The sequence below is a fragment of the Streptomyces sp. MA5143a genome (genome assembly GCF_900290235.1).
Classification (GTDB): Bacteria; Actinomycetota; Actinomycetes; order Streptomycetales; family Streptomycetaceae; genus Streptomyces.
Window position 1 is genome coordinate 55891 of sequence record NZ_OLMK01000007.1, and the last position, 57671, is coordinate 113561.

General features: G+C 71.8%; 45 protein-coding genes and 1 pseudogene (2 of these 46 only partly in view). 21 read left to right on the plus strand and 25 right to left on the minus strand.

Annotated features, from left to right (window positions below):
* On the plus strand, positions 1 to 1436 hold the 3' portion of the coding sequence (locus tag SMA5143A_RS01980) for a cryptochrome/photolyase family protein (RefSeq protein ID WP_107461076.1). 64 nt of this gene lie to the left of the window's left edge; the window shows 1436 of its 1500 coding nt (coding positions 65–1500); the start codon falls outside the window, past its left edge; the stop codon is at positions 1434 to 1436.
* Positions 1437 to 1510: 74 nt separating this feature from the next.
* On the opposite strand, the gene SMA5143A_RS01985 is transcribed toward SMA5143A_RS01980, so the two are convergent.
* The 3 genes and pseudogenes from SMA5143A_RS01985 to mmuM form a co-directional block, all read right to left on the minus strand.
* Positions 1511 to 2518 (minus strand): helix-turn-helix domain-containing protein, encoded by a 1008-nt coding sequence (locus SMA5143A_RS01985; RefSeq protein WP_107461077.1) that lies wholly within the window; start codon positions 2516 to 2518, stop codon positions 1511 to 1513.
* A gap of 60 nt (positions 2519 to 2578) precedes the next feature.
* Positions 2579 to 3143: pseudogene (locus tag SMA5143A_RS01990) on the minus strand (class I SAM-dependent methyltransferase).
* An 80-nt stretch (positions 3144 to 3223) separates the two neighbouring features.
* Positions 3224 to 4174 carry a homocysteine S-methyltransferase gene (mmuM, locus tag SMA5143A_RS01995; protein ID WP_107461078.1) on the minus strand — a complete coding sequence of 317 codons (951 nt, stop codon included), beginning with the start codon at positions 4172 to 4174 and terminating at the stop codon, positions 3224 to 3226.
* Positions 4175 to 4313: 139 nt separating this feature from the next.
* Between mmuM and SMA5143A_RS02000 the strand changes: the two genes are divergently transcribed.
* On the plus strand, positions 4314 to 5768 hold the full coding sequence (locus SMA5143A_RS02000; RefSeq protein ID WP_107461079.1) for an amino acid permease: 1455 nt from the start codon (positions 4314 to 4316) through the stop codon (positions 5766 to 5768).
* Here SMA5143A_RS02000 and SMA5143A_RS02005 read toward each other — a convergent pair.
* On the minus strand, positions 5765 to 6316 hold the full coding sequence (locus SMA5143A_RS02005; RefSeq protein ID WP_107461080.1) for a GNAT family N-acetyltransferase: 552 nt from the start codon (positions 6314 to 6316) through the stop codon (positions 5765 to 5767). The two genes, SMA5143A_RS02000 and SMA5143A_RS02005, sit on opposite strands and share 4 nt — an antisense overlap.
* Positions 6317 to 6458: 142 nt before the next feature.
* Here SMA5143A_RS02005 and SMA5143A_RS02010 point away from each other — a divergent pair, with 142 nt between their 5' ends.
* Positions 6459 to 6863, plus strand: a complete 405-nt coding sequence (locus SMA5143A_RS02010) for a Rid family hydrolase (RefSeq protein WP_107461081.1) — start codon at positions 6459 to 6461, stop codon at positions 6861 to 6863.
* A 7-nt stretch (positions 6864 to 6870) separates the two neighbouring features.
* On the opposite strand, the gene SMA5143A_RS02015 is transcribed toward SMA5143A_RS02010, so the two are convergent.
* The 3 genes from SMA5143A_RS02015 to SMA5143A_RS02025 form a co-directional block, all read right to left on the minus strand.
* Entirely contained in the window at positions 6871 to 8985 is a 2115-nt protein-coding gene (locus SMA5143A_RS02015; protein WP_107461082.1) for an autotransporter, read from the minus strand.
* 112 nt (positions 8986 to 9097) lie between these two features.
* Positions 9098 to 9838: a PIG-L deacetylase family protein gene (locus SMA5143A_RS02020; protein WP_107461083.1), complete on the minus strand. Its 741-nt coding sequence runs from the start codon at positions 9836 to 9838 to the stop codon at positions 9098 to 9100.
* Positions 9839 to 9898: 60 nt separating this feature from the next.
* Positions 9899 to 11206 carry a glycosyltransferase gene (locus SMA5143A_RS02025; protein ID WP_181361680.1) on the minus strand — a complete coding sequence of 436 codons (1308 nt, stop codon included), beginning with the start codon at positions 11204 to 11206 and terminating at the stop codon, positions 9899 to 9901.
* Between the two features lie 614 nt (positions 11207 to 11820).
* Here SMA5143A_RS02025 and SMA5143A_RS02030 point away from each other — a divergent pair.
* The gene (locus tag SMA5143A_RS02030; RefSeq protein ID WP_107461085.1) at positions 11821 to 12939 is read left to right on the plus strand and encodes a glycoside hydrolase family 43 protein; all 1119 of its coding nucleotides are present in this window, start codon (positions 11821 to 11823) and stop codon (positions 12937 to 12939) included.
* Position 12940: 1 nt separating this feature from the next.
* On the plus strand, positions 12941 to 14353 hold the full coding sequence (locus SMA5143A_RS02035) for an RICIN domain-containing protein (RefSeq protein WP_107461086.1): 1413 nt from the start codon (positions 12941 to 12943) through the stop codon (positions 14351 to 14353).
* Positions 14354 to 14360: 7 nt separating this feature from the next.
* Here SMA5143A_RS02035 and SMA5143A_RS43660 read toward each other — a convergent pair whose 3' ends face one another.
* From SMA5143A_RS43660 to SMA5143A_RS02045, 3 genes are all read right to left on the minus strand, one after another.
* Positions 14361 to 14492, minus strand: a complete 132-nt coding sequence (locus SMA5143A_RS43660) for a hypothetical protein (protein WP_258193223.1) — start codon at positions 14490 to 14492, stop codon at positions 14361 to 14363.
* Between the two features lie 257 nt (positions 14493 to 14749).
* Positions 14750 to 15214, minus strand: coding sequence for a hypothetical protein (locus tag SMA5143A_RS02040; protein ID WP_107461087.1), 465 nt, complete (start codon positions 15212 to 15214; stop codon positions 14750 to 14752).
* A complete protein-coding gene (locus SMA5143A_RS02045) occupies positions 15211 to 15660 on the minus strand; it encodes an ATP-binding protein (protein ID WP_107461088.1) in 450 nt (149 codons plus the stop codon). Before SMA5143A_RS02045 ends, SMA5143A_RS02040 begins: the two co-directional genes overlap by 4 nt.
* Positions 15661 to 15904: 244 nt before the next feature.
* Between SMA5143A_RS02045 and SMA5143A_RS02050 the strand changes: the two genes are divergently transcribed.
* Both SMA5143A_RS02050 and SMA5143A_RS02055 read left to right on the plus strand, forming a co-directional pair.
* On the plus strand, positions 15905 to 16768 hold the full coding sequence (locus tag SMA5143A_RS02050) for a DUF5753 domain-containing protein (protein ID WP_107461138.1): 864 nt from the start codon (positions 15905 to 15907) through the stop codon (positions 16766 to 16768).
* Positions 16765 to 17010, plus strand: a complete 246-nt coding sequence (locus tag SMA5143A_RS02055) for a DUF397 domain-containing protein (protein ID WP_107461089.1) — start codon at positions 16765 to 16767, stop codon at positions 17008 to 17010. Before SMA5143A_RS02050 ends, SMA5143A_RS02055 begins: the two co-directional genes overlap by 4 nt.
* Positions 17011 to 17392: 382 nt before the next feature.
* Here SMA5143A_RS02055 and SMA5143A_RS02060 read toward each other — a convergent pair whose 3' ends face one another.
* From SMA5143A_RS02060 to SMA5143A_RS02070, 3 genes are all read right to left on the minus strand, one after another.
* Positions 17393 to 18127: a dienelactone hydrolase family protein gene (locus SMA5143A_RS02060; protein WP_107461090.1), complete on the minus strand. Its 735-nt coding sequence runs from the start codon at positions 18125 to 18127 to the stop codon at positions 17393 to 17395.
* A 223-nt stretch (positions 18128 to 18350) separates the two neighbouring features.
* Entirely contained in the window at positions 18351 to 18971 is a 621-nt protein-coding gene (locus tag SMA5143A_RS02065) for a class I SAM-dependent methyltransferase (protein ID WP_107461091.1), read from the minus strand.
* Positions 18972 to 19328: 357 nt separating this feature from the next.
* Positions 19329 to 21008 carry a rhamnogalacturonan lyase B N-terminal domain-containing protein gene (locus tag SMA5143A_RS02070; protein ID WP_107461092.1) on the minus strand — a complete coding sequence of 560 codons (1680 nt, stop codon included), beginning with the start codon at positions 21006 to 21008 and terminating at the stop codon, positions 19329 to 19331.
* 190 nt (positions 21009 to 21198) lie between these two features.
* On the opposite strand from SMA5143A_RS02070, the gene SMA5143A_RS02075 reads away from it, so the two are divergent.
* Together SMA5143A_RS02075 and SMA5143A_RS02080 are read left to right on the plus strand one after the other, a co-directional pair.
* Positions 21199 to 22281, plus strand: a complete 1083-nt coding sequence (locus tag SMA5143A_RS02075; protein WP_107461093.1) for a rhamnogalacturonan acetylesterase — start codon at positions 21199 to 21201, stop codon at positions 22279 to 22281.
* A 76-nt stretch (positions 22282 to 22357) separates the two neighbouring features.
* The gene (locus SMA5143A_RS02080) at positions 22358 to 24118 is read left to right on the plus strand and encodes a DUF2264 domain-containing protein (protein WP_107461094.1); all 1761 of its coding nucleotides are present in this window, start codon (positions 22358 to 22360) and stop codon (positions 24116 to 24118) included.
* A gap of 161 nt (positions 24119 to 24279) precedes the next feature.
* Here the strand turns inward: SMA5143A_RS02080 and SMA5143A_RS02085 are convergent, their stop codons facing one another.
* Positions 24280 to 24879 carry a TetR-like C-terminal domain-containing protein gene (locus tag SMA5143A_RS02085; protein WP_107461095.1) on the minus strand — a complete coding sequence of 200 codons (600 nt, stop codon included), beginning with the start codon at positions 24877 to 24879 and terminating at the stop codon, positions 24280 to 24282.
* A 99-nt stretch (positions 24880 to 24978) separates the two neighbouring features.
* On the minus strand, positions 24979 to 26298 hold the full coding sequence (locus tag SMA5143A_RS02090; protein WP_107461096.1) for a jacalin-like lectin: 1320 nt from the start codon (positions 26296 to 26298) through the stop codon (positions 24979 to 24981).
* Positions 26299 to 26535: 237 nt separating this feature from the next.
* On the opposite strand from SMA5143A_RS02090, the gene SMA5143A_RS02095 reads away from it, so the two are divergent.
* Both SMA5143A_RS02095 and SMA5143A_RS02100 read left to right on the plus strand, forming a co-directional pair.
* Positions 26536 to 28272, plus strand: a complete 1737-nt coding sequence (locus SMA5143A_RS02095; RefSeq protein WP_107461097.1) for a PHP domain-containing protein — start codon at positions 26536 to 26538, stop codon at positions 28270 to 28272.
* A complete protein-coding gene (locus SMA5143A_RS02100) occupies positions 28269 to 28781 on the plus strand; it encodes a hypothetical protein (protein WP_107461098.1) in 513 nt (170 codons plus the stop codon). Before SMA5143A_RS02095 ends, SMA5143A_RS02100 begins: the two co-directional genes overlap by 4 nt.
* Positions 28782 to 28819: 38 nt before the next feature.
* Here SMA5143A_RS02100 and SMA5143A_RS02105 read toward each other — a convergent pair whose 3' ends face one another.
* From SMA5143A_RS02105 to SMA5143A_RS02130, 6 genes are all read right to left on the minus strand, one after another.
* Positions 28820 to 31699, minus strand: coding sequence for a glycoside hydrolase family 2 TIM barrel-domain containing protein (locus tag SMA5143A_RS02105; protein ID WP_107461099.1), 2880 nt, complete (start codon positions 31697 to 31699; stop codon positions 28820 to 28822).
* Positions 31700 to 31717: 18 nt separating this feature from the next.
* Complete coding sequence (locus tag SMA5143A_RS02110; protein ID WP_107461100.1) at positions 31718 to 32611, minus strand: carbohydrate ABC transporter permease; 894 nt, start codon at positions 32609 to 32611, stop codon at positions 31718 to 31720.
* Complete coding sequence (locus SMA5143A_RS02115; RefSeq protein WP_099967843.1) at positions 32608 to 33573, minus strand: carbohydrate ABC transporter permease; 966 nt, start codon at positions 33571 to 33573, stop codon at positions 32608 to 32610. Before SMA5143A_RS02115 ends, SMA5143A_RS02110 begins: the two co-directional genes overlap by 4 nt.
* A gap of 23 nt (positions 33574 to 33596) precedes the next feature.
* Positions 33597 to 34853 (minus strand): ABC transporter substrate-binding protein, encoded by a 1257-nt coding sequence (locus SMA5143A_RS02120; RefSeq protein ID WP_099967842.1) that lies wholly within the window; start codon positions 34851 to 34853, stop codon positions 33597 to 33599.
* A 318-nt stretch (positions 34854 to 35171) separates the two neighbouring features.
* Positions 35172 to 36425 carry an ROK family transcriptional regulator gene (locus tag SMA5143A_RS02125; RefSeq protein ID WP_181361682.1) on the minus strand — a complete coding sequence of 418 codons (1254 nt, stop codon included), beginning with the start codon at positions 36423 to 36425 and terminating at the stop codon, positions 35172 to 35174.
* A gap of 191 nt (positions 36426 to 36616) precedes the next feature.
* On the minus strand, positions 36617 to 37864 hold the full coding sequence (locus SMA5143A_RS02130; protein ID WP_107461101.1) for an FAD-binding protein: 1248 nt from the start codon (positions 37862 to 37864) through the stop codon (positions 36617 to 36619).
* A 154-nt stretch (positions 37865 to 38018) separates the two neighbouring features.
* Here SMA5143A_RS02130 and SMA5143A_RS02135 point away from each other — a divergent pair, with 154 nt between their 5' ends.
* Positions 38019 to 39035 (plus strand): hydroxyacid dehydrogenase, encoded by a 1017-nt coding sequence (locus tag SMA5143A_RS02135; RefSeq protein ID WP_107461102.1) that lies wholly within the window; start codon positions 38019 to 38021, stop codon positions 39033 to 39035.
* A 103-nt stretch (positions 39036 to 39138) separates the two neighbouring features.
* On the opposite strand, the gene SMA5143A_RS02140 is transcribed toward SMA5143A_RS02135, so the two are convergent.
* Positions 39139 to 39594: a hypothetical protein gene (locus SMA5143A_RS02140; protein ID WP_143675201.1), complete on the minus strand. Its 456-nt coding sequence runs from the start codon at positions 39592 to 39594 to the stop codon at positions 39139 to 39141.
* A gap of 176 nt (positions 39595 to 39770) precedes the next feature.
* On the opposite strand from SMA5143A_RS02140, the gene SMA5143A_RS02145 reads away from it, so the two are divergent.
* The 6 genes from SMA5143A_RS02145 (at position 39771) to SMA5143A_RS02170 (ending at position 49551) form a co-directional block, all read left to right on the plus strand.
* Entirely contained in the window at positions 39771 to 42116 is a 2346-nt protein-coding gene (locus SMA5143A_RS02145; RefSeq protein WP_107461103.1) for an ATP-binding protein, read from the plus strand.
* 95 nt (positions 42117 to 42211) lie between these two features.
* The gene (locus tag SMA5143A_RS02150) at positions 42212 to 43546 is read left to right on the plus strand and encodes a radical SAM protein (RefSeq protein WP_107461104.1); all 1335 of its coding nucleotides are present in this window, start codon (positions 42212 to 42214) and stop codon (positions 43544 to 43546) included.
* A 213-nt stretch (positions 43547 to 43759) separates the two neighbouring features.
* Positions 43760 to 45286, plus strand: a complete 1527-nt coding sequence (locus tag SMA5143A_RS02155) for a cellulose-binding domain-containing protein (protein ID WP_107461105.1) — start codon at positions 43760 to 43762, stop codon at positions 45284 to 45286.
* 837 nt (positions 45287 to 46123) lie between these two features.
* The gene (rsgA, locus tag SMA5143A_RS02160) at positions 46124 to 47236 is read left to right on the plus strand and encodes a ribosome small subunit-dependent GTPase A (RefSeq protein ID WP_107461106.1); all 1113 of its coding nucleotides are present in this window, start codon (positions 46124 to 46126) and stop codon (positions 47234 to 47236) included.
* Positions 47237 to 47440: 204 nt separating this feature from the next.
* The gene (locus SMA5143A_RS02165; RefSeq protein ID WP_107461107.1) at positions 47441 to 48955 is read left to right on the plus strand and encodes a DNA-3-methyladenine glycosylase 2 family protein; all 1515 of its coding nucleotides are present in this window, start codon (positions 47441 to 47443) and stop codon (positions 48953 to 48955) included.
* Positions 48956 to 49008: 53 nt separating this feature from the next.
* Positions 49009 to 49551 carry a methylated-DNA--[protein]-cysteine S-methyltransferase gene (locus tag SMA5143A_RS02170; protein ID WP_258193226.1) on the plus strand — a complete coding sequence of 181 codons (543 nt, stop codon included), beginning with the start codon at positions 49009 to 49011 and terminating at the stop codon, positions 49549 to 49551.
* Positions 49552 to 49602: 51 nt separating this feature from the next.
* Here the strand turns inward: SMA5143A_RS02170 and SMA5143A_RS02175 are convergent, their stop codons facing one another.
* On the minus strand, positions 49603 to 50085 hold the full coding sequence (locus SMA5143A_RS02175) for a DUF456 domain-containing protein (protein WP_107461109.1): 483 nt from the start codon (positions 50083 to 50085) through the stop codon (positions 49603 to 49605).
* Between the two features lie 1568 nt (positions 50086 to 51653).
* Here SMA5143A_RS02175 and SMA5143A_RS02180 point away from each other — a divergent pair.
* Together SMA5143A_RS02180 and SMA5143A_RS02185 are read left to right on the plus strand one after the other, a co-directional pair.
* Positions 51654 to 53111: a protein phosphatase 2C domain-containing protein gene (locus SMA5143A_RS02180; protein ID WP_258193230.1), complete on the plus strand. Its 1458-nt coding sequence runs from the start codon at positions 51654 to 51656 to the stop codon at positions 53109 to 53111.
* A gap of 543 nt (positions 53112 to 53654) precedes the next feature.
* On the plus strand, positions 53655 to 54137 hold the full coding sequence (locus tag SMA5143A_RS02185) for an ATP-binding protein (RefSeq protein WP_107461110.1): 483 nt from the start codon (positions 53655 to 53657) through the stop codon (positions 54135 to 54137).
* 77 nt (positions 54138 to 54214) lie between these two features.
* Here SMA5143A_RS02185 and SMA5143A_RS02190 read toward each other — a convergent pair whose 3' ends face one another.
* Positions 54215 to 55276, minus strand: coding sequence for a DUF2637 domain-containing protein (locus SMA5143A_RS02190; protein WP_107461111.1), 1062 nt, complete (start codon positions 55274 to 55276; stop codon positions 54215 to 54217).
* Positions 55277 to 55602: 326 nt separating this feature from the next.
* Entirely contained in the window at positions 55603 to 56421 is an 819-nt protein-coding gene (locus tag SMA5143A_RS02195) for a (2Fe-2S)-binding protein (RefSeq protein WP_107461112.1), read from the minus strand.
* Between the two features lie 279 nt (positions 56422 to 56700).
* On the opposite strand from SMA5143A_RS02195, the gene SMA5143A_RS02200 reads away from it, so the two are divergent.
* Positions 56701 to 57671, plus strand: partial view of a GntR family transcriptional regulator gene (locus SMA5143A_RS02200; protein WP_258193227.1) — the 5' portion only. Its footprint extends 37 nt past the window's final position; only the first 971 of its 1008 coding nucleotides appear in the window; the start codon lies at positions 56701 to 56703; the stop codon falls past the right edge of the window.

The following is a 57671-nucleotide window of genomic DNA, read 5'->3' on the forward strand; positions in this document are numbered from 1 at the left end:
ACCCGCCCGTGGTGATGATCGAGGCCCGCTCGGTACTGCGGCGCCGCCGCTTCCACCGGGCCAAGGCCCACCTCGTGCTCTCCGCGATGCGCCACCGCGCCGCCGAACTCGGTGACCGGGTCCGCTACGTCCGCGCCGAGACCTACCGGGAGGGGCTGCGCGAGGCGGTCGGGGACGGCCCGGTGACGGTGCGTCACCCCACGTCGTACGCGGCCCTGCGGCTGGTGAGGTCACTGGAGTCGCAGGCGTCGGTGACCGTGCTGCCCGCGCGCGGGTTCCTCGTCACGCACGACGACTTCCGTGCCTGGGCCGACGGGCACGGGGGTCGGCGGCTGCGGCAGGAGGACTTCTACCGGTGGGTGCGGCGCTCCCACGACCTGCTGATGGACGGTGACCGTCCGGCGGGCGACCGGTGGAACCACGACCACGACAACCGCGAGCCCCCGCCGAAGGGGGCGCGCACCCTGGGCGCCCCGCCGCCCTACCGCCCGACGGAGGACGAGATCGACGACGAGGTGCGCCGCGATCTCGACCGCTGGGAACGCGAGGGCTCCGTCGCGTTCGTCGGCCGGGACGGACCCCGCCTGTTCCCCGCCACCCGGCGTGAGGCGCTGGCCGCGCTGCGCCGGTTCGTCGAGCACCGGCTGGCCGGCTTCGGCCCGCACGAGGACGCGATGCTGGCGGGGGACCCGGTGATGAGCCACAGCCTGCTCTCGTCCTCCCTCAACCTCGGCCTGCTCGACCCGGCGGAGTGCGTGGAACGCGCCGAGGACGCGTGGCGGGCGGGGCGCGCCCCGGTCAACAGCGTGGAGGGATTCGTCCGCCAGGTCGCCGGCTGGCGCGAGTACGTCTGGCAGCTCTACTGGCACTTCGGCGAGGACTACCGCCACCGCAACGCCCTGCGGCACCACGAGCCGCTCCCCGGGTGGTTCCTCGAGCTGGACGCGGACGCGGTGCGGGCGCGCTGCCTGGCCACGGTGCTGGCCCAGGTGCGGGACACCGGATGGACGCACCACATCCCCCGGCTGATGCTGCTGGGCAGTCACGCCCTCCAGCGCGGCTGGGACCCGTCGGCGGTGACGGACTGGTTCCACCGCGGCTTCGTCGACGGCTACGACTGGGTGATGGTCCCCAATGTCGTCGGCATGTCGCAGTACGCCGACGGCGGCCGCATGACGACCAAGCCGTACACGTCCGGCGGCTCGTACGTGAACCGGATGAGCGATCTGTGCGGCGGATGCGTCTACCGGCCGGGCGAGCGGACCGGCGACCGGGCCTGCCCCTTCACCACCGGCTACTGGGCCTTCCTGCACCGGCACCGGGCCCGCCTGGAGCGCAACCCCCGGATGGCACAGCCGGTCCGCGGGCTGGACCGCCTGGCGGACCTGGACGAGGTACTCCACCGGGAAGCCGGCCGCGGCGACGCCCCACCCTGACGACTGCGACCCCGGCCGCCCGGCAGGTCCCTCGGCCCCGCGGATCCGCCCTGGACGCAAGCCGGTGGCGTCGCCTACGGCCGCAGAGGAAGGCCCGTCGGCGCCCCCCTCGCGGCCTCGGGCGAGGTCGCCGCGCGGAGTTCGCTGGGCGGCATGCCGTACGCGGTGCGAAAGGCCCGGGTGAAGTCGGCGGGGCGGGGGAAGCCCCAGCGGGCGGCGACGGAGTGGATGGGCTCGGCGCGCAGCGCCGGGTCGGCGAGGTCGCGGCGGGCGCGCTCCAGCCGCTGGTCGCGGATGTACGCGGCGACACCGACGCCCTCGGCGCGGAAGAGGGCGTACAGACGGCTGCGGGAGACGTGGTGGGCGGCGGCGATCGCGGCGGGGGTCAGTTCCGGGTCCGCGAGATGACGGCGGACGAACGCCTTGATCCGCAGCATCAGCGTGCGGTCGTAGGCCTCCGCCGGCATCAGCGGATCGGCGTCCAGCGTGTGCGCGAAGGCGGCGGTGACCAGGTCGGCGACGACGGTGCCCAGCCGGGGGGCGTCCTGCGGCTGGTACGGGCCGGTGTCCGCGGTCAGGTTCACCAGGAACTGCGACAGCAGGGCGCCGACGCCCTCACGGCCCGATATCGGCCGCCCCACCGCCTGATCGGCCCGGCCCGGGGGCAGCGCCACCAGCGCCCGGGGGATCTCCACGCCGACGATGGTCACCGGATCGGAGCCGGTGAAGACGTCCCACGACCGCGACGAACTGTTGACGTGGATGTCGCTGAGCCGGTACGTGACCTCCTGTCTGCCCCAGGTGGCCCTGCCCTCTCCGCGCAGCAGCAGGGACAGGTGGTAGACCTCGGGGTCGGACTGGCGGACGAGCCTCGGCGTCCGGCGGAAGACCAGCGAGTCGAACGTCGCCGGCCACACCATCACGTCACCCAGCGCGATCAGCCGCTGGTGCACGCGGTAGTCCGCCGCGCGGTCACTGGACAGGTCCAGCGGAGCATGCGTGCGGCCCATGCGTTCCGTCCACGCGTCGAACCGGTCACCCTCAGGCAGATCCAGGGAGCGGAACACCGACTCTGGCAACATCGCCGCAGTCAATCACAGGGCCCCGAACCGGCGGAGCGGGCCCTCGTCCGCCGACACGGCCTACGCCGAACCGCGCGCGTCGGCGTACGCGGTGAGGAGCGGCTGGAAGAACCCCGTCTCCCGGGGGGTTCGCCAGCGGACGTCCTCGAAGCCCGCGTCGGACACCAGGCCGGCCAGCCGGTCGGACCGCAGCGCCCCGCACGATCGTCCGCTGTCCGCCGCCCTCCGGCAGACGCACCTGCGGAGGCCTCGACGGGGGCCGCTCCCGCAGGAGTTCGTCGTACGGGCGGGTGCTGAGCAGCAGTCGGCCGCCCGGGCGCAGCACGCGCCGCATGTCGGCGGCGGCGGTGACCACGGGCACCGACCGTCGGACGCCCTCCCGAGCGGCGCGGGCGGCGGCACGGGCACTGAGATCGGTTCCGACGACGCGATGCCCGCGCAGCGCAAGACCTACCGCCTGGGTGCCGATGCCGCACGAACGGTCCAGCACCACCGCCCGCTCGCGCCCCAGCAGGGCGTCCAGCGCCTCCCCCTGACGGCGGACACTCGCCTCCCAGTCCGCGTAGAGCAGGTGGTAGTCGTCGGCCAGTTCGTCGTAGAAGCGACCCACCGGGGTCTTGGACATGAACCGGGGTCAGGCCGTGTCCGACGATTCCCATCCGCCTCGCGACGCCGTGCGCGCTCCCCCCGAGCACGCCGACGGCGTCAGGTCAGCACCTCGGCGATCGCCGAGATCGCCCCCGGTCCCACCCGGCAGCATCCCCCGATCAGCCGGGCCCCGCCGGTGCGCCAGCCCTCGACCTCAGCCGCGGTGAACCGGGACCGGCCGGTCCACTCCCGGGCGGACGCGTCCCAGGCCTCGCCGCTGTTCGGGTAGACCACCACCGGCTTGCCGGTGACCCGGGCCGCCGTCGCCACCGCCGCGTCGACGTCCTCCGGGGCGCAGCAGTTCACGCCCACCGCGACGACCTCCTCGGCGTCGGCGGCCAGGGCGAACGCCTCCTCCAGCGGCTGGCCTGCCCGCGTCCGCTCCCCGGTCACGGTGTAGGACAGCCACGCCGGCACCCCGAGCCCGCGCACGGCCCGCAGCAGCGCCTCGGCCTCGTCGGCGTCGGGCACCGTCTCCAGGGCGAGGACGTCGGGCGCGGCGGCGGCCAGCACCTCCAGCCGCGGCCGGTGGAACCGCTCCAGCTCGGCGACGCTCAGTCCGTACCGCCCCCGGTACTCGGAGCCGTCCGCGAGCATCGCCCCGTACGGGCCGACCGAGGCCGCCACCCACAGGGGCCGCGCGACGCCCTTCGCCCGCGCCTGCCGGGCCGCGTCGCGGGCCAACTCCACGCTGAGGCCGAGGAGTTCGGTGGCCCGCCCGGTGTCGATGCCGCGCTTGGCGAAGCCCTCGAAGGTGGCCTGGTAGCTGGAGGTGATCGCCACGTCGGCGCCCGCCTCGAAGTAGGCGAGGTGGGCCTCCGTGATCGCCTCCGGCCGCTCGGCGAGCAGCCGGGCCGACCACAGCTCGTCGCTCAGGTCGTGGCCGGCCGATTCGAGCTGGTTGGACATGCCGCCGTCGAGGACGAGGGCGCCGGCGGCGAGCGCCTCGCCGAGGGCGGAGGACGGGACGGAGGAGGGGGAGGGGCTCCCCGGGGCGTTGCTGGTCATACGACGACGGTAATCGAGCCGCGGCCGTGCTCCCGAACCGATTGTGTCCACCTTATGAACAGATTGACCACCATGTGGAACGCCGGGATACGATCACGGCCCTCCCCGTCCCACCCCTCCCCATCCCCAGGGAACCGCCATGAGCACCACGAGCACCCCCGAGGCCGCAGAGCCCGAACCGTCGCCGGCCGTCGGGCCCGAAGCGGCCGACTCCAGCGCCGCCCACGCCGCCGACCCCGCTGCCGCCCCGGCCGCCGCCCTCGCACCCGCAGGCCGCAAGTTCGGTCTCACCGCGGCCACCGCCCTCGTCATGGGCAACATCATCGGCGGCGGCATCTTCACGCTCCCCGCCGCCGTCGCCCCGTACGGCACGGTGAGCCTGGTCGCGTTCGTCGTCCTCTCCGTGGCGGCCGTGCTGCTGGCCCTGCTGTTCGGGAAGCTGGCCAGGCGCAGCCCGGTCACCGGTGGTCTCTACGTCTACCCGCGCGACGCCTTCGGCCCCTTCGCGGGCTTCCTGTCGGCGTGGTCGTACTGGACGATGTGCTGGGTCAGCATCGCGGCCCTCGCCGTCGGTGTCGTCGGCTACGTCGACGTGCTGATACCCCTGGGCGACGGGAAGGTCGTCCTCGCGGTGGTGGCGCTGGCCGCGCTGTGGCTGCCGGCCGCCGCGAACTTCGCGGGCACCCGCTACGTCGGCGCGGTGCAGCTCGTCTCGACCGTCCTGAAGTTCGTGCCGCTGCTGCTGGTCGCCACGATCGGTCTGTTCTTCATCGACACCGACAACTACGGCCCGTTCAACGCCTCCGGGGAGAGCGTCCCCGGCGCGATCGCCGCCTCCGCCGCCCTGCTCCTCTACAGCTTCCTCGGCGTGGAGTCGGCCGCCGTGAGCGCCGGCGAGGTCCGCGACCCCGAGCGCACCGTGGGACGCGCCAGTGTCCTCGGCACCGTCGCCTCCGCGGTGGTCTACATCCTCGGTACGGTCGCCGTCTTCGGTCTCGTCCCGCACAAGGAGCTCGTCGAGTCGGGCGCCCCGTTCGCGGACGCCGTGGACTCGATCGCGGGCGGCGGCTGGGGCGGCACCGTGATCGCGCTGGTCGCCGTCGCCTCGATCGTCGGCTGCCTCAACGGCTGGATCCTGCTGAGCGCGCAGATGCCGTACGCCGCCGCCCGCGACGGTCTCTTCCCGAAGCCGTTCGCCCGGCTCGGCAAGGGCGGGGTGCCCGGCTTCGGCGTCCTCGCCACCGCGGTGCTCGGCACGATCCTCATCGTCGTGAACTACGCGGACGACCCGGACACCGCGTTCCGTGTGCTCGTCCTCATCACCACGTTCACCGGCTGCGTCCCGTACCTGCTGTCGGCCGCCGCCCAGCTGTACTGGCTGGCCCGGGGCACCCGGGAGCGCGTGCGCCCGGCCGGGCTGGTCCGCGACCTGATCGTCGCGGGTCTCTCCTTCGCCTTCTCCTTCTGGCTGATCGCCGGCGCCGGCTACGCGGCCGTCTACCAGGGCGCCCTGTTCCTCTTCGCGGGCATCCCGGTCTACGTGTGGCTGCGGGGACGACAGGAGACGCCGGAGGACGCGGACACCACCCCCTAGTGCTGTGTCCGGGCGGCCCCGTTCCGCGCGCTCCATTCCTCTTCGAGCACGCTGAACACCAGGGAGTCCCGCCAGCCGTCCCGGATCCGCGCGGTGTGGCGCAGGTGGCCCTCGTAGGTCATGCCGAGCTTGTTCAGCACGCGGGACGAGCCGGTGTTCCGCGGGTCGCAGGTGGCGTGGATCCGGTGCAGGCCCAACTCGGCGAACCCGTACGCGAGAAGTCGGCGGCCGATCCGCGTGCCGATGCCCCTGCCCCATACCCGTGGATGCACGACGTAGGAGATCTCGCCCTGGCCGTGCGCGCGGCTGCGGACCTGCAACTCGCCCATCCCCACGACGTCGTCACCCAGGCGCGCCACATGGGCGAACCTGAGCTGGGGCGTGCTCGACCAGGCCTCGGCGGCGGCCGTCACGAAGTCGCGCGTCTGGTCCTCCGTGTTGGGGCCCCAGGGCTGGAAACGGCACACCTCCGGCAGGCGGGCCCACGTGTGGACGGCCTGCCAGTCCGCCGGCGTGATCCGGGTCAGGGTCACCGACTGCTCACTCATGGACCGATCCTGCCAACTGTGCACGCGGAGAACACTTCTCCTTCGCTCCCGGGCAAGCGTCGTCCGGACGGAACGATAACTTCAGCCGTCAAGGGGCCGGTCCGCACCCGACGGGCCCGCGCACCACACCAGGGAGTGAGCCATGGGTTCTCAGGCCAAGGCGTTCGGTTTCGGCATGCCGTGGGAGGCGTTGTACGGGTACAGCCAGGCCCTGCGGGTCGGTGACACGGTGTACGTGTCGGGGCAGCTGTCCCACGACCGTGACGGGACCTTCGTGGGTGCGGACGACTTCGCACGGCAGGTCCGCACCACGCTGGAAAACCTCGACCTGGTACTGAAGCGGTTCGGGGCCGAGCGGAGCCAGATCGTGGAGACCACGGTGCTGGTGAGGAACCTGCGGGAGAACTTCGACACCACGGCGCGGCTGCACGCCGAGTACTTCGGGGGGCACCGGCCCACCAGCACGGTCATGGGCGTCGCCGACCTGGCGCTGCCGGAGCAGCTCGTGGAGATCGGCGCGCTCGTGCGTCTCGACGTGCAGCCGTAGGCCAAGCTCACCCCGTCGCCGCGTGGCGGCCGCCTCCCCGTCGGCGGTTCCTGCCGCGGCGCCTGCTCATCGGTACGGCGAGGCCGCAGAGCAGTCCCACGGCCAGGGCGTACGGCCACCAGCCGAAGCCGCTGTCGGCCGAGGCGCTCGTGTTCAGGGTGTCGGGGCCCCGGGGGTCCGTCCCGGCGTCCGCCGCGGACCTGGTCTTGGGCGACGCGGCCGCCTTCGCCGCCGTCAGGACGACGTCGTTGCCGTCGCCGCCCCGGTAGCTGATCCGGTAGGTGCTGTCGGCCAGCTTCACCTTCGCGCCCTCGCGCAGCCCCTTGAACGTACCGGTGACGCCGCCCTTGCCGGTGTGGTCGATCACGGTGACCTTCTCGCCGGGGCCGCCGACGGCGCCGAGGGCCGCGAAGTCCAGCCCGCCCGCCAGCCGTACCGCCCCGGACACCTTCAACGGCCGCTCGCGCAGCACCAGCCGGCCCCGCCCGGTCTGGGTGTAGCCGCCGGTCACCCGCAGGCCCGCCACGACCGCACCGGCGTTGGTCACGGAGCCCCGCACCGTGCCCTTGCCGGAGAGGGAGCGGTTCACCGTCAGCCCGGCCGTGCCCACGTCGAGCCTCGCGCCCGCCGTGGTGAGCCGGATCCCCTCGCTGCGCGCCAGGGTCGCCCCCGAGCGGAGCGCGAGCGTGCCCTTGGTGACGGTCGTCAGCCCGGTGTACGTCACCCCGCTGCCCGTCAGCGTCGTCGTCGCGGCGCCGGACTGGGTGAACGAGCCGCTGCCGCTGATCCTGGACAGCGACACCGGCTTGGTGACGTTGCGGACGACCAGCGTGCCGTCGTTGACGACCTTGTACAGGTCGCCCTTCGTGTACAGCCCGCCGTCTCCGCCCCGCTTTCCACTGCCCAGCCGCAGCACCGCGTTCTTCTGGACCGTCGTCGAGCCGTTGTAGTACTGGACGGCGGCGAAGGTGACGTCGTTGCCCTTCGTGCCCTTGATGACGATGTCCCCGGCGCCGGGCGCGGACAGGGTGTCGTGGAACCTGCCGCCGCCGATGGGGGCGCCCAGGGTGACCGGGCCGTTGTAGTCGAAGGTCAGCAGCGAACGGGAGCGGGCGGCCAGGAGGTTGATGTAGACCGTCTCGGCGGTGCCCGGCATGAAGATCTTGTTCGTGGTGCCGTCGCCCCACTGGACGTTCGCGCCCTTGATGTTGGTGCCGCGCTTGTTGACGTTCTTCCGCGCGGGCGTCCAGTTCAGGGCGGGGTCGCTGAGTGAGGGATTGGTGTCCCCGCCCTGGTTCGACCAGCTGTACTGGCCCGTGAGGATCACCTTGCTGCCGGGCCGGGACTGGACGTTGATGTCGCTGCCGTACTCGCGCTGGTAGAAGTCCATGCCCTGGGTGACGGTCTGCCCCAGGGGCGTGTCCACGGTCCAGGTGCCCTGGTTGAGGATCTTGCGTACGCCGGGCAGCGAGGTCGCGTACTCCGGCGCGCCCGCGTTGAGCTGTGTCCCGTTGTCGATGACACCGGTGAACGGGTGGGTGCCCGACAGGTCCCAGGTCGCCCACAGGAACCTCGGCTGACTGATCAACCCGGAGCCGCTGATGGTGCCCAGGTTGTACTGGACGTCCTTCAGCGCCAGCCGCAGGGTGCCGTCGACCCTGATGTTGTCCTGGTTGAGCCGGAACGCCGGGGTGTTGTACGGGAAGTTCCCGATCAGCCCGGTCCGGCCGCCGTTCCCGTACTGGAGGGTCGCGCCCCTCGCGACGGTCACGGCAGGCGGGTCCGGGTTCGTCACGGTGACGTACGGGTGGTTGCCGCCGAGCGTCTTCACGACCTGCCGCTGCCGGGCCTTGGGCAGGGTGAACCCGCTGTCCCTGGTGAGGATCAGGGTCCCGGTGCCCCGCACGGTCAGTGTCCCGGTCCCGCTGAAGGTGCCGTCGTAGGTCGTCTTCCCCGGCGGCACGGTCACGACCGTGTCGCCGTCGAGCCGGACGTCCCGGCCCGCCAGTACGTCGGCGGTCGCGTCACGGGGGGCGGCGGTCGCGGTCGGGGCACCGAGCATCAGGGCGGTGACCGCCAGGGCTCCGGCGGTTGCCGCTGTCTTGTGGATATGGCTGCGCACGCCTTGGGAGACGGTGGGGACGCCACCCGATAACAGAAAATCTCCCCCGAACCCTCGCGGTCCGGCGGACGGGGTGGATCCGCCGGACCACGGTGCCCCCGTTGCCACGGCCTCAGGGACACAGAGGCAGGGTCAGGCCGGTGCCCGGCGGTGTCAGATCGCCCGGGGAGGTGACGGGATGGGTGCGGACGCATGTGAAGACTTCCGCGTAACGGACTCCGGCCTCATGGCCGCGGCGCTCCGCCTGCTGCCGGGTGAGATCGACGAAGTCACTGCCCTTGCGCTGCCTCCGGGAGTCGTTCTGGCTCACGTGCTCGGCGAGCATCGCCTCCTTGACGGACATGGTGGCCGTGATGTCGACCCGGACGTCCGGGGTGCCCGCGCCCGCCCCGAGAAGGGTGTCCGCGTAGAACAACGAGGGCACCCGGTCCGTAGCCGGGTGAGCCGTCACGACGGCCGGTTCCCGAGCCAGTAGCCGCGCGGCGGTCACCAGCGCGGCGGCTGCCCGGTGGTCCGGGTGGTAGTCGTCGGGGTGGGGGGCGAAGATCACATCCGGCTGGGCCTGGCGCAGGACGTCCACGACCTGTTCCCGGGTTTCCCTGGTGTCGTAGAGGAACCCGTCGGGCAGCCCCAGCCACAGCAACCCGGCACCGAGGACGTCGGCCGCTCGCCGGGCTTCGGCCTCACGCACCGACGCGGTCCGCTCCGGCCGCATCGTACGGGAGCCGAGCGACCCGTCTGTGAGCACGCACAGCGTGACGGCGGCCGCTTGGTGCACGTAGTGGGCGAGCGTTCCGGCGCAGAACAGCTCGATGTCATCGGGATGGGCGCCGACTGCAAGTACCTTGAGCATGGGCCTCCTTGTCGGTGTCGGTGTCGCTGTCGGTGTCGGTGTCGGTGTCTTTGTCGGTGGTCACCTGTCCGTGCGTGCGGAGGCATCCACCAGGACGCGCGAGAACTGGGCCAGGCTGCTGTCGGTCAGGAAATGGCGCAGGACCCGTCGGCGTCCGTTCGCGCCCAGTCCCTCGGCGAGCGAGGGGTCGGCGAGCAGGCTGTTGATCGCGGTGCCGAAGCCCTGCGCGTCATACGCGTGCGCCAGCAGCATGCCGGTCTTGCCGTCCTCGACCTGCTGCCGCAGGCCGCCGACGGGGGACGCCACCACAGGACGGCCCTTCCAGGCGGCCTCCGACACGGTGAGGCCGAAGCCCTCGGCGAGCGATTTCTGGACCACCACGGTGGAGCGCCGTTGTACGGCGTTGATCAGCAGTGCGTGCCTGTCCGGGAGCTCCGTCGGCACACGCACCAGATGCACCCGTTCACGCATGCTCCCCAGGCTCGCCGTTCGCGCCCGGCACTCCTCGAAGACCTCGGCCGCCTCGCGGTCCTGCCCGATCTGCGGACCGACCAGAAGGAGGTGCGCTCCATGAAGGGGATCGACGTGCTGGACGAAGGCGGAGATCACCCCGGGTATGTCCTTGGCCCGGTCCCACCGGCTCACCTGGGTGATCACCGGAACCTGCCGCAAGGCGGGGACGATCCCTGACAGAAGCCGGGAGGGGTCTGCGGTGTTGTCCAGCGGCCGGTTCTTCGGGGACAGGGGGTTGATGGAGGGGGTGACGAGGTGGTGGGGGCCGTCCAGGCCCTGTGGCAGTACCTCGTCGCAGGAGGTGATGTAGCCGTGCGCGGCACCCAGATAACGGCGCAGGAACGCCCACCCCTGTTCGGCCAGGTCCGATCGGAGCGGAGGGCCGATGTGAGCCCGCCACAGAACGGTGCATCCGGCGTCCGCCAAGTGCGGGATCAAACCCGCGGTGTGATGGTCGTGCAGGACGACGATGCCGCGCCTGTCCACCGACCTGGCGATGTGTGCGGCCGTGGTACGGGATACACGCTCGTATAAGTTCCGGCTGAGTTCGAGTGCTTTGGCGGTCTTCGTACTGCGGGCCGGCCGTGGTACTCCACACAGGAGGTAATAGATTTCCTTGGACAAAGCCCGGAATTCCGGCGAGGCGCCGAGGGTGAACCACTGGGTGGAGATGTCGGCCCCGGACAGATAGGGCAGGGAGTTGTGGAGCAGCTCGGCGACACCGCCCCTGGTGTGGGTGTCGCTGACATGGCACACCTGACGTCCGTCGAGGTGATGGCGAGCCGTGCGCAGCATGTCCCCCACCTCCTTGACCCGTTCGGCTCCCACGACGGGCGTCAGACGGGAAAGGGGCATGGCGCGCACCGGGATTCTGATGGGACCTGAAGGAGCTGAAATCCCTTTCCCAACCGCCGGATTCACCCGGGACGACCCTGATGCGGGCGATATGATCACGCTTGGCTCTCCTTCTGGACAACTTCTCCGCCGGGCTGACCCGTAGGGCATTTGGCAGTGGGCCGATGGCTTCGAAGAGAAGCAGACCGCTGGGCCGACTGAAAATAGGGAATCGCCTAATTTCCCCTCGGTCATGGTGGTGAGCGATGTTGCCCGCACCGGGGTGGCGCGCCGTTCCATTGCTCGCGCGATGGCTTGAATTCACCATGGCCGGGGCTATTTCGTCGGCGGTTCCATGCGGCGTGGATGCCGCTTCTTCGGGCCGAAATCCGGGCCTGTGGGCCTCAGGGTCGGTCGCGCTCAGGATGTGCTCGTTGTGCGCGACCCGTTGACCTGTTCGTAGCGCACCCTTACCTTTTCGCCGTTCGGAGTGACTGATCTTGTGCGATATGCCGAACGATTCTGTTTCTTTTTGTGCCGCCTCGTACGCTCCGGCGCCCCCACATGACCCCCACCCCTACGACCCCCACACCCCCACGACCCCCACACGCGGAACCTTCAGAGAGGCAGACCGCATGAGCCGCGACAACGCCTTGCCCCAACCCCCCGACCGCAGGCAGCTGTTGAAGGGCGCCCTGGCCGCGGGCGCCCTCACCGCGCTGCCCGGTGCCGGTGCCGCCCACGCGGCGACCGGCGGGCCGGCCGCTTCCCCGGCGGGACCGGGTACCGCCGCCCCGTACGTCAACCCGCTGGTCCGCAACCGGGCGGACCCGCACATCCACCGCCACCGCGACGGCTTCTACTACTTCACGGCCACCGCCCCCGAGTACGACCGGATCATCCTGCGCGGATCCCGCACGCTGCGCGGTCTGTCGACGGCGTCCGAGTCGGTGATCTGGCGCAAGCACGCCACCGGTGCCATGGGCGCCCACATCTGGGCACCGGAGATCCACCACATCGACGGCAAGTGGTACATCTACTTCGCCTCCGCGCCCGCCGAGGACATCTGGGCCATCCGGATCTGGGTCCTCGAGAACGCGCACCGCGATCCGTTCAAGGGCACCTGGGTCGAGCGCGGCCAACTGAAGACCGCCTGGGAGACGTTCTCCCTCGACGCCACCACCTTCACCCACCGCGGCACCCGCTATCTGGCCTGGGCGCAGCACGAGCCCGGCATGGACAACAACACCGCGCTCTGGCTGTCGAGGATGGCCGACCCGCTGACCCTGACCGGACCCCAGGTCCGGCTCTCCACCCCGGAGCTGCCCTGGGAGGTCATCGGCTTCAAGGTCAACGAGGGCCCGTCGGTCATCCGGCGCAACGGCCGCCTGTTCATGTCGTACTCGGCGAGCGCCACCGACTTCAACTACTGCATGGGCCTGCTGACGGTCGACGAGGACGCCGACCTGATGAACCCCGCCAACTGGTCGAAGTCGCGGACGCCGGTCTTCACCAGCAACGACACCACCCGGCAGTACGGGCCGGGCCACAACAGCTTCACCGTCGCCGAGGACGGCCGTACCGACGTCCTCGTCTACCACGCCCGCCAGTACAAGGACATCGTCGGCGACCCGCTGAACGACCCCAACCGCCACACCCGTGTGCAGCGCCTCGGCTGGAAGCCCGACGGCGCCCCCGACTTCGGCGTCCCCGTCGCCGACACCCCCACCCCGGGTTCCCGGAAGGAGAGCTGAGATGAGACGTGCGTACGCGATCCTCCTGGCACTCTGTCTCGCGCTGGCCGGCGCCCTGGCCACCGCGGGCCCGGCCCAGGCGGCACCCCAGACCGTGCCCAACGGCGTCCAGTTCACCGACGGCGGCGGCAACCCCGTGCACGCGCACGGCGGCGGGGTCCTCAAGGTCGGCTCGTACTACTACTGGTTCGGTGAGCACCGGAACCCCGACAACACCTTCAAGTACGTGTCGGCGTACCGCTCGACGGACCTGAAGAACTGGGAGTTCCGCAACAACGTCCTCACCCAGGCCACCGACCCGGAACTGGCGACCGCCAACATCGAGCGGCCGAAGGTGATCTACAACGCGTCCACCGGCACGTTCGTGATGTGGATGCACAAGGAGAACGGCGTCGACTACAGCGAGGCCCGCGCCGCCGTCGCCGTCTCCGACACCGTCGACGGCGACTACAGCTGGCGGGGCAGCTTCCGCCCGCTCGGCCAGCACATGTCCCGTGACATCACCACCTTCGTGGACACCGACGGCGCCGGCTACATGATCTCGGCGGCCCGCGAGAACTACGACCTCCAGATCTACCGGCTCACCGCCGACTACACACAGGTCGCCGCCCTCGTCGCCGACCCCTGGCACGGCGGCCACCGTGAGGCCCCGGCCCTGTTCAAGCGGGGCGGCGTGTACTTCATGCTGACCTCGGGGGCCACCGGCTGGAACCCTAACCAGCAGCAGTACGCCACCGCCACCAGCATCGCCGGACCGTGGACGGCCATGACCAACATCGGCGACTCCACGACCTTCGGCTCGCAGACCGCGTACGTCCTGCCCGTGCAGGGCGCGTCGACCACCTCGTACCTCTACATGGGGGACCGCTGGGGCAACTCCTTCGGCGGCACGGTCAACGACTCCCGCTACGTGTGGCTGCCGCTGACCTTCCCCACCTCGACCACGATGTCCCTGTCCTGGTCGCCGGAGATCACCGTCGACACGGCCGCCGGCACGGTCAGCGGCACCGCCGCCACCTACAACACGCTGGTCGCACGGCACTCCTCCAGGTGCGCCGACGTGACGAGCCAGTCGCTGTGGGCGGGCGCCCAGCTCAAGCAGTACGCCTGCAACGGCGGCACCAACCAGAAGTACTGGTTCAAGTCCGTCGGCGGCGGCTACTACCAACTGGTGACCCGCCACAGCTCCCTGTGCGTGCAGGAGAACGCGAACACCGTCACCCAGGAGAACTGCAACTCCTCGGCGAACAACCAGCAGTGGTCCCTGACCACCACCGGCTCCTACGTCAACGTCAAGTCCCGCGCGACCGGCGAGTGCCTGGACGTGAACGGCGGGTCCACCGCCGACTCGGCCGCGATCATCACGTACACGTGCAACGGCGGCACGAACCAGCAGTGGGCCCGCGGCACATGACCGGGGGTCAGCTCAGCAGGTCGACCGCGTCGATCGCCGTCCCGGCACTCAGATAGGAGGTCGTCCCCGACCCGCTCACCACGTTGATCCTCAGCACGTTGTACTGGCTCGTGTCCGTCAGCCAGGCGGACGCCGGCACGCTGTAGGTACTGTGCTATCCCGGGGGATAACCCCCGGACCCCCAGCAGAAAAGCAGGTCGGCCGGCGTGACCGGCGCGGACATCGCGAGGCCAGCCGGCAGCAAAGATCGGCCCTGATCCCTCACCGCGAGGGATCAGGGCCGTCTGGCGTCGCAGCGCGGATCAGTTCCGCGGTGCCGGACGGTGGCTTGCAGGCTCGATCCGGCGGGTCGACCCGGAGTCTTCATCACTCCGGGGCGACCCGTTCGCTGTTCGGTCAGATGTGGTACGTCGTCCCCCAACGCATCGCGCCGCGCTGGGAGCAGTCGCGCAAGTGCTCGGCGGTCTGGTGCTGGTGGGCTCCGGGCGCGAGGGGGTCGAATAGGACCAGGACGCGGATCGGTCCGCCATGTGTGGCCCCGTCGACCCACGACCGCGCCGCGGGTACGCGTAGGCGGTACTCGTCGTCGGCGTTGTCCAGCCACGGCATACCGCGCCGTATCCGGATGCGGTGACCGATGTACGGCGGCTCGTTGTCGTGTGGACCGAGGTGCATCGCGGCGGCGAAGGACCGCATGCCCTCGCGGATGCTCTCGTCGTACTCGTGTGCCAGGCGGGGCGGCGAGTGGAACACGAGCAGGTTGGCCACGGTGAACGCGTCGGTTTGGTGGATGCCGGTTGCGAGGCGGATGCCGGAGACGAATCCCGCGCCAGGAGGTGCCTTGGTGACGTGTACGGTCATGACGTCTTCAGCTCCGCCCACACGACTTTGCCCAGTGGGATGTCCTTGACTCCCCACCCTGTGCCGTGGGGACCGCACAGGGCGTCGAGGATGATCAAGCCCCGGCCGCGATCCCGTTCGTCGGACTTGGGGCGGGAGCGGGGACGGCGGCGAACGGGGTCATGTACCTCGATGCGCGTCCGGACGTCGTCGGCGTGGATCTCCACCCGAAGGGAGTCGCCGGGTTCGGTGCCGTACCGGATGGCGTTGGTGACCATTTCGGAGGTGGCCAGGATGGCGTTCTCGACGTGGTCCTCGGGTGCGCCCGGAACGTGGTACGCGATGAACTCACGTACGAAATCGCGGGCATGTCTGGCGGATTGAGGCACCCCGTCCAGTAACAGGATGGAAGGCGGGCCGACGGCTGGTGTGCAGCGGGCGGGCACGGTGGCCCGTCGTTCGATCATGCACGTCCCCTCACGGGTAAGCGTCGCAGCACACTCCGCCTCTCGCGGCATGTCTGCGGTCGCACTCGCATTCCGACACAACCAGGTTGCTCTCTCGACTCTCTTCAGTGCAAGCCATATCGCCATTCCATAGAAAATTGCACACGATGGTGGGATGGAGTGCGGTGTGTTAAGTGTGCAGGTGACAGCGAATATGGGGCCACGGCAGACTGTTGAGCGGACCGTCGAAGGGGAGGGAGCGAACGTGAGTGCGCCTACAGTGCGCCGCCGACGCCTCGGTGCCAAGTTGAAGGCACTTCGGGGTGAACTCACCCTCGAAGAGGTCGCGGAGAAGTCCGAAGGATGGTTCGTCTCCTCGAAGTTGTCGAGGATCGAGACGGCCAAGAGCCCGGCGAAAGAGAAGGACGTCGATGCTCTGCTCGATCTGTACGTCGAGCTGGGCAGGGACGTAAGCGACGAACTACGGGCTGCGCTGCTCACCCTCACCAAAGAGGGTGCGCAGCGTGGTTGGTGGCACTCGTATCGGGGCGTCCTCAACCCTGTGTACGAGGATCTGATCAGTCTTGAGGCCGAGGCCGAATCGGTCTCGTCGTGGCAACTAGGGGCGATTCCCGGCCTGTTGCACACAGCCGAGTACGCCCGCGAGATCATCCGGGCCACGGCGATGTCCGAGGCGGTTGAGGCGCGGGTCGATGCCTTGGTCGAAGTACGCCTCGCTCGTCAGGCAGTTCTCACCCGCGAGGACCCTCTCACGCTGTGGGCGATCATCGCCGAGGGTGCCCTACGGTCTTCATCGAAAACTGAGGGCCTGATGAATGAGCAGCTGGGCCGCTTGCTCACCATGGCGAAACGTCCGAACGTCAACATTCAGGTGCTCCCCTCGGACGCACCCCTTCACGTCGGCCAGTTGGGCAGCTTCACGATTCTGAGTTTCGGCCCGCATGCTGACCTCGACGTCGTCCATACCGAGGGGTTGGCCTCGGCGCTGTACGTCGAGGACGGCGACGGGGTCGCCGCTCACCGGGACGCCTGGCAACGGCTGACATCTGCGGCGCTCTCGGTCGAGGAGTCGGCGGAATTGATCACGACAATAAGGAAGACCGCATGAACTCTGTTGGCGACGCGTCCACCCTCCCCGTGACGTGGTGGAAGTCCTCGTACAGTGACACGGGGGCGCAGTGCGTAGAGTGCGGCATCGTCGATGCCGAGACGGTGGCCATACGGGACAGCAAGAGGCCACACGGGCCGGCCCTGTTGGTGGACCGCGGGCAGCTCTCCACGTTCGTCTCCGCTGCGGCCGAGGGCCGGTTCGGCTGTCTTGAGTGGGAAGCTGTTGTCTCGAACCGGTGAGCCAAACAGTCACACGCGAGAGTGGCCGAAGTGGACTCCACCTGCTCGTTGGCATACACCTGCAACAACAGGGCCTCTCGGAAGGCGAGTTGGCATAGACGCCCTCCGAGCTGCCAAGCAAGAAGGCCTGTTCCCATGCCCGGCACCGGCCGCAATCAACCGATCGAGTGTCCTGTCGGACTGCCGCTTTCACGTGGTGGGCCGTTGACGAGCTGGGATGCCAGATCGTTTGCGACCGCGAAGGCTCGGGCTTCTCAAGCGGCCTGGCTTTTACGGAAGTCACGTTCGCGATAGAGGCGGGCCACGGCCTTGGAGACATCGGTGTGGCCCGCCATGCCGTCTGCTGGTCGCTGCCGTTCAAGCTTGGTTCCGGGCTGGAGCCTCACCTGTTGGACAGGGTGCGGTCCAGGAGGGGGAGCAGGCGATCCCAGTGGCGCTTCAGCCCGGAGGCGCTATAAGCGTCGGTGTCGGACATGGTGAAGCCGTGAATGGTGCCGGGGTAGATCTCGGAGGTGTAGCCGACACCTGCCGCATCCAATGCCTGGTTGAGCTCGCCGAGGGCCTCATGTGTCATGTCGCCTTCGGCGTGGCCGAGGTGGACCTGGGCGGTGAGCTTGGAGAAGAGGTCGGGCCCGTCGGCGCTCACGGGGCCGTGGAACGCGGCGACGGCCGCCACCTGGTCGGGATGGGCCGCGGCGGTGCGCATCGCGTAGAGGCCGCCTATGCAGTAGCCGGTCACCGCGACCGGTCCGGCGCCGACCTCGGGCTGGGTGGTGAGGAACCTGAGGTAGGCATCGGCGTCGCTCAGGACACGTTCGGCGGTGTGCGCCTCGATCAGGGGCATCAGCTGGGCGAAGACCGCGGGCCGGACCGCCTCTCCGATGTGCTCGGGAAGCTCGACCAGCGGTGCCGGGCCGTGGCGGTAGAAGGAGTTGGGGACGAGCACGTAGTAGCCGTGCCCGGCCAGTTCGCGGGCCATCCCCCGCAGCACTGGCCGGATGCCGAAGCCGTCCGCGTACATCAGCACCCCTGGGTGGCTCTCGCCGTGGTCGGGGAAGGCGGCGAAGGCGTCGGCCTGGCCGTCCGTGGTGGGAATCCGCAGCGTCTTGGTGGGCATGAATACTCCTGTCGTGGTTGATGTGCAGAGCCTGTGATCAACACGACGGAGGCGGAGCCCGCGCAGCAGCGCAAGAGCCTCGATGAACAGCGGGCCCGAACCAGCCCGTACGGCGCTCAGAAGATCCGCGGGTCACCGATCCGTGTCAGCTTCTAAGAGGTCGCGGAGACGACATGACCCGAGAGGTCAGGTGAGACAGTCGAACGAGCGATTGGGAGGGGCATCAGCGGCGTCGAGCCCAGAACAGTGCGTGCCCACCCTCGCCTTCGGGTACGAACTCCTCCTCCTCGACAGTCAGCCCAGCTTGAGTGATCCATGCTCGGTTCGTTGCAGCGTCCGCGTGACTCCACCACATAGCGGTCCCGCCGCCCAGCCAGTCCTCGTCGACACCCGTCCAGGCCCGATAGCCAGTGGTGCCCAGGAACCAACCGCCAGGTCGCAGCCATCCGGCGACCTTCCGCAGCAACGGAAGCTGTTCGTCAAGCGGGATGTGGATCAGTGCGTAAAAGGAGACGACCGCGTTGAAGGAGGCCGGCGCGAAGTCCACGGCCGTAGCATCGGCGCGGAGGAACTCGGCCTGTGGCACGAGCTCCCGGGCTCTGCTGATCTGCACATCGCTGATGTCGACACCGGTGACATAGTGACCGGCGGCGGACAACGCGCGAGCGACGGGAACCCCGCTCCCGCACCCGAGATCCAGCACCGTGCCTCCGGCAGGGATACGACCAGATAGTTCCCTGATCCATGACTGGTACTTCGTCTCGGCGCCATACGCTTGGTCATAGCGGAGGGAGAGCGCGTCGTACCCCCGCCGGACCAGCTCTTTGGGATCCTTGATGCCCACGCCAGTGCACGTTAGCCACCCACAATGAGCGGCCGCGAACGATTTTCCCCAGCTTCCCTTCCCAGCAGGGCAGCGAGACAGGATCTTCATCCGCTCAGTCCAACAAGCCCTGGCAGCACGCGCACTCCCATTCCAGAACAAAGAGCAACCACTAACCTTGTAGGGCCTCATCGCGGCGCTCTGCCCGACTTCACCTGGCCTTGACGCAGACGCCATCGTCCCAGCCGTTCACGCGCGGCTGACGAACCGATGGGGCGGTGGCAGAGTCTGCCACCGCCCCCGCCTTTCGCCGACGAGTCATGTACGCGTGCAACGGCGGCACGAACCAGTAGTGGACGCGCGAGACATGACCAGACGTCAGTTCAGCAGGTCGACCGCGTCGATCGCCGTCCCGGCACTCAGATAGGAGGTCGTCCCCGACCCGCTCACCACGTTGATCTTCAGCACGTTGTACTGGCTCGTGTCCGTCAGCCAGGCGGACGCCGGCACGCTGTAGGTGAACGTGTGGTTGTTGCCCCGGTACGAGCCGTTCGTCAGTGAGCGGGTGTTCGGCTGGGTGGGCGGGGAGGGGATGGCCGAGGTCCAGCCGTTCACCTCGATCTGCGGCCGGCCGTTCGCGTAGGCCGTCGTCACGCCGATCCGCAGGGTGTGCGCGGCGGCGGCCTGGGCCGCGGTCAGCCGGAAGTAGACGAGGAGGCCGCTGTTCACGTCCTTCCAGAGGTAACAGGGGAAGGCGGAGGTCTCGGTGCCGCTGCCGATCACCACGTTGCCGGTCCAGGAGGCGGCCCGGACGTCCGACGGGTGCGCGTACGTCATCAGGTCCGCGTTCTTGAAGCCGCTTGGCGTGCCGTTCCAGTCGTTGATCCGCCAGATCGCGCTCGCGTTGGACGGGTCGTTCGACGACGGGATGGCGATCGTGTTGAGCGTCGTCGTGCCGCCTGCCGTGACCGTCACGGAGGTCGTGTACACCGCCAGCTCGCTCTTGTGGACGGTCAGCGTGTACGTCCCCGGCAGCACACCCGTGATGGTGAAGTAGCCGTCCGACGAGCGTGCGGAACCCCAGTACTGCGCGGCCGAGTTGGCGAGCCCGACCGTGTACGGGTACGACGGGTTCCGCCCGGTGATGCCGACGCCCGTGACCCGGCCCCGGCCGCCCGCGCCGACGTACCCGGCGATGCCGAGCGAGTCCGCCCACGGGGTGGTCAGCGTGCCCGGGAACAGCGACGAGGAGGGCGCCCCGCCGTCCGTGAACGCGATGACGTACGGGCCCTGGAGCCCGAACCGCTGCTCCTCGGTCTGGTTCTGCCCGTAGTAGAGGATCTCGTACAGCCCGCCGCCGTCCGCGCTCTGGTGGCGCAGCAGCGAGCGGTAGAACGGGCCGCCGGACGCCTTCTCGTGGTTGGAGCGCACGATCCACAGGCCGACGCCGTTCGCCGACCAGCCGACGTAGTCGTAGTCGATCACCCGCAGCTTGGAGAAGTGCTTCGAGCGGGTCTGGCCGTCGGACTTCCTGAACACGTCCGACGCCTCGATGGTGGTCGGCGCGTATGTGTAGGAGTCGGGCGCGTCGTTGAGGAACAGGCCGGCCTTGACGCGCAGGATGAAGCGGGTCGCCGAGACCGAGGTGTCGGCCTTGTTCGTCCACACGTAGATGTGGTTCTCGCCGCTGCGGGCCGCGTAGTAGTGCCGCAGCGTGCCGTGGGTGACGGAGACCAGGATCGTGGAGCCGGACTGACGGATCGTCACCGTGGAGCTGCCGAGGCCGGACTCGATGTGCGAGTTCATGCCGCCGTAGCCCTGGTACTCCGTGCCCCGGTAGACGAGAGAGGCCAGGTCGCCGTTGCTCTTCCTGACCTTGAACACGAGGTTCGCGCCGGTGTCGACGACGTAGTGGGTGCCGTCGTCGCTCCAGCCGAACGCGGCGGCGCGGGCGGTACCGGCGAGCGGCCCGGCGAGTGCCGCGCCGGCCGCGGCGGCGGCCGTGCCGAGGACGAAGCCACGGCGGCCGAGGACCTGTTGGTCGGTGGCCTGGGACATGGGGGCCTCCTCGGGAGGGTGGGGGGAGTGCGGGTGATTCGGAAGAGTGACAGTTGAATCGATTTCGCGAAAGGGCTTTCGCTGCAAGGGAGTTGGCAATCCTGTAAAAGTGGGTCGACATCTAGAAAGCGCTTGCCGAACGGGGTACGGTCCAGCCGCCGGGTCTTGTCATCCCTCCCGAGGAGCCGCAATGAGACGTTTCACCGTCGCCGCGCTGACGGCGGCGACCCTGGGCACCGTCCTGTCGGCCGCACCGGCCCAGGCGCACCACGGCCGACCCGCCCTGGGCCCGGAGAACTGCGCCGCGAACGCCTGCCACTTCGACGTCCCCGCCGGCACCTACGACGTGACCGTCCGCCTCGGTGGCGACAGCGCCGCGAGCACCAGGATCACCGGCGAGACCCGCCGCGCCCTCCTGCCCGAGACGGCGACCGCCGCAGGCGAACCGGTCTCCCGCAGCTTCACCGTGAACGTCCGCACCCCCGAGGGCGAACCCACCGGCCCCGACGGCACCCCCGGCCTCGACCTCGTCATCGGCGGCTCGGCCCCCGCGCTGGCCGACATCCGCGTGACCCCCGCCCTCCCCCGAGCTCTCGGCTCCGCTCGAGCAGGGGGGACCCCCATGACCCGGCAGATCTTCCTCGTCGGCGACTCCACGGTCTGCGACCAGCCCGGCGACCCGTACTCCGGCTGGGGCCAGCAGCTCCCGCAGTACCTCCGCAAGGGCCTCTCGGTGGCCAACCACGCCGACTCCGGCGAGAGCACCGTGTCCTACCTCGCCGACGCGCGGTTGTGGGCCACCGTCCAGCCGCGGATCCGGCGCGGCGACCTGGTGCTGATCCAGCTGGCCCACAACGACAAGCAGACCGACGAGGCCACCTACCGCGCCAACCTGGAGACCCTGGTCGCGGGCGTCCGCGACCGGGGCGGCCGGCCGGTCCTGGTCACCCCGATCGTGCGCCGCTGGTTCAACGCGGACGGCACCCTCAACAACAACACGGCCCTCCTCGTCAACGGCCTCGGCGTCGACCACCCGGCCGTCGTCCGCTCCGTCGCCGCCGCCCACGACGTGCCCCTGATCGACCTCACCGCGAGGACGAAGGCCCTCGTCGAGTCCCTGGGCACCGAAGCCTCCAAGGCGCTCTACCTCTCCAACGAGAAGCGCGACAACACCCACACCTCCGTCCACGGCGCCACCGTGTACGCCGGCCTCGTCCGCGACGAACTCGTCGCCCTGGGGCTGGTGCCCGCCGGGCGGACCAGGATGGGATGAGCCCCTGGGGCGCCCCGACCGGAACCGGGGCGTCCCAGGTTCCAACCGACAGCGACGACCCAGGAAGCGTGCGCCCATGCCCTCCCAGCCCGACGAGGACCGCAGCCTCAGCCCGTACACCGGCTACACCCGCGCCCACTGGGAGGCCGCCGCCGACGCGCTGCTGGCCGCCGTCGAGCCGTACGCGACCGCCGACGGTGCCCTGTACGACCTGCCCGGCGACCGCACGAGTTGGTCGGGCCACCTCTCGGACGGCCTGGAGGGCTACGCCCGTACGCTGCTCCTCGCCGCGTTCCGCAAGGACGAGAAGGCCCTCGCCCGCTACGCCGACGGGCTCGCGGCCGGTGTCTCGGGGGTGTGGCCCCGGATCGAGGACCGCGGGCAGCCGCTCGTGGAGGCGGCGTCCGTCGCCCTCGCGCTCCGGCTGACCCGGCCGCTGCTGTGGGACCGCCTCGACGACGGGGTGCGCCAGCGCGCGGCGGCCTGGCTCGGCGACGCGCTCACCGCCGAACCCTGGCCCTGCAACTGGGAGTTGTTCCCGGTGACCGTCGGCGGGTTCCTCGCGGAGATCGGCCATGAACCGGAGAGGTCCCGCCGGGTGATCGAGGAGCGGCTCGACCGTATCGAGCAGTGGTACCTCGGCGACGGCTGGTACACCGACGGCGATGGCCGCAAGTTCGACTACTACAACGGCTGGGCGATGCACCTCTACCCGGTGCTGCACGCCTGGCTCGACGGCGACGAACGCCTGCTGGACCTGTACGGCGGCCGTCTGGCGACCCACCTCGCCGACTACGCCCGCCTGTTCGGCGCAGACGGCGCCCCGCTGCACCAGGGCCGCTCCCTGACCTACCGCTTCGCCACCACGGTCCCGCTCTGGCTCGGCGCGCTGACGGGGCGGACACCGCTCGGGCCGGGCGAGACGCGCCGGCTGGCGTCCGGCGCCCTGAAGTACTTCCTCGACCGGGGCGCCGTCGACGACCGGGGCCTGCTGTCGCTGGGCTGGCACGGCCCCGACCCGGCCGTCCTCCAGGGCTACTCGGGCCCCGCCTCCCCGTACTGGGCGAGCAAGGGATTCCTCGGTCTGCTGCTGCCGCCGGACCACCCGGTGTGGACGGCCACCGAGGAGGCGGTGCCGGTGGAGCGCGCCGACGGACTGCGGCCCCTCGGCCCGCCCAACTGGCTGCTCCAGTCGACCCGTTCGGACGGTCTGGTCCGCCTCCACAACCACGGCAGCGAGGACGTCCGCTACGACCCGTACTACACGCGACTCGGGTACTCCACGGTGACGGTGCCCGTGCCCCTGGCGCAGCCCCCGGCGTCGTACGACAACAGCGTGATCGTCGACGGCGACGCGAGCCGGACCGGGATCGAACCGCTCGGCGTGGGCGAGGGCTGGGCGGCGTCCCGGCACACGGCGGCCGGGGGAGTCCGGGTGACCAGCCTGGTGCTCGCGCGAGGGGCGGTGGAGGTGAGGGCCCACCTGGTGGTGGGGGCGGCGCCCGGCATGCCGGTCCGGGTGACCGGCTGGGCGCCGACCGAGGGTGCCCGCACCGACCTCCGCCCGGCCCTCGGCCTCATGCACGCCGAGGACGGCGACGGCGCGTCGGCCCTCACCGGCGAGACCACCGACGACGCCACGCTCTTCGTCGCCCTGGCCCGCCTGACGGCCGACCCGGCCCCGGCCCCACTGGAGGACACGGTGTCCGTGCGACTCGCCGACTCGGGCGAACTGCACGTCCGGTGGACGGACGGCCCGGAGGTCCGGGTCCGGCTGACGGACGGCGCTGTCGTCTCCGGGGACCTGGAGCCGGTGGGTGTGCCCCGCGCAACGTGACGTCGTCCGTGCTCGTCTCCCTGTCCGAGCGGGGTGACGATGATGCGGGTCATACAGGGCAGACCGCCGCCACGCCCGGACCTCATCGGCCATCCGTGCGGCGGTGACCCGCGGCCTGCGCGGGACACGGCGACGGCGGTGCGCCCGGAAGGGCGCCGGTATCACGACGGCGGTACGGGTCCCGTCACGGCCGCTTCCCGGGGCCAGTTCTCCAGGGCGACGTGCAGGGCCTCGATCGCCCGGTCCCAGGACGTCCGTACGTCGCGTGCCGCGCCGAAACCGCCGTCCGCCTCCAGGGCGCAGTAGCCGTGGAAGGTGCTGCGCAGCAGGCGTACGGCGTCGGTGAGGTCGGGCTCCTCCAGGCCGTAGGCGCGGAGCATGCCGTAGGTGATCTCGGCGGTGCGGCGGAAGGCGGGCGAGGCGGCCACCAGGTCCTGGTCGATGCGGGCCTGGGTGGCCGCGTACCGGCCGGGGCGCTCCAGGGCGTACGCCCGGTAGGCCCCCGCGAACGCGGCCAGCGCGTCCTTGCCGGCCCGCCCGGCCACCGCGTCCGCGATCCGCTCGATCATCTCCCCGCCGGCCAGGAACGCGACCCGGGTCCGCAGGTCCTGGAGGTTCCTGACATGGGAGTACAGGCTCGCGTCCTTCACCCCGAACCGCCGGGCGAGCGCCGACAGCGTCACGTTCTCGAACCCGACCTCGTCCGCGAGGTCGGCCGCCGCCGCGACGACCCGCTCGGCCGTGAGACCGGTTCTGGGCAAGGGCGACCACCTCGTGTTCCACGCGCCTGGGATGTGTGAGGACAGCCTAGGCCGTGGGTGCGGCGGACGCCCTTTCCTTCCGGCGCTCGTGGCCCCGGGTCAGCCGATCGGTGCGTACAGGACGCCCAGTTTGTCGATCTCGGCGCCCGAGCGGCCGGTGAAGCCGACGATCTGCCGGCCGGCGGGGGCGGTGAAGGTCCGGGTGTCGGCGGTGGACGTGCCGGAGGCGAGGGTGCGGCCCTGGTCGGTGGTGAAGGCGGCGGAGAAGATCCGGGTGCGGCCGTCCTTCTTGCCCTGGGTGAGCTTCACCGACGTGAGGTGCTCGCCGGGCGCCAGGGTCAGCGAGACGGCCGTGCCGCCGGTGCCGCCGTGGGTGAGCGTCGTACCGCCGTCGTGGGTGAGGGACACCGCGTCGAGGCGGGACGCGCCGCGCAGCGTGAGCGTGCGGGGCGAGACCGCCGAGGGGAGGTCGTCGGCGTCGCTGAACGCGGTGCCGTGCGGGCCGCCGAAGAAGTCGCTCGCCCCGAGCCGGGGGTTGACGCTCCAGGAGAAGTCGACGGTGTGCGGGAAGTGGTCGGAGAGGTTCTTCCCGCCCGCGTCGAGGAACTTGGCCCACTCGTTCTGGTAGCGCGTGGCGGTCAGGTCCACCACGGGGCTGCCCCGGTAGAGGACCTTGTCGACGACCTCGCAGTCCTGGGCCGGTGCGGTGGTGGCGCAGACCAGCGCGTCACCGCCCTGGGCCGGCGGCCTGCCGCCCTTGACGAGGTCCACCCACGGGTCGCGCAGGCCGTTCTCCGACACGAGCGTGCGGATGTTGTCGCCCGCGCGCGTGTAGCGGGTGTTGGTGTCGCCCATGACGATCACCGCGTTGCCCGCCGAGTTGGCCTTGATGAAGTCGGAGAGCTGGGTGATGTTCGCCCGGCGGGCGGCCAGGGCCGCGTCGTCGGAGTCGGCGTTGGTGTGCACGTTGTAGAGGTCGACGAAGACGCCCTCGGCGAGCCGCACCCGGGCCAGGGAGAAGCCCTTCGGGGTGAGGCAGTTGGTGCCGGTGCACTTGTTCCACTTCACCCGCTCGAAGTCGTCGAAGGGCAGGTCCGAGAGGGTGTTGAGGCCGTCCCCGAAGGGCACCCCGCCGCTGGTCGCCGTGCGGTGCGGGTGGTCGTCGCCCGCGTACAGCGCGGCGTGGTAGTTGAAGTCCTCCTGGACGTTGACGAGGTCGTACGCGCCGAGGCGGGGCGAGATCAGGGGCGTGTTGGTCTTCGGGCTGCCGGAACTCAGCCCCTCCGGGAGGCCCGCGACGTTGTACGTCAGCACGTTGAAGGTGCCGGAGGTGGCGGCCGTCGCGGGTGTCGCGCCGGTGGTGGCGAGGCCCGTGACGGCCAGGGCGGCGGCAGCGAGGGTGCCGAGGAGTCGTCTCATGCGGGTACTCCGGAGGGGGTGGGGAAGGTGAGCGGTGCTCAGGTTCTGTGTCCAACAGTGTGACGGGCAAGGGCAGTTGAGGAAACAGTGAGAGGTGTGGCGATTTGACGCGTCCATGGCGCCCTGTGGTCACCCGGAACTCGTTCAACGTTCATGTTTTGCCTCGATCCTCCACGGGCGGCGCACTCGCGTCGCGGAGGGCAGCCGCGGAAGGCAGCGGCATCCAGGAGGCGTCACATGGGGCACGGGCACGCGCACGGTCATCACCACCACGGGCACGACCACGGGCACGACCACGGACACGACCACGGTCACGAGCACCTGGCGGCGGACGGCCTCCCCGCCGCCTTCGACACCACCGTGCCCGACGAGGCGCTGACCCCCGAGCAGCAGTCGCGCCGCACCCTGCTGCGCCGCGCAGGGCTGCTGGGCGCGGGCCTGACCGCCGCGAGCGTCCTCGCCCCCGCGGCGGCCACCCCCGCGTACGCCGCCGGCGCCGGCAGCCGCAAGCGCGGCGGTTTCCTGTGGCTGTCCGGCGACCACCACATCCACACCCAGTACAGCAACGACGGCAAGTACCGCGTCGTCGACCAGGTCCGCCAGGGCGCCCGGCACGGCCTGGACTGGCTGGTCATCACCGACCACGGCAACACCACCCACGCCAGGATCGGAGTCGAGAGGGTCAACCCGGACATCCGTCGGGCCAGGGCCGCGTACGAGGACACCCTCGTCTTTCAGGGCCTGGAGTGGAACATCCCGGCCGCCGAGCACGGCACTGTCTTCGTGCACCCCGGCAAGAACGAGGTCGCCGTCCTCAAGCAGTTCGAGACCGACTACGACGGCGGCGTGAAGGGCGCGACCGACTCGACGCCCGCGAACGAGGCGCTCGCCATCGCCGGGCTGAACTTCCTCGCCGAGCAGGTCCGCCGCCGCAAGGTCAAGGACGTGCTCATGCTCGCCAACCACCCGGCGCGCAAGGGCATCGACTCGCCCCACGAGCTGCGCGCCTGGCGGGACGCCACCAGCCCCCGCCACCGGATCGCCGTCGGCATGGAGGGCGCCCCCGGCCACCAGGCCGGAGGTATCGCCGCGCCGCTCGGCATGGGCCGCGCCCGCGGCATCTACGACAACAGCCCCGGCGCCAACTCCTTCCCCGGCTATCCCCCGGAGTCCTACCGCACCTGGGGCGGCTTCGACTGGATGACCTCCACCGTCGGCGGCCTGTGGGACAGCCTGCTCGCCGAGGGCAAGCCGTGGTGGATCACCGCCAACTCCGACTCCCACCACGTCTACACCGACACCGCCGTACGCGGCGGCCCGGACAGCGACTTCACCGCCAACGGCAGCCACACCGACCCCGTCTACGGCGGGAAGATCGACCTGACGGAGGGCGACTACTGGCCCGGCCAGTACAGCCGCACCCACGTCGGCGCCGCCGGCTTCTCCTACGCCGCCGTCATGGACGGCATCCGCGCGGGCCGCGTCTGGGTGGACCACGGACAGCTCGTCAGCGGCCTCGACATCCGGGTGTCCGGCGGCAGCCGCTGGGCCACCCTCGGCGGCGCCCTGCACGTCAAGAAGGGCACCAAGGTCACCCTGACCGTCGACGTGGCGCTCGCCGGCGGCCCCAACTGGGCCGGTTTCGTGCCCAAGCTGACGCGCGTCGATGTCATCCAGGGCGAGGTGACGGGCACCCCCGCGGACAAGGACACCTTCACCGCGCCGACCGCGAAGGTCGTCAAGTCCTACGAGGTGAACAAGTCCACCGGCACCGTCCGGTTCACCTATCAGCTCGGCCGTGTCGACCGCCCGCTCTACGTCCGGCTGCGCGGCAGCGACGGCAACCGCTCGGCCGTCGGCGCGATGGGCGCGGCGGTCGACCCGGCGGGCCCCGCCATCGACGTCGTCGGTGACGCCGACCCGTGGCGCGACCTGTGGTTCTACTCCAACCCGGTGTGGGTGCTGCCCTCATGACGCCGTACGCCCTCACCGTGGACGCAGGGGTCCGGGACCTGCGCACCGCCGACCGTCTGCTCCACGCGCTGGCCGCCGAACTCGCCCTCCCCGAGGGCACCTTCGGCTGCACGCACCTGGTCCGTGAGGGTCGGCCGAGGGTCGCGCTGTCCCTAGCGCTGCCGTCCCAGCCGCTCCTGAGCACCGTCCGGGAGCGGCTGGCGGCCCGCGATCACCAGGTGACGCCCGGCATCCCGGACGCCATGGGCCGCGCCGTGCTCTATCCCGGTGTCACGGAACTGACCGGCACCCTGTCCGTCGCGGACGTGCTGGACCGCTCCGCGATCACCCGGGTGACCGTGCTCGGCGGGCCCGGCGAACCGGACCCGGCCACCCCGCTGACGACACAGGACCACGTGCGCCCGCACTGGCAGGACGGCGAGCTGATCCTCACCGCGATGCCCGCCGTCGGCGGCACCCTCGTCCCCTTCGAGGTCCCCGAACCGACACCGTGCTGCGCCGACCACTGAGAGGGGCCGGCGGACACGCGTGAGGGAGCGGCTCCCGCTCAGCGGGCCTCGGAGAACACGAACGAGAACTCCGTCGGCTCCGCCCGCAGGTGGTACTGCGGCAGCGTGGCCGGCCCGCACGACTGCGAGCCGATGCCCATCTGGCCGTGGTCCAGGTTGACCCAGACCGTGTCACCGGCCCGGAGGTCGGTCAGGTGCTCGGCGGCGTCGAGCTGCTCGTTCGTCCAGCGCCGCGCGGTGAACCAGAACTCCGGGTCGCCCTCGATCCGCAGACCGCCCAGCTCCGCCCAGCGGACGTCGGGGCGGGCCCCGTTCTCCTGGGGGCGGAGGTAGGGGGTCTGCAACTCGTCGACCGAGGAGTGGTAGCGGTACAGCATGGACGCCGACTTGGTGTCCGGGTAGCCCTCGCCGGGGCCGCCGCCGTACCACTTCACGGCGTCCGCCGACGACAGCCCGAAGCGGATGCCGAGGCGGGGGAGCGGGACCGTCCAGTCGCCCTCCGGGTCCACCGACACGGTCAGCTTCAGCCGCGTCCCGTCCGACGTCCACCGGTATGTCGTGCGCAGCCCGATCTCCCACGCCGCCGGCGCCACCCGGGTCCGTACCGTCAGCGCGTCCCCGCCCAGCTCGACGGCGTCCAGCCGGTGGCGCATGCGGTGGAGGCCGAACTTGCGCCAGAGGAGGCCGTACTGCGGGTCCGGCTGCCAGTCCGCCCCGGCGTCGTTGTCGGTCGGCGCCCGCCAGATGTCGAGGCGCAGCCCGGTCACGTCGACGCCGCCGATGGTCTTCAGCGCGCCGGTGCGCACGTCGAAGGAGGCCGGGCCGAGGTAGATCAGCTTCTCGCTCGCCGTGGGACGGTCGCCGGGCACCACGACCGGCGACGGCCGCTCCACGACCGGCAGCTGGGCCCACGCCACCTGGTGGTCCTTGCGGCCCCAGGCGGTGTCCTCGGCCAGCAGCGCCCGTACGGTCCACAGCGCCTCGCCCGCCGGCCCGCCGGTCGGCGGCTGCGGCAGCTTCACCTCGGCCGACTCGCCGGGCTTCAGGGAGGGCACGGCGAGGGCGCCCGCCTCCAGCGTCTTCCCGTCGACCTGGTACGACCACTCGAAGGCCAGCTCCGACAGGTCCGCGAAGTCGTACGCGTTGCGCACCCGGACCGTGCCGGCGGTCCCGTCGCCGTCGATGCGGACCGGCTCGATCACCTTCTTGAACTCGACCAGGCCGGGGGAGGGCGTCCGGTCCGGGAAGACCAGGCCGTCGCAGACGAAGTTGCCGTCGTGCAGCTCCTCGCCGAAGTCGCCGCCGTAGGCGTAGCCCAGCTCTGGGTGGGTGACTCCGTGGTCGATCCACTCCCAGATGAAGCCGCCCTGGATGCGCTCGTGTGCCTCGAAGATCCGCTGGTAGTCGGCGAGGCCGCCGGGGCCGTTGCCCATGGCGTGGCCGTACTCGCACTGGATGAAGGGCAGGCCGCGCCGCTTGTGGGTGCCGCCGTCCAGGCCCTTGCCGATGCGCTCGACCTCGGCGTGGTCGGCGTACATCCGGGAGTAGACGTCGGTGTCGCGGCAGTCCCAGTCGCCCTCGTAGTGCACCAGGCGGGAGCCGTCGCGGCCGTGGATCCACTCGGCCATGGCGGTCAGACCGCGTCCGGTGCCGCACTCGTTGCCGAGGGACCACATCACGACCGACGGGTGGTTCTTGTCGCGCTCGACCATCCGCGCCGCCCGGTCCAGCAGGGCGGGGGTCCAGCGGTCGTCGTCGACGGGGTTGTCCCGCCAGTTCTGCTCGGTGAAGCCGTGGGTCTCCAGGTCGCACTCGTCGATCACCCACAGCCCGTACTCGTCGCACAGGTCGAGGAAGGCGGGGTGCGGCGGGTAGTGCGAGGTGCGCACGGCGTTGATGTTGTGCCGCTTCATCAGCAGCACGTCCGCGCGCATCGTCTCCAGGTCGAGCGCGCGGCCCCGCTGAGGGTGCCACTCGTGGCGGTTGACGCCCTTGAACAGGATCGGCCGGCCGTTGACCTTGATCAGGCCGTCCTCCAGCACGACCGTGCGGAAACCGATCCGCAGAGGGACGCGCTCGCCCTCCGTCACCAGCTCACCGTCGTACAGATGAGGGGTCTCGGCGGTCCACGGCTCGACGGGTACGGTCACCGGCTCGCCCGTCGCGACATCGATGTCCAGCGCGGGCACGAGGACCCGGCCGTCGACGTCGGAGTCCACGCGCAGGGTCCCGGTGCCGCCGACGTGGTCGTAGGCGGCGTGCACGAAGAAGTCGAGGACGGCGCCCGCCGGGCGGTGCAGCAGGGTGACCTCCCGGAAGATGCCGGGCAGCCACCACTGGTCCTGGTCCTCCAGGTAGGAGCCCGCCGACCACTGGTGGACCCGCACCGCGAGGACGTTGCCCGTGGGCTTCAGCAGCTGCCCGACGGCGAACTCGTGGGCGAGCCGCGATCCCTTGAACTCACCGATGTCCGTGCCGTTCAGCCAGACGCGGGCACAGGACTCCACCCCGTCGAAGCGGAGCACGGCCCCACCGTCCGCCGGCCACCCCCCGGGCAGGTCGAAGTACCGCAGATGGTCGCCGGTCGGGTTCTCCGTCGGCACCCGGGGCGGGTCCACCGGGAAGGGGTACAGGTGGTTGGTGTAGATCGGCGCCCCGAAGGCCCCGTCGCCCTGAAGCACCCAGTGCCCCGGCACGGACACCCGGGCCCAGTCCCCGGCGTCGTAGCCCTCCGCGGCGAAGGAGTCGTCCTCGGCGTCGGCGGTCGGCGACAGCCGGAAGTGCCAGTCGCCGTCGAGGGACAGGGAACGGGCGTCGGAGGACGCGTACCAGGCGCGGGGCGGCAGGGCCCCGCTGCCCGGCGACACGTCCTCGACGTAGTCGACGGATGTGGTGCTACCGGTGGTGCGGAAAGACATCGGTCTCCTTGCTGGTTCCTAGCCCTTGATGCCAGTCTGCGCGATGCCCTGCACCAGCCAGCGCTGGAGGAAGAGGAACACGAACACCAGGGGCAGGATGGAAATGGCCGTCGCCATGAAGATCAGATGGAAGTTGACGGTCTGGCCGGTCGTGTAGTTCGAGAGTGCGACCTGTACGGTCCACGCGCTCGGGTCCTGGCCGATGACCAGGGGCCACAGGAAGGAGTTCCACCCGCTGATGAACGTGATCGTCGCCATCGCGGCGAAGAAGTTCAGCGAGTTGGGGACGACGACCCGCCAGTACGCGCCCAGGTAACCGAGCCCGTCCATCCGCGCCGCCTCCTCCAGCTCCTTGGGGAACCCGAGGAAGTACTGCCGGAACAGGAAGCAGGTGAAACCACTGAAGAGGCCCGGAATGATGAGACCCCGGTACGTGTCCACCCAGCCGAGCGAGGAGACCAGGACGAAGCTGGGCACGAAGGTCACGGCGGTGGGGACCATCAGCGTCACCAGGACGGCGTAGAAGACCTTGTTGGCGTGCTTGTAGGGGATGCGGGCCAGACCGTAGCCGGCCAGCGAGCAGACCAGCAGGGTGCCGAGGGTGTGCAGCACGCCCACGACCGCCGAGTTCCACAGCGAGCGCGCGAAGTCCACCGAGGGGTCGTCGAACGGCTCCTTGACGTTCCCCCACTGGATGTCGGTGGGGAACCACTTCCACTCCTCGCCCGTGATCTCCGGGTCCGTCATCAGGGCGTTGCGGACGATCAGGTAGAAGGGGATGAGGAAGAGGACGGCGGCGATGCCGGTGGCGACGTAGAGACCGGTCGAGCCGATCACGTTGCCGGTGCGGACCTTGCGCGGCCCGGCCGGTTTCCCGACCCGCTCCGCCGGAGGTGTCGTCGTGGTGGTCACTTGGACTCCTCACCCCTTCCGAATCCCATGATCTTGCCCTGGAGCAGGGTGACGAGGCAGATCAGCACGGTGAGGATCAGCGCGCCCGCGCTGCCCGCGCCGTAGTCCTGGCTGTCGCCGAGGGCCTTGTAGTACAGCTCCATCAGCGGCGGCCGGCCCCAGGTGGTCTTCGCCAACAGGTTGAAGAACTCGTCGAACGCCTGGTAGGCGGCCACGAGGAGCAGCAGGATCACGGCGGTGGAGGTGGCCCTCAGCTGGGGCAGGGTGATGTGCCAGAACGTCTGCCAGCCGGGCTTCGCGCCGTCGATCGCGGCGGCCTCGTACATCTCCTGCGGGATGTTCTGCAGGGCCGCGATGAAGAGGATCATGTAGAAGCCGGCCTGGAGCCAGAGCCGTACGGTCACGATGACCAGCCAGTACCACGGCGGGTCGGGGCTGGCGAGCCACGCGGTGTTGTCGATGCCGAACACACCCAGGAAGGTGTTCATCAGGCCGAAGCGGACACCGTTGAAGATGGACATCTTCCAGATCAGCGAGGCGGCGACGTAGCTGACCGCCGTCGGCAGGAAGAACACCGAGCGGAAGAACGCCCGCATGAACCGCAGCCGGTTCACCAGCAGCGCGAGACCGAGCGAGGTCGCCCAGGTCAGCGGCACGATGATCGCGGCGAAGACGGTGAAGGTGCCGAGCGACCCCACGAAGTCCTCGTCGGTCAGCATCACGACGTAGTTCTCGAAGCCGACGAACTTGTCGGGGGTGACGGTGAAGCGGGCCTCGAAGAACGAGAGCCACAGGCTCCACAGGATCGGCGCGTAGACGAAGACCGCCAGGCCGATCAGGAACGGCCCGGTGAAGAGCCAGAAGTTGAGCGTGGGGGAGCCCCGCAGCCCCCGCCGCGGCTTGGCCGGAGCGGCCTTCGCCGGGGCGGGGCTGGAGACGCCGTCCTTGGTGATGGTCGACATGTCGCGGCTACCTGTCCCCAGGCCTATCCGAACAGCTTCTTCAGCTCACGGTTGACCTTGGCGTCGGCCTTGGTGAGCTCCTTGTCCGGGTCGCCGCCCTTGCGGACGCAGTTCGCCATGACGTCCTCCATGGCGGTCCGGCTCGCCTGGGTCCAGCCGATGTTGTCGAAGTTGCCGTACTCGTTGAAGAGCTTCACGCCCTCAGCGGGCAGACCCGACTTCAGCTTGTCGGCGGACTCGGCGATCGACTTGCGCGGCGGGATGTGGAAGCCGTAGGAGAGCGCCCAGTCCTCCTGGTACTCCTTCTGGTCGATCCACAGCCACTTGACGTATTCCTTGGTCTCGTCGATGTTCTTGCCCTTGGCGTTGACGAACATCGACCAGCCGCCGTTGTACACCGAGAGCTTGCCCGCGTCGCCGACCTTCGGGAACGGGAAGATGCCCAGGTCGTCGCCGAGCGCCTCCTGCATCTGCGGCATCGCCCACATGCCGCACCACTGCATCGCGGCCAGGCCCTGGTTGAGCGCGGACGGGTCCCAGAAGTCGGTGGGGGCGTCGAGCAGCAGGTCACCGCTGGTGAAGAGCTTGCGCAGCTGCTTGAAGCCGTCGACGACCGCGTCCGTGTGGTAGGCGATCTGGTTCTTGTCGTCGAGGTGCTGGGCACCGGCCGACCAGATCAGCGGGTCGATGATCGCGTGCAGGGTGTTGCCGAGGTAGGCGCCCTTGACCTTGCTCGTGGTCAGCTTGGCGGCGGCCGCGATCAGCTCGTCGAGCGTCTGGGGGACCTCGACACCGGCCTTCTCGAACATCGACTTGCGGTAGAAGAAGAACTGCGGGTCGTCGATCATCCGGATGCCGTAGATCTTCCCGTCGACCGTGTGCGACTGGATGTCGGCCGGGTTGAAGTCGTCCTTCACCGGGTTGATGAGGTCGCTCAGGTCCGCCACCTGACCGCTCTCGATCAGCTGCAACTGCGGGTGGAACTCGAAGCAGTCGGGCGCCTTGTCGGTGAGCAGGGACGCGAACAGCTTGCTCTCGAAGTTGGAGCCGGTGATCCACTGCGTGGTGACGTTGCCGCCCTTGTACGCCTTCGCGTACCGCTTGATGGCCTGCTCGGTGCCGGCCTCGCCGTACGCGTGGAAGTACTGCGTCAAGCCCTTGCCGGACCCGGAACCGCCGCCTCGGCCGTTGTTGCCGCCGCACGCGGCGAGACCGCCGGCGGCGGCCAGACCCAGCGCGGCCCGCAGTGCGGTGCGGCGGTCGAAGTTCCTGTTGCTCATTGCCGACATGCTGACGTCCTTGTCTCGAGTGCGGCTCCCGGCGCTGCGCCGGTAATGGCTCCGCGGCTCAGTGCCCGTGGCTCAAAGAGGCTTGCGGAGCGGGACGTTAACCTTCGGCTAAGGCTTCGGCAAGGGGTTGAACGAAGTCTGTTCGAAGCGTTGTATTCGGTTCGGGTGTCCGAACGTCCTTGTTCCGGGGTGGAGTTGAGAACGGGTACGAGGGCCGCCGGGTCAGGGTCCGGCGGCCCTCTGCTCAGTGGGGTGCCACCGCAGCGACCTGGCCCGATGCCCGGTCGGCGCGGTGCGCACCCGTTCCCCTCACGACGCCGACGCGGTACGGCTCCTCGCGGGGACGCCGCGTCTGGTGGGCCGCTGGCTGAACGACGACAGTGCCCCTTCGAGGGCGAAGGTCGCGGCGCCCAGGCACACCGGGTCGGTCGGGATGGGGGACAGGACGATCTCGGCGGCGTCCAGCGGCCGGCGCAGCGAGTGCCGGGCCACGGCCTCCCGTACCTCCGCGAGGAGCGGTTCGCCGAGCGTGGCCGCGACCCAGCTGCTGAGCACGACCACCTCCGGGTTGAGCAGGTTGACCAGGTCGGCGATACCGGCACCGAGGTAGCGGGCGGTGTCCCGGACGACCTTGAGCGCGACGGGGTCCCCGTCGGCGACACCCCGGGCGAGGGCGTCGATGGTCGCGGTCTGGTCCTCGGGGTGCAGCAGGGTGCTCCGCGGGGCGAGCTCCCGCAGATGCAGCATGATCCCGGGCGCGCCGACATAGGTCTCCACGCAGCCGTGGTTGCCGCAGTGGCACAGCCGCCCGTCGAGCACGAGCGTGGTGTGCCCCCACTCCCCGGCACTGTTGCTGACCCCCCGGTGCAGTCCGCCGCCCAGCACCAGCCCGGCGCCGACGCCCGTGCCGAGGTTCACCACGACGGCGTCCCCCCGGCCCCGGGCCGCGCCGAACCACAGCTCGGCGACCGCGCAGGCCCGCAGCGGATTGTCCAGGTAGAGCGGGTAGGCGATGTGCTCGGCGAGCAGGTCGAGCAGCGGGACGTCGTGCCAGTCCCAGTTCGGGGCGTACTCCGACACCCCGCCCTCCCGGTCCACCTGGCCCGGCACGCTCACCCCGACGCCGAGCACACGCGCGCCCTCGACCCCGGCCTGGGTGACCACCGAGCCCACGGCCGCCGCGACATGGCCGACGACCTGCTCCGGCCGGCTCTCCCCGGGGCGCATGTTCTCGTCCGCGCGGGCCAGCACGTTGAGCGCCAGGTCGAACAGCTCGACCCGGACGTAGGTCTCCGCGATGTCGACGCCGATCAGCGCGCCCCCGGAGGTGTTGACGGCGACCAGCCCCCGGGGGCGCCCGCCCGCGGAGTCCTCGAAGCCGACCTCGGTGATCAGTCGCAGGTCGAGCAGCTCCCCGACCAGCGTGGCGACCGTCGCGAGGCTCAGTCCGGTGCCCGCCGCCAGCTCCTGCCGGGACGTGGGAGACTCGGCGATGATCTGGCGCAGCACCTCGTAGCGGTTCGCGGTGCGAATGTCGCGAGACGTGCGCTTCACCGACGACATGTTCTCCTCGATCCCTCCGGGCCGTGGCGAGGCTGCGGCCCCGGCGCGGCGCAAGGCTATGACTAGGAGGGACTTTCGACAAGGGGTTAGGAAAGGGGGTTTACAAAGTTCCCCCGACAGCCGCCACTCCCTGGCCGAAGAGCGACGGGGCGCCTCGGGCCCCAGGTGGGAGACCCGCCCGCCGGTACGGCTCAGCCGCCGAGCACCTCCCGGACGAAGGCGTTGCGGAACGTGCCCGCCGGGTCCAGTTCATCGGCCAGCGCCCGGAACTCACCCAGGCGGGGGTACAGCTCCCGCAGCACGCCCGCCGGAACCGTGAACACCTTCCCCCAGTGCGGCCGGGCCCCCAGCGGCGCCAGCGCCTCCTCCACCCGCCCCACCACCGGCAGGACGGCCGCCGCGTCCGCGACCCACGTGAAGTGCAGCGCGACCGTGTCCCGGCCGTGGGAGGGGCTGAGCCACTGCTCGTCGGCGGCCACCGTACGGACCTCGCACACCTGGAGCACGGGCGCCACCGCCTCCCGCAGCCCGTCCAGCGCGCGCAGCGCCTCCCCGGCGTCCTCACGCGGCAGCAGATACTCCGACTGGAGCTCCTCCCCGCTGCTCGGCGTGAACTCCGCCCTGAAGTGCGGCAGCCGCTCGTGCCACGGGCCGGGCACCCCCAACTGCTCGGTGCAGTTCACCGTGGGCATCCCCGGCACCGGGTGCACGGGTCCGGCCGCCGGCTCGGCCCACGGGAACTCCCGGAACGGCTGGTCGGTGCGCCGCTTCACCCACACCTGGTCGAAGCCGGAGTGCCGCCACCGGGTGAACAGGCTCACGCTGTAGCCCGCCGCCGAGACCGCCCCGAGGTCCAGCCCGGCGAGGGGGAGCGGGCCGTGGACGGTCTGGCTCACCTCGAAGGCCGGCTCCACGTCGAGGGTGAGCGCCGTGACCACACCGAGGGCGCCGAGCGAGGTCACCGCCCCGCCGAAACGCTCGTCGCCCCGCCCCACGGTCAGCGTCGAGCCGTCCGCGAGGACCAGCTCGACCTCCCGGACGGCCGCCGCGAGCGGTCCGTTGCCGTTCCCCGAGCCATGGGTGCCGGTGGCCACCGACCCCGCCACGGAGATGTGCGGCAGGGACGCCATGTTGTGCAGGGCGAGCCCGTGGGCGTGCACCGCGCGGGCCAGCTCCGCGTACCGGACACCGCCCCCGACCCGTACCGTACGGGCCGCCGGGTCCACCTCGATCACCGGCGGCAGGTCGGACAGCGACAGCAGCACGCCGTCCGGGCCGGGCTCGGCGATCTCGTTGAACGAGTGCCCGCTGCCCAGCACCCGCACGCGCTCGCCGCCCGCGACCAGGGCCCGCAGCGCGTCGACCGAGCGCGGCCGACGCAGCTCCTTCACGCTGTACGTGATGTTCCGCGCCCAGTTGGTCAGCGTCTCGGTCGTCATGCCTGTAGTCCTCCACCGTCCGCGAGCCCGGGGCCCGATCCCCCAGTGCGCTCATCCTCCCCGGTCCGGGCCGTCCGTTGCCCCCTCTCGCCCGCGCGCCTACGGTGTGAGAGCGCTTACTGCCGTCGACCGCCGCCACCGGAAGGCCACTTTCTTGTCCGAGCGTCCACGCGCCCTGCTCGCCATGACCGCCGAGAACGTGTCGCGGATCTTCCCGCCGGAGGTGCTGTCCCGGCTGCGGGACGCGGTGGACATCGACCCCGCACTGGTGGTCGAACGCGCCGAGGACTTCACCGACCCCCGCGTCCGGTCGGTGCTCGCCGGGGCAGAGGTGCTGATCACCGGCTGGGGCTGCCCCCGGATCGACGCGGCGGTCCTCGACGCGGCGCCCGCGCTGAGAGCGATCCTGCACGCGGCGGGCTCGGTGAAGGGCTTCGTCACCCCGGCCGTCTGGGAGCGGGACATCACCGTCTCCACGGCCGCCGACGCCAACGCCCTGCCCGTCGCCGAATACACCCTCGCGATGATCCTGCTCGCCGGAAAGGACGTCCTCGGCCGGCGCGACCGCCTGCGCACCGAACGGAAGCACCCCGGCTGGGGCCTCGTCCCCGGCATCGGCAACCACGGCCGCCGCGTCGGCGTCATCGGCGCCTCCCGCATCGGCCGCCGCGTCATCGACCTGCTGCGCCCCTTCGACCTGCGGGTGAGCCTGACCGACCCGTACGTCGACGAGGCGGGCGCCGCCGCCCTCGGCGTCCCCCTGCTGCCGCTCGACGACCTGCTGCGCACCAGCGACATCGTCACCGTGCACGCCCCCGACACCCCCGAGACCCACCGCCTGCTCGGCCGGCGCGAGCTCGCCCTCATGCCTGATGGGGCCGTCCTCATCAACACCGCCCGCGGCGCCCTCGTCGACCACGACGCCCTCACCGGCGAACTGCGCGCCGGCCGCCTCTGCGCGATCCTCGACGTCACCGACCCCGAACCGCTCCCCGCCGACTCCCCGCTCCTCGACCTCCCCAACGCCTTCGTCACCCCCCACCTCGCCGGCTCCCAGGGCAACGAGGTCGCCCGCCTCGGCCTCGCCGTCACCGAGGAGGCCGAACGCCTCGCCGTCGGCACCCCCCTGGCCCACGCACTCGACCGCGCCGTCCTGGAACGCACCGCGTGACGCGGAGGCGAAACAGACGATTCCGGTTGCGGCCGTTTTCGGACGTCGGGCAGAACGACGGCCGCCCCCGCCGACCGGGGGCGGCCGAGGCCGGGGCGGCATGTCAGGCGAGCGGGTTGTTCCCCGAGTTGGGGCCCGTGTAGCACTGGTCCACGCCCGTGCGCTCGTTGCACAGGACGAGCGCCACGTTCCTGATGTTGAAGTCGTCGGAGAGCGACAGGTCCGGGTGGACCGTCCCGTTCCCGGAGCACCCGTTGTAGTCGTAGCGCCCGGTGCCGGTCGTCCAGGTCGCCCCGTTGGTGCGGGTGACCCGGAACTTCACGTACACGGGATTGCTGTTGCACTCGTCGTCGCTGACATGCAGATCGATGTTGGTCAGCCGGCCCGGACCCGACCACGTCCAGGTGGCGCTGGCGAAGCCGAAGCTGCCGGCCTGTGCGGCACTGATCCGCGCACTGCCGGTCGCCGCGTGCGCGGCCGGAGCCATCACGACGAGCCCCGCGGTCAGCGCCGCGGCCATGGTGCCCGTGCCCAGCAGATTCCTACGTCCTTTGCGCATGTGCATCTCTCCCTCGGACCGCTCGGGTGGAACGCCCCCAAGGTGGCAGCGCGGGGGAGCCGGGCCCAGGCAGGGGACACGCAACTGACCGGCAACTGACGTGAACCGCACTCACGGGGTGGGCCCCCGCGGATGGCACAGTGGGCCGTCGACGCGCTGCGACCCGGGGGGTGCCGATGTTCGGCGAGCTGCTGCGCGACCACCGGCGCCGACGGGGCCTCACCCAGGAGGAACTCGCCGACCGGGCGGGCGTGAGCGTACGGACCATCAGCCATGTCGAGACCGGACGCATCGACCGGCCGCGCCCCGGCACGGTCCGCCGGCTGGCCGACGCCCTCGCCCTGACCGGAGGCCCCCGCGAGGACTTCCAGGACGCGGCGACCGGCCTGACCGGCGCCCGCACGGAACCCGCCGCCCCGCCGCAGCTTCCCCGGGAGCACCCGGCAGAACACCCGGTGCCGGCCCAACTGCCACCCGCACTGCCCGGATTCGCCGGACGCGTCGAGCAACTCGACCACCTCGACGCGCTGCTCGACCCCTCCCCGGCGGCCGACGGCACGACGCGGCCGACCGGGGCGGTGGTGATCTCCGCCATCGCCGGCACGGCCGGAGTGGGCAAGACGGCCCTCGCGGTGCACTGGGCGTGGCGGATGGCCGACCGGTTCCCCGACGGGCAGTTGTACGTCAACCTCCGCGGCTTCCACCCGACCGCGTCGGCCATGTCTCCCACGGAGGCGATCCGCGGGTTCCTGACGGCCTTCGGGGTCCCGACCGACCGTGTCGACCGGGACCCCGACGCCCAGATCGGCCTCTACCGCAGCCTGTTCGCCGGCCGACGGGTGCTCGTGGTCCTCGACAACGCCCGGGACGCCGAGCAGGTCAGACCACTGCTCCCGGCGACACCGGGCTGCCTGGCACTGGTCACCAGCCGCAACCGGCTCACCGGACTGGTGGCGGCCGACGGCGCCCACCCCCTGCTGCTCGACCTGCTCACCGAGGACGAGGCCCGCCAACTGCTCGTCGGACGGCTCGGCCGGGACCGGGTGGCGGACGCCCCCGACGTCACCCGGGAAATCATCACGCGCTGTGCCCGGCTGCCGCTCGCCCTGTCGATCGTGGCCGCCCGCGCCGCCACGGCCCCCGGCCTCCCGCTCGCCACGTTCGCCCGCGAACTGCGCGAGACCGGTTCGGGGCCCCGCGGACACCGCCTGGACGCCTTCGCGGAGGACGACCCGGCCACCGACGTACGCACCGTGTTCTCCTGGTCCTACCGGCGCGTCACGCCCCCGGCCGCCCGGCTGTTCCGGCTGTTGGGACTGCACACCGGCCCCGACATCACCGCCCCCGCCGCCGCGGCCCTGGCGGGCGTCCCGCACGACGAGGCCCGGACGCTCCTCGGGGAGCTGACCCGCGCCCACCTGCTGGAGCAGCACCGGCCGGGGCGCTACACGGCGCACGACCTGCTGCGCGCCTACGCGGCCGAACTGACCGGGGTACTCGACCCGGCGGACGACCGGCGGGCGGCGCTGCGCGGACTCCTCGACCACCAGCTGCACAGCGCGGCCTCCGCGTCCGACGCGCTGAGCTGGTACCGGGACCCCGTGCCCCTCGGCGCCCCCGACGCCGCCGCCCGCCCCGAGACGTTCACCGATCCCGCCGCGGCGCTGACCTGGTTCACCTCCGAACTGCCGAACCTCACCGCCGCCGTTCGCGCGGCGGCCCGGCACGGCTGCGAGACCCACGCCTGGCAACTGGCCTGGGCCATGGTGAGTTTCTTCGACCTCGCCGGGCACTGGCAGGACTGGGTCGACACCCACCAGGTGGCCCTCCGGGCCGCCCGGCGCACGGGTGACACCGTCGGCCAGGCCCGCACCTACCGCAACCTGGGCCGCGTCCGGGCCCGGCAGGGCCGCTTCGACGACGCCCTCGGCCACCTCGGCCGGTCCCTGAGTCTGTTCCGGGAGCTCGGCGACCCGGTCGGCCGGGCCCAGACCCTGCGCAACCTGGGCGTGGTGCTCGGCCGGCAGGGCCGGCACCGGGAGTGCCTGGAACACGCCCGCGAGGCACTGGACCTGCTCCGCCGGGCGGGCCACCGGGTGGGGGAGGGCCGGGTCCTGAACCAGATCGGCTGGCAGCTCGCCCTGATCGGCGACCACCAAGGGGCGGCAGAACACTGCCGGGAGGCCCTGCGGATCCTCCAGGGGCTCGGGGACCGCGACGGCGAGGGCGCCGCCTGGGACAGCCTGGGCCACGCCCACCTGGGTCTCGGCGACCACCGGGAGGCGATCAGCTGCTTCCGGGCCGCCCTGCGGCTGCGGCACGAGCGCGGCGACCTCGCCGAGGTGGCGGACACCCTCTGCCACATCGCCGAGACCCACTGGTCCGCAGGCGACCACCGCACGGCCGTCCTGCTGTGGCAGCGGGCCCTGGCCGTCCTGGACCGGCTCGACCACGTCGACGCCCACCGGATCCGGGCCCGGCTGCGCGAGACCGCCGCCGGTCCCGTGGCCGCCCCGAGCTGACCCGACGGCCGCCGCGCGACCCGCTCGGGGGCCCCGCTCCCACCTCCGCCGGGCCGGAGGCATACCGTGAGGAGTCGAACGAGAGGAGAAACGGCATGGGCAGCCGCACCGCGCTGGTGGAGGACCTGATGGAGAGGTTCCCGCACGTGCCACGGGAAGCCGTCTTCAAGGAGGACCTGCTCAGGGGCGGCGTGGCCTTCGACGCCTCCGCCCTCAGCGACAACGAGAACGGCGAGGTCAAGCCGAAGTCGTACTTCATCTTCTCCTTCGACCACGGCACCCTGCCCGAACTGGGCGAGGCCGCCCTGCGCCGCCCGCCCGAGGAGATCATCCTCACCGGCGGCCCCTACGACCTGCGGCGCACCGTCGTGTCCGTGCGGGTCAACCCGTCGTCGCCGTACCGGGTCGCGGCCGACGCCGACGGCCTCCTCGGCCTCTACCTCGACGGCCGCCGCATCGCCGACGTGGGCGTGCCGCCGATGCCCGAGTACTACCGGCACACCCTCTCCAACGGGAAGTCCGTGATGGAGGTGGCCCCCACCATCCAGTGGGGCTACCTCATCTACCTGACCGTGTTCCGGGTCTGCCAGTACTTCGGCGCCAAGGAGGAGTGCCAGTACTGCGACATCAACCACAACTGGCGCCAGCACAAGGCGGCCGGGCGGCCGTACACGGGTGTGAAGGACGTCGACGAGGTCCTGGAGGCCCTGGAGATCATCGACCGGTACGACACGGCGAAGACCTCCACCGCGTACACCCTCACCGGCGGCGCGATCACCAAGACGGTCGCCGGACGCGACGAGGCCGACTTCTACGGCCACTATGCCAAGGCCATCGAGGAGCGCTTCCCCAACCGCTGGATCGGCAAGGTCGTCGCGCAGGCCCTGCCGCTCGACGACGTCAAGCGTTTCCACGACTACGGCGTGAAGATCTACCACCCCAACTACGAGGTGTGGGACGAGTACCTCTTCAAGATGTACTGCCCGGGCAAGGAGCGCTACGTCGGCCGCGACGAGTGGCACAAGCGCATCCTCGACTCGGCGGAGGTCTTCGGCGCGCGCAACGTCATCCCCAACTTCGTCGCGGGCGTCGAGATGGCCGAGCCGTTCGGGTTCACCACGGTCGACGAGGCCATCGCGTCCACCACCGAGGGCCTGCGCTTCTTCATGTCGCACGGCATCACGCCCCGCTTCACCACCTGGTGCCCGGAGCCCACGACCCCGCTCGGCAAGGCCAACCCGCAGGGCGCGCCGCTGGAGTACCACATCCGGCTCCTGGAGGCGTACCGCGCCACGATGGACGACTTCGGTCTGTCCTCGCCCCCCGGTTACGGCCCGCCCGGTCCCGGTCACGCGGTGTTCTCCGTCAGCTCCTTCATGGACAGCCTCCCGGCGGCGGAGGACACCACCGAAGAGGTTACAGTCAAGTAACTTCCGTGAGCGGTGAGTCGAATGGGGCTCCCGTACGTACAACTCCACAGCGGAAACCGACGTTCGGCACATCTGAACACGTGGCTTGTCAGTTGTGCGGGAAGCGTGAAAAGCTCGGGGCCGCCACCAGGTGGTCCCCTCAACTCCCTTGTCCCAAGGGTCAGTTGACCTTTCTGTTGGACTTCCCCCTCGCTCTGTGGATGCAGGAGACCCATGCCCGACCTGCCGAAGCCCCAGGACGCCGTCGAAGCCGCGCTGTTCTCGGAGTGCTGGGACGCGGTCCTGTCGTACGCCGATCTGTGCACCTCCGGCTCGAACGCGGCGACCCAACTGGCCACCCAGGCCTTCAGCGGCGGCATGCGGGAGGCCGAGGTCCTGGAGTTCGAGGCGGGCGTCGGCCGCGGTGCGGGACGGCGGGCCCTGCGCCTGCCCCGCATACCCTTCCTCCTGACCTGGGTCAGGACCACCGCCGCCACCTGGGAGTCCGGCGGGCAGGGCCACCGGCTCGACCCCGACCTGCGCCTGTGGCTCAACTCGGACAAGGCGTTCCGCTACGCCGGCCCGCCGCTGCACCGCCCCCTCGCCCTGCGCGCCCTCAGGGACATGCAGGAGCCCGACGCGGCGCTGCTGTGGCTGGCCGAGGTCGAGGCGCTGCCACTGACCTCGGTGGCCCGCCGACTCGGCCTGGACCCGGCCGTCGCCCGCGCCGAACTCGACCAGGTGCGGAGCCTGTTCCGCGACCGGTGCCAGCGCAACCTGGTCGACACGCCCATGGACGCCGACTGCCGCAGCTACGCACGGCTGCTGGACGCGGTCACCCGCTCGCCCGGCACGGACACCCCCGACGACCTCTCCCGGCACCTCGCCACCTGCGTGGAGTGCGCCGAGGCGGCCGCCTGCCTCGGCCTGCACGGCGGCGGCCTGCCCGCCGCCCTCGCCGGCGGCGTCATCGGCTGGGGCGGACTCGCCTACCTGGAGCGCCGCCGCCGCGCCGCCGAGGCGGGCCTCCTGCCCGGCCGTGCCGACTCCTCCGGCACCGACCGGGGACTCTCACCGGGCAAGGAACCCCGCCCGAGGATCGGCCGCACCGGGATGCTGGTCGGCGCCGCCGTCGTCTCCGTGCTCGCGCTCGCCGTCTCCCTGATGCAGTTCGGCGACGACGACACGGCCGTGGCCGAGGACGGCAGGACGAGCGAGTCGCCGGTGGTCCAGCGGGACCCCTCCTTCCCGGAGGCCCAGCCCAGCCCGTCCGGCGATACGACCGGACTGCAGAGCACGACCCGCCCGCAGGAGACCGGCACCGACGACGGCGGTGACGGCGACAGCGACGGCGGCAACAGCAACGAGGAACCCCAGGGCGACTCCTCGACGCCCGCCAAGGTGTCGCACGAGCCGGTCGAGCCCGACAAGCCGTCCTCCGTGACCTGTCACGTCCGCTACCGGGTCGACAACGAGTGGCCGGGCGGCTTCCAGGCGACCGTCACCGTCACCACCACCAAGGCCCTCGACGGCTGGCGCCTCGACTGGTCCTACGAGGGCGGCCAGCGCGTCACCCAGATGTGGGACGGCACCTTCGACCAGAACGGCTCCCGCGTCACGGCCACCGCCGCCGACTACAACAAGACGGTCGCCAAGGGCGGCACGTTCGGCGTCGGCTTCCTCGGAGCCTGGGAGAGCGACGCGAACACGGTCCCCGACGACTTCACCCTCAACGGCAGGCTCTGCAAGACGGCCGACTAGCCGACGGGCCGACCTAACGGGCGGGCCCGGCCAAGAGGACAGGACCGGCAGACCGACGCGACGGGGCCGGGCAGGCCGCTGGAGGGCACACCAGGCAGGCTCGGCATACCGGCATACCGGCATACCGGCATACCGGCATACCGGCATACCGGCATACCGGCATACCGAGCGGACGTGTGGCGCGCGCACGGCCAGGCGGGCACATCGGCAAGCCGAGGAGGCCGGCTGCCTGGCATGCGGGAGGGTCGTGCCAACCGGTAGTGCGGCAGGTCGTGCCTACCGGTAGTGCGGCAGGTCGTGCCTAACCGGCAGTGCGGCAGGTCGGGTCAACCGGCAGTGAGGCAGGTCGGGCCTACCGGCGAGTCGGCACCCTACCGGCGGACCGGCGGACCGGCGGACCGGCGGACCGGCGGACCGGTGGACCGGCGGACCATCGGATCGGCGGCGGGGCGGCCCTGCCGACGGACCGGCAATCGGGCGGCTCGGCGGCCGCCCCGGCTGCGCCGTCTGCCCCGCGCCGTCTGCCCCGGCCGCTCCGGTCGCCCCCGTCGGCGGGCGGATTCCTCGCTGCCGGTTAATTCGATTGACGGGGCCCCGCAGGCCCCCGCTAGGGTGTGATCACCCCGCATCGCGGCCACTTCGGCCGCCGGTGCCGACGACGAGCAGAGAACTACAGGAGGTGTCGACCGATGGCTGTCACGGTGACGAGCGCTGCCCTCATCCAGGAATCCATCCAGTCCACCTCCGTGGTCACCGGCTGACTCACTCAGACCTTCACCCCGCGCCGCCCCGACGGGCCCGCGCGGCCGCCGGGACCACCCTTGTGAAGGGTCTCCCTTGACTTTCTCCGGCTCTCCTTCCGGTTCCGCCTCCTCTCTCTCCGCTCTCACCCCCTACGGCTGGGACGACGCCTGGGCGGACGCCTTCGCCCCGTACGACGCCGAGGGCCTCGTCGCCGGGCGGGTCGTCCGGGTCGACCGGGGGCAGTGCGACGTCATCACCGCCGACGGCCCGCTGCGGGCCGACACCGCGTTCGTCACCCCGCACGACCCCATGCGGGTCGTGTGCACCGGCGACTGGGTAGCCGTCGAACTTGCGGGCGACCCCCGCTACGTCCGCACCTACCTGCCCCGGCGCAGCGCGTTCGTGCGCTCCACCTCCTCCAAGCGCGCCGAGGGGCAGATCCTCGCCGCCAACGTCGACCACGCCGTGGTCGCCGTGTCGCTCGCCGTGGAACTCGACCTCGGCCGCGTCGAACGGTTCCTCGCGCTGGCCTGGGAGTCCGGGGCGCAACCGGTGGTCGTGCTCACCAAGGCCGACCTCGTACCGGACGCGGTGACCCTCGCGTACCTGGTGCAGGACGTCGAGACGACCGCCCCCGGCGTCCCCGTCCTCCCCGTCAGCTCCACCTCGGGCGAGGGCGTGGACGTCCTCCGCGCGGTGCTCTCGGGCGGCACCTCCGTGCTGCTCGGGCAGTCCGGCGCGGGCAAGTCGACCCTCGCCAACGCGCTGCTCGGGGAGGACGTCATGGACGTCCAGGCCACCCGCGACGTCGACGGCAAGGGCCGGCACACCACCACCACCCGCAACCTCCTCGCCCTTCCCGGCGGCGGCGTGCTCATCGACACCCCCGGGCTGCGCGGCGTCGGCCTCTGGGACGCCGAGACCGGCGTCAACCAGGTCTTCGCCGAGATCGAGGAGCTCGGGGCGCGCTGCCGCTTCCACGACTGCGCGCACGTCGCCGAGCCGGGCTGCGCGGTACTTCAGGCCGTGGACACGGGCACCCTGTCCCCACGCCGCCTGGAGAGCTACCGCAAGCTCCTCCGCGAGAACCAGCGCATCGTCGCCAAGAGCGACGCCCGCCTGCGCGCGGAGATCCGCAAGGAGTGGAAGCGGAGGGGCGCGGAGGGCCGCGCGGCGATGGAGGCGAAGCGCGGCGGCCGCCACTAGTCCCGACGGAGGGCATCCCCTGGAGGGACGGGCCCGCGGGCCCGTCCCTCCAGGGGCGCACGCTGTCCCCCTTCAGTGGCGCGGGAACCGTGCGAAACCACGCACCACCCGGCCCCGCCGAACCCCGGCCCCCTGTCGGCGGACGCCGAGCGCCGTGTCCGAATCCCGCCAGCCGAACCGTCCGCCGTCACCGAGACTGGAACCGTGGAGGACATCGAGGACACCAGGTACGAGGCCGTGCGGAGCCGGGACGCCCGCTTCGACGGCACCTTCTTCTTCGCCGTCACGACCACCGGCATCTACTGCCGCCCCAGCTGCCCCGCGGTGACCCCGAAACGGCACAACGTCCGCTTCCACCCCACCGCGGCCGCCGCACAGCAGGCCGGGTTCCGGGCCTGCCGCCGCTGCCGCCCGGACACCACCCCCGGCTCGGCCGAGTGGAACGTCCGCGCGGACGCCGTGGCCCGCGCCATGCGCCTCATCGCGGACGGTGTAGTCGACCGGGAGGGCGTCGCCGGCCTCGCAGGACGTCTCGGCTACAGCGCCCGCCAGATCCAGCGGCAGCTCACCGCCGAGGTCGGCGCGGGCCCCGTCGCCCTGGCCCGCGCCCAACGCGCCCACACCGCCCGCGTCCTCCTGCGGACCACGAGCCTGCCGATCACGGAGGTCGCCTTCGCCTCCGGTTTCGCGAGCGTCCGCCAGTTCAACGACACGATCCGCGCGATCTACGCCGCGACCCCCACGGCCCTGCGCGCCACGCCCCCCGCGGGCCGACGCCCGGCCACCCCCGCCCGCCCGCGCCCCACCGCCCCCGAACGAGGCACCCGCACCCCTTCCCCCGAAGGCACCGGCATCCCGTCCGCGGGCATCCCCCTGCGCCTGGCCCACCGCGGCCCGCACCAGTCCACCGCCCTCTTCGACGTCCTCGACGCCGAGGCGATCCCCGGCGTCGAGGAGCTGGGCGGCCCCCGGGGCCGCCGCACCTACCGCCGCACGCTGCGCCTGCCGTACGGCACCGGGATCGCCGAGGTCGACGAACGCCCGGGCACCGGCGCCCGGGACCGCACGGGCCCCGCACCCGACCGGCCCGGCGGCCACCCCGGCGGCTGGCTGGACGCCCGCCTCCACCTCACCGACCCCCGCGACCTCACCACCGCCGTCCAACGGCTGCGCCGCCTCCTCGACCTCGACGCCGACCCGTACGCCGTCGACGAGCGCCTCGGCGCCGACGAGCGGCTCGCCCCGCTGGTCGCCGCCCGGCCCGGCCTGCGCTCGCCGGGGGCGGCGGACCCGGAGGAGTGCGCCATCCGCGCCCTCGCCGGACCCACCGAAGCCGCACGGCTCGTACGCGTGTACGGCAAGCGCCTGGACGCCCCGTACGGGACGCTCACCCACCTGTTCCCCGAACCGGCCGCGCTGGCCGACGCCGACACCGGTGGGCCCCTGCGGGCGCTCGCCACGGCCCTCGCCGACGGCGCGGTGCGCCTCGACGTGGGCGCCGACCGCGACGAGGCCGAGGCCGCGCTGCTCGCCCTGCCGGGCATGGACCCGCGCACCGTCGCCGAGATCCGCACCCGGGCCCTCGGCGACCCGGACGTGGCCCCTCCGGACACGCCCCTTCCCGACGCCTGGCGGCCCTGGCGCTCGTACGCCCTGCGCCACCTGGACCCAGCGACCCGGAACACCCGGAACACCCGGAACACCCGGAGCGCCGGATGACAACGCCTCCATCAGAAGCGACGACCCTCTCAGTGGCACCAAGGAGTTCAGCCGTGAGCGCCGGACAGCGGACCTACTGCACCACCGTCGACAGTCCCGTCGGCCCCCTCCTCCTGACCGCCGACGCGTCCGGCGTGCTCACCTCCCTCTCCGTGCCGGAGCAGAAGGGCGGCCGGGTGCCGCTCGCGGACTGGCGCCACGACCCGGCGCCCTTCCGCGAGGCCGCGGAACAGCTCGCCGCCTACTTCGCCGGGGAGCTGAAGGAGTTCCGGCTGGAGTCGCGCGCCGAGGGAACGGAGTTCCGGCAGCGGGTCTGGGCCGCCCTCGACGACGTGCCGTACGGCGCGACCACCACGTACGGCGCCATCGCCGCCCGTATCGGCGCGCCCAGGGCCGCCGTCCGGGCCGTCGGCGGCGCGATCGGCGCCAACCCGCTGCTCATCCTCCGCCCCTGCCACCGGGTGATCGGCGCGGACGGCTCCCTCACGGGCTACGCCGGCGGCCTCGACCGCAAGCGTCTGCTGCTCGGCCTGGAGGGAGTGCTCGGGGCCACCGGACGGGACGGCGGGGTGACCCCGGCGGCGGACACGGCTTGACGGTCGTGGGGGCTCGGCCCGATGGCCGTGGTGGGCCGGGCGGGGCGCCGCTCAGCGGCCGAGCACCGCTCCGACCCACGCCCCCGCGACGAGCAGGCAGGCGAAGAGTTCCGCCAGCACGCTGGAGCCGCCCGACCGCATCGCCGTGCGCACGGCCGCCGCCGCCTCGCGGTGCCGGCCGAGCCGGAGCCGCTCGGACAGGTAGATGCCGCCGACGAACCCGGGGATCGCGCCGACCACCGGGACGAGCACGAAGCCCAGGAGCGCCCCGACACCGGCGTACACCGCCATCCGGGGGGAGGCGCCGCTCAGCTCCAGGCGCCGGGGCGGCAGCATCCAGCGGGCCGCCCGGGCCAGCAGCAGGACAGCCGTGGAGCCGACCAGGACCCACCAGGCGACCGGGCGGGGCTCCTCCAGCGCCCACCACATGACCCCGGCCCACACCAGGAGGGATCCCGGTACGCCGGGCACCAGCACTCCGCACAGGCCGAGCAGCACGACCACGCCGACCAGCAGGAGTTCCCACACTCCCATCTGCCCAGGGTGCCGGACCGCGCGAGAAGACGCAGGTCAGGGCGGCCGCCCCGGTGGCTGCCGCAGCCGCCTTCGCCCCTCCCCGCCGGCCGGATTTCCCGGCGTACGCAGACCCTGACCCGGCGGTCCTCTTCCCGCTCCACGGGAACGCACGGCTCCGCGCGGACACGGCGGACGTCCCCGTACCACCGCCCCAGGTACGGGACAACACACACCCCCGGAGGATCCTCCGGCCTCTCGACTCCCTTGCTTCGCACCGGAGTTCGACGTGTAGTCCGACACGCCGTGCGGTCATCGGCTCTGCGGGCTGATTTTCCGGATGCCCCGTTTTCATACGGCTGTTGAGGTGGACAATTAGGGGCATGAGCCAGCAGGGGGAGAGGCCGACCGGTCATGAGGACGACTGGTGGCGGCAGTTGTACGACGACGCCAGTGGGGACACGGGCCCCTCGGTCGCGGCCGATTCCCTCGACGACCGGTTCGCCTCGGCGGCGAACACGGTCGCGAATCGGCCGACGACACCGTCGAACGGGACGAGCGTGACCGGCCCGCCGAGCGCGCAGCGACCCCGGGGAGCCGAACCGGACGGACGGGACGGACGGGCCGGACGGGCCGGACGGGACGGACCGAGCGGTACGGGTGCGAGAAGCACCGGCGCCGGCAGCAGCTCCGCCCCCGGAGGCTCGGCGGTCCCGTCGGGCCCCTCGGCCACCGGTCCCCTTGCGGACAGGGTCCCGCCCCAGGGTTCCCCCGACCACCGGGCACCCGCCCCCGCCCCGGCTCCCGAGCCGCCTCCCACGCCCCCGGCCGCCGACTCCGCCACCGAGGCCCTGCGCCGCAGTGGCCTGCACCCCCAGCCGCCCCCATGGGAGCCGACGCCCAACGCGTCCTCACCGCCCGACGCCGCCCCGCCCTCCCAGCCGCCCCCGACGGACCGGCCCCCGTCCGCCGAGCAGCCCCCCGTCGCTCAGCAGCCCTCAGCCGACGGCCAGCCCCCGTCCGCTGCACGGCCCCCGTCCGCCCCGCAGTCGTCCGCTGCACCGCTTCCGCCCGCCCCGCCGTCGTCCGCTGCACCGCCTCCGTCCGCCCCGCCGTCGGGCGGCGAGTGGGCGCAGTCCGCCGAGCAGCCCCGAGTCGGCGGTCAGCCCCCGTCCGGCGATCAGCCTTCAGCCGACGGCCAGCCCCCGTCCGCTGCACGGCCCCCGTCCGCCGGGGAGCCCCGAGTCGGTGGTCAGCCCCCGTCCGGCGATCAGCCTTCAGCCGGCGGCCAGCCCCCGTCCGCTGCACGGCCCCCGTCCGCCCCGCCGTCGTCCGCTGCACCGCTTCCGTCCGCCCCGCCGTCGGGCGGCGAGCGGCCGCCGTCCGTCGGGGAGCCCCCGTCCGCCGACGCGCCGGAGCCCGGGGTCTTTCCACCCGGGCCCAAGCCGCCCGGGTTCCGTTCGGCTTCGTCGGGTGCGCGGCCGTCCGGGGAGGCGGCTCCCGGCAGTGGCGCGGGCTCGCCGCCCCGGCCGGACGCCCGCCCCGGTTCCGCCGCCCCGTCGTCGAGGCGGTCGCGGCCGTCCGGCTCGCTGTGGCCTCCGGGGCCCTGGGCGCGCCCGGCCGGGCCGACCCGCTCCGGAACGGGCCCGCTGGGCTCCACCCCCTGGTCGCCCCCCGCCACACCTCCGCCCACCGGCGCCGCCCCGCCCCCTGCGGCCCATGCCGTGCCACCCCCGCCCTCCACTCCCACCCCCGTGCCGCCCGCCCCGGCCCACCCCGCACCGACCGGCGACGTCCCACCGCCACCGCCTCCGCCACCGCCTCCGCCCACCGGCGCCGTCCCCTCCACTCAGCCTCCCGCCGCCCCTCCGTCGGCCCCCACCCCACCCGGTACCCCCTCCCCGGACGGCCCCCCGGCAGTGGTGCCCCCTTCCTCACCTCCGGTTCTCGGTGCCTCGGCGGGTACCGCCGTGCCCTCCGGTCCCGCCGTCCCCGAGCCCTCCGACGCGCGGCCCGGCGCGGACGTGGACCCGCGCACCCTCCAGGCGCAGGAGGTGAGGCTGGCCACCGGCAGTCAGCCGGTGCATGTGGACCACGTGGGGTCCGGGCCGCCCACATACGACCCCGAGCCGACCGCGCTGCCACCGGCCGACCCTGACGATCTCGGTGACCTGGTGGCGGACACGGTGCTGGACGGCGCGCGCTACGGCGCTTGTACGTTGCGTGCCGTCTCCCTGCGCGGGGACTCCTCGCGCTACCGCGGCGAACCGCGCCGGGACTCACTGCTGACCGCCCGGTTCGGTGGGGGCGAGCACGCCCTGGTGCTGGTGGCGATGGCGACCGGCGTCCGGGCGACCCCGGGCGCGCACCGGGCGGCCGCCGAGGCGTGCCGGTGGATCGGGCAGGCGATCGGGCGCAGCCACGCCCGCCTCGTGGAGGACATCAGGGCCGCCCGGCGCGGCGACCTGAAGTCGGGACTGCACCGGCTCACCGACCGCAGCCTCGGCAGACTCCGCGCGAGCGCGGTCGAACAGGGGCTCGACCCGGAGGAGTACACCGCGAGCCTGCGCTGTCTGCTGCTCCCGGCCGACCCCCGGTGCCGCACCCGGGTGTTCTTCGGGGTCGGACCGGGCGGACTGTTCCGGCTGCGGGGCGGGGAGTGGCAGGACATAGAGCCGCGGGTCGCCGAGGCCGCCGGGGCGCCGGTGGTCGGGTTCGGCTCGCTGCCGCACGAGACCCCCGAGGGCGACCGGCTCACCATGGACCTCGGCATCACGACGCCGCCGAGCCCGTACGAACCCGCCCCCGCGCCGCCCCGGGAACCCTTCCGGTTCCGTGCCTCCGTGGCGCGCGAGGGCGACGTCCTGCTGCTGTGCACCCCCGGGCTCGCCGATCCCCTGCGCGGGGAGGAGCAGCTCGCCGACCACCTCGCGGCGCGCTGGCGTACCGAGGAGCCGCCCGGTCTCGCCTCCTACCTCGCCGACACCCAGGTCCGGGTCAAGGGCTACGCGGACGACCGCACCGCGGCGGCCGTCTGGGAGGCGTGACCCTCCGCGGGTACCCGCCCGGGTCATGGGGGCGGGCGAGAGGTGGCCAGGTCAGCCGGGTGAACCGGGCGGACCGGGGTAGACGGAGGGGGCGACGCGCACGGTCCCCCGCCCGGTGGCCGCTGTCAAGCCGTCGTACCGGCCGCCCGGTTGGCCTGTACCAGCGCTTGATTTCAGCCAATGAACATCATCGTCGTCGAGCGGTCCGCGCCCGCCCCTGGTACGAGGCTCGTCCGTCCGTCCCGTGCCGTCGCGACACGGCCGGAACCCCAGTCCCACATGGGGGGTTGGCCGAGACCGCGGGGTCGGGTACCGGCCGCCCCGTCGAGGTCGCGCCGTCGGGTTCGTCGGCGTGTGAGGGGGTTTTCCGGGGCGGGAAGCGCTGTCTTCCGGCGCCGATGGCTGGCTTGACCCTGTGCGTTTGAAGGCGTACGGAGGGTCGTTGACGATTCGACATGAGTGCCGCGATCCGGGCCGGGCAAGGATCCCCGTGTGCGTGTTCGGGCAGGAGGGGAATCGGTCATCGGCGTGTGGGCGGGGGTCATGAAGAGGCAGGCACGAGGAGGCGGTCCCGTGGCGATCGGGGCGTCCTCGGCGGAAACGGTGGAGGAAGAGACCGACGAAGTGCCGGCGCAGCCCGGTGCCGGTCAGCTCAGGCGCAGACTCGGGCGGGCGGATCTCCGGGCGGTGCCCGAGTCCCGCAAGGCCCTGCGGGAGCTGCTACGGCAGTGGGGGCGGCCGGGGAGATCGGAGATAGCGGAACTGCTCACCAGCGAGCTGGTCACCAACGCACTGATCCACACCGACGACGACGCGGTGCTGACCGCCACGGTCTCGCCCCGCGGACTCCATGTGGAGGTACGGGACTTCGTGGCCCGCAGGCCCAGACCGAGGATGTCGCAGACCGACGACAGCACCCATGGCCGCGGTCTCCTCCTCGTGCAGTCCCTCGCCGACTCCTGGGGGGTACGGGCGCACGGGGTGGGCAAGTCGGTCTGGTTCGACCTCGACGGCGGCCTCACCTAGGCACAAGCGACTGGACACGGGCAAACGGACAGGGGCGCGGCTGATGCCGCGCCCCTGTCCGATGGTGTGGTCCGGACTCAGCCGAACTGCTGCTCAAGGTCCTTGAGCTTCCGCTCCAGGGAGTCCAGCCGAGGCAGGGCCATCGTGTCGTCCTCCGCGGTGAGATCCACGGTGATCGACTTGTCAGAGCCGTTGCGCACGGGCTGGAGGGAGGGACGCGTACGCACGGGCAGGGGCTCCGGCGCCGATATGGCAGGCTCCGAGACCGCCTGTGCCGGGACGCGCTCCACCGTGGTGTCCACCTGACGCTGGCCACCACCGCCACCGCCACCGCCGCCACGGCCGGGCAGACCCCGGTGGCCCCGGCTGATGGCCTTGAGGTGGGCGCGCTCCAGACGCTCGTGCTCCCGCTTGCGCGCGCGGTTCTCCTCCTTGATGCGCTTGTCCTCGCGCACCTCGTCCACGGCCTCGTCCAGGCTGCGCACACCCTCCAGGAGCATCAGCGACCAGGCCTTGTACGTCTCACGCGGAGCCCGCAGCCAGCGGACCACCCGGATCTGCGGCAGCGGACGCGGGACCAGGCCCTGCTCGCGCAGCGCCGCACGGCGGGTCTGCTTCAGCGCGCGGTCGAACAGCACCGCGGCGGACAGGGACATGCCGGCGAAGAACTGCGGGGCGCCGTCGTGGCCGAGACCACGGGGCGCGTGCACCCAGTTGAACCAGGCGGCGGCACCCGCGAACGTCCACACGAGTATGCGGGAGCCGAGAGCCGCGTCACCGTGGCTGGCCTCGCGGACCGCGAGCACCGAGCAGAACATGGCGGCGCCGTCCAGGCCGAACGGAACCAGGTACTGCCACCCATTGGTGAGGCCCAGGTTCTGTTCACCGAACCCGACCAGGCCCCGGAAGGAGAGCGCCGCGGCGACGGCGGCACAGCAGAAGAGAAGAATGTAGGAAGCAGTGCCGTACAACGCTTCCTTGCGCCGGCGGCGCTCCTCACTGCGTTCCCAGGAATCCTCGGTCTTAGCGTGCTCCCCGGAGCGCTTGCCGCGCGCGAGCACCGCCACCGCCGCCAGCATGCCCAGGAGCAGTACGGCGCCCGGAAGCAGCCAGTTCAGCGATATGTCGGTCAATCTCATCAGGGGTCCCTTGCATTGGGATAGGGCGTAACGCCCGCCATAGTGACCCAATCCTCGCGGCCCTCAGGGGATTTCGGGGCAAGAGGCCGCCAAGGAAGTGCAATGAGTGACGCCAGGCGGCATTCTGCTCGAACTGCCGCGCGAGGGACGGGAGTTGAGTGCGAGTGAGATTACCCGTTCGAGTGGTTCCACGGAAAGTTCCCGTGATGAGTGAGGAATTTGTGAACCACCTGTAACCCAACAAGGGTCCCACCCGGAGTGGATCTTACGGCACATGCCCCCGGCGATCGCCGGGGGGTCCTGGTCGCGCCGTGGGAGACGGCCCGTCAGGCTGCCGCGGGCGCCGTGAGCTTGGCGATCCGTTCGGCCTCGCAGGTGCGCGGGCAGGTGGCGCAGGTGTCCTCGGGTGCCAGTGTGTAGTACATGCAGCAGCTCGCCCGCTCCCGCGTCGACAGCGGCTCACCGCCGGGCCCGGCCAGCTCGCGAAAGCCCGCGGCGCCCACGTACGGCCGGGTCGCGCCCGGCAGCAGCAGCTCCAGCTCGCGCCGGCACCGCTCCCGCTCGTCGGGGCCGAGCAGTTCGGCGATGTACCAGACGCCCTCCACGACCTCGTCGGTCGCCATGCCCCACAGGGCACGGCCGCGTCGCCGCATCCGCGGCCCGAAGCCGCCGAGGACCGGTTCTATGTGCTCGGCGAAGGCGGCGCGCACCTCGGCCCGCAGCGCCTCCTCGTCCGGGACCACACGGGCGCCGGGCGCGGTGGCGGCCGGATCGCCGGGCAGGCAGCTGAACGTTTCCCCGCGGACCGCCAGCCGGCTCCGCTCCCGCTGGAACGCCACGTGCTTCGCCGGGAAGCGCGGCACCCGGCGCTCCAGGAACCAGGGGACGGTGAAGAGGAGGCACGCGTGCCAGGAGTAGCGGTGCAGGCCGAAGGCCGCCACCACGTCCGGGCGCCCCTCCCGTCCGTGGTCCCGGAGGATCTGGTCCTCGTCCCACGCTAGGAACGCGTCCAGTTCCGCGCCGCCCGCCGCGAGCCCGGCGGCGCGGACCCATCCCTCACCTTCGGGCAATGGATCCACGAGGGAGAGTTCTGTCACGCTCATCACGGGCAGGACCTCGGTCAGCCGCGCGTAGGCGGCCGTCATGGGTGACGTGCGCGGAGTGGGGACCGGTGCCGGTGCGCAGAGGGGCGTGCGGGGACCGCCGTTTCACCATCGCTACCAAGTAAGGCTTACCTTACCCGAGGCTCGCTCTGGGTAGTCCGGGTTTGAACTGAGGGCATGTGCGCCTATGGTGCTTAACGACCGGTAACAACCCCAGTAGTGACCAACCGCCCCCGGGTGCCGGTGGCCGTACCGGCCGGCCGCACCGCTCGACCCACCCGACACACCCGTGGACCCATGACTCGGCTCGGAGGAGGACCTGTGGACCAGGCCGGACCGCGTTCGCGCCAGGCCCCTGCCGCGAGTGCGCCGGACGCCGCCCGTCCGGCCACGGCCTACCGAGTGCCCGCGCAGCCGGGAGTGACGGACGTCGACCGGGAGCGGGGCCTCACCGCGGACGCCGCCGGGAGCGTCAGTCGACGTGACGCCGGCCGCCGTGATGCCCCCCGCGGTGATGCCGCGCCGACCGGTGAGGCGGGTCGCCGCGATGCCGGGCCGTCGGCCGACGCGGGCCGTCGTGGCGCCGTGCCGCCTGCCGACGCCGCCCGTGGTGAGCACACCCACAGTGAGACGCCGATCCCCCTTCCCCGCAGTGGCGGGGTCGGGGACGAGGCAGGCTCCGACGGGTTGCGCCCGCCGGGGCGCACCGTCGTGCAGCGGGCCTCCGTACGCGGTCAGATCCTCGACGCCCTGCGGGCCGCGCTCGCCGCGGGTGAGCTGACGCCCGGCGAGGTGTACTCGGCGCCCGCGCTCGGCGAGCAGTTCGGGGTCTCGGCGACCCCGGTCCGCGAGGCGATGCAGCAACTGGCGATCGAGGGCGCCGTCGAGGTCGTCCCCAACCGGGGCTTCCGCGTCGTGCGGCGCGGCGCCCGTGAGCTGGCCGAGCTGGCGGAGGTGCGGGCGCTGCTCCAGGTGCCGGTGATCCTACGGCTCGCGCGGACGCTGCCGGCCGACAGCTGGGCCGGGCTCAGGCCGCTGGCCGAGGAGACGGCGCGGGCGGCGTCCGCCGGGTGCCGGGCGACGTACGGGGAGGCGGACCGGGCCTTCCACCGGGGGATGCTGTCGCTGGCAGGCAACGAGCAGTTGGTACAGATCGCGGACGACCTGCACCGCCGGAGTCAGCTGCCGCTGACCGCCGGGTCGGCCGCTTCGCGGTTGGAGCTGATGGCCGACGCGGCGGAGCACATCGCGCTGCTGGACGCGCTGGCCGCGGGGGATCTCGAGGCCGTGGA

Coding starts and splice junctions, on each gene's coding strand:
- SMA5143A_RS01985 (WP_107461077.1), bottom strand. CDS start 2,518: ATGTTGCCAGAGTCGGTGTTCCGCTCCCTGGATCTGCCTGAGGGTGAC.
- mmuM (WP_107461078.1), bottom strand. CDS start 4,174: ATGACCAGCAACGCCCCGGGGAGCCCCTCCCCCTCCTCCGTCCCGTCC.
- SMA5143A_RS02000 (WP_107461079.1), top strand. CDS start 4,314: ATGAGCACCACGAGCACCCCCGAGGCCGCAGAGCCCGAACCGTCGCCG.
- SMA5143A_RS02005 (WP_107461080.1), bottom strand. CDS start 6,316: ATGAGTGAGCAGTCGGTGACCCTGACCCGGATCACGCCGGCGGACTGG.
- SMA5143A_RS02010 (WP_107461081.1), top strand. CDS start 6,459: ATGGGTTCTCAGGCCAAGGCGTTCGGTTTCGGCATGCCGTGGGAGGCG.
- SMA5143A_RS02020 (WP_107461083.1), bottom strand. CDS start 9,838: ATGCTCAAGGTACTTGCAGTCGGCGCCCATCCCGATGACATCGAGCTG.
- SMA5143A_RS02025 (WP_181361680.1), bottom strand. CDS start 11,206: ATGCCCCTTTCCCGTCTGACGCCCGTCGTGGGAGCCGAACGGGTCAAG.
- SMA5143A_RS02030 (WP_107461085.1), top strand. CDS start 11,821: ATGAGCCGCGACAACGCCTTGCCCCAACCCCCCGACCGCAGGCAGCTG.
- SMA5143A_RS02035 (WP_107461086.1), top strand. CDS start 12,941: ATGAGACGTGCGTACGCGATCCTCCTGGCACTCTGTCTCGCGCTGGCC.
- SMA5143A_RS02040 (WP_107461087.1), bottom strand. CDS start 15,214: ATGACCGTACACGTCACCAAGGCACCTCCTGGCGCGGGATTCGTCTCC.
- SMA5143A_RS02045 (WP_107461088.1), bottom strand. CDS start 15,660: ATGATCGAACGACGGGCCACCGTGCCCGCCCGCTGCACACCAGCCGTC.
- SMA5143A_RS02055 (WP_107461089.1), top strand. CDS start 16,765: ATGAACTCTGTTGGCGACGCGTCCACCCTCCCCGTGACGTGGTGGAAG.
- SMA5143A_RS02060 (WP_107461090.1), bottom strand. CDS start 18,127: ATGCCCACCAAGACGCTGCGGATTCCCACCACGGACGGCCAGGCCGAC.
- SMA5143A_RS02070 (WP_107461092.1), bottom strand. CDS start 21,008: ATGTCCCAGGCCACCGACCAACAGGTCCTCGGCCGCCGTGGCTTCGTC.
- SMA5143A_RS02075 (WP_107461093.1), top strand. CDS start 21,199: ATGAGACGTTTCACCGTCGCCGCGCTGACGGCGGCGACCCTGGGCACC.
- SMA5143A_RS02080 (WP_107461094.1), top strand. CDS start 22,358: ATGCCCTCCCAGCCCGACGAGGACCGCAGCCTCAGCCCGTACACCGGC.
- SMA5143A_RS02090 (WP_107461096.1), bottom strand. CDS start 26,298: ATGAGACGACTCCTCGGCACCCTCGCTGCCGCCGCCCTGGCCGTCACG.
- SMA5143A_RS02095 (WP_107461097.1), top strand. CDS start 26,536: ATGGGGCACGGGCACGCGCACGGTCATCACCACCACGGGCACGACCAC.
- SMA5143A_RS02100 (WP_107461098.1), top strand. CDS start 28,269: ATGACGCCGTACGCCCTCACCGTGGACGCAGGGGTCCGGGACCTGCGC.
- SMA5143A_RS02105 (WP_107461099.1), bottom strand. CDS start 31,699: ATGTCTTTCCGCACCACCGGTAGCACCACATCCGTCGACTACGTCGAG.
- SMA5143A_RS02115 (WP_099967843.1), bottom strand. CDS start 33,573: ATGTCGACCATCACCAAGGACGGCGTCTCCAGCCCCGCCCCGGCGAAG.
- SMA5143A_RS02120 (WP_099967842.1), bottom strand. CDS start 34,853: ATGAGCAACAGGAACTTCGACCGCCGCACCGCACTGCGGGCCGCGCTG.
- SMA5143A_RS02125 (WP_181361682.1), bottom strand. CDS start 36,425: ATGTCGTCGGTGAAGCGCACGTCTCGCGACATTCGCACCGCGAACCGC.
- SMA5143A_RS02130 (WP_107461101.1), bottom strand. CDS start 37,864: ATGACGACCGAGACGCTGACCAACTGGGCGCGGAACATCACGTACAGC.
- SMA5143A_RS02140 (WP_143675201.1), bottom strand. CDS start 39,594: ATGCGCAAAGGACGTAGGAATCTGCTGGGCACGGGCACCATGGCCGCG.
- SMA5143A_RS02145 (WP_107461103.1), top strand. CDS start 39,771: ATGTTCGGCGAGCTGCTGCGCGACCACCGGCGCCGACGGGGCCTCACC.
- SMA5143A_RS02150 (WP_107461104.1), top strand. CDS start 42,212: ATGGGCAGCCGCACCGCGCTGGTGGAGGACCTGATGGAGAGGTTCCCG.
- SMA5143A_RS02155 (WP_107461105.1), top strand. CDS start 43,760: ATGCCCGACCTGCCGAAGCCCCAGGACGCCGTCGAAGCCGCGCTGTTC.
- SMA5143A_RS02175 (WP_107461109.1), bottom strand. CDS start 50,085: ATGGGAGTGTGGGAACTCCTGCTGGTCGGCGTGGTCGTGCTGCTCGGC.
- SMA5143A_RS02185 (WP_107461110.1), top strand. CDS start 53,655: ATGAAGAGGCAGGCACGAGGAGGCGGTCCCGTGGCGATCGGGGCGTCC.
- SMA5143A_RS02190 (WP_107461111.1), bottom strand. CDS start 55,276: ATGAGATTGACCGACATATCGCTGAACTGGCTGCTTCCGGGCGCCGTA.
- SMA5143A_RS02195 (WP_107461112.1), bottom strand. CDS start 56,421: ATGACGGCCGCCTACGCGCGGCTGACCGAGGTCCTGCCCGTGATGAGC.